The sequence below is a fragment of the Streptococcus mitis genome (genome assembly GCF_946190275.1).
Classification (GTDB): Bacteria; Bacillota; Bacilli; order Lactobacillales; family Streptococcaceae; genus Streptococcus; species Streptococcus mitis_DC.
In genome coordinates, this window is record NZ_CAMHZQ010000015.1 from 1 (window position 1) to 43,642 (window position 43,642).

At 41.5% G+C, this 43,642-nt stretch carries 40 protein-coding genes and 1 tRNA gene; 9 read left to right on the top strand and 32 right to left on the bottom strand.

Features of this window, described 5'->3' with window-relative positions; translation table 11 throughout:
- On the bottom strand, positions 1 to 3,551 hold a 3,551-nt coding region (locus N8M20_RS07870; protein WP_261080033.1), incomplete at its 3' end, for a MiiA motif-containing surface protein.
- Positions 3,552 to 3,944: 393 nt separating this feature from the next.
- Here N8M20_RS07870 and N8M20_RS07875 point away from each other — a divergent pair.
- Positions 3,945 to 5,789 carry an APC family permease gene (locus N8M20_RS07875; protein ID WP_261080036.1) on the top strand — a complete coding sequence of 615 codons (1,845 nt, stop codon included), beginning with the start codon at positions 3,945 to 3,947 and terminating at the stop codon, positions 5,787 to 5,789.
- A 366-nt stretch (positions 5,790 to 6,155) separates the two neighbouring features.
- Here N8M20_RS07875 and N8M20_RS07880 read toward each other — a convergent pair whose 3' ends face one another.
- The 4 genes from N8M20_RS07880 to N8M20_RS07895 form a co-directional block, all read right to left on the bottom strand.
- Entirely contained in the window at positions 6,156 to 8,120 is a 1,965-nt protein-coding gene (locus tag N8M20_RS07880; protein ID WP_261080047.1) for a peptide ABC transporter substrate-binding protein, read from the bottom strand.
- 138 nt (positions 8,121 to 8,258) lie between these two features.
- Positions 8,259 to 8,393 (bottom strand): 50S ribosomal protein L34, encoded by a 135-nt coding sequence (gene rpmH, locus N8M20_RS07885; protein ID WP_000831905.1) that lies wholly within the window; start codon positions 8,391 to 8,393, stop codon positions 8,259 to 8,261.
- A 154-nt stretch (positions 8,394 to 8,547) separates the two neighbouring features.
- Entirely contained in the window at positions 8,548 to 9,762 is a 1,215-nt protein-coding gene (locus tag N8M20_RS07890; RefSeq protein ID WP_000666455.1) for a pyridoxal phosphate-dependent aminotransferase, read from the bottom strand.
- A 154-nt stretch (positions 9,763 to 9,916) separates the two neighbouring features.
- On the bottom strand, positions 9,917 to 10,210 hold the full coding sequence (locus tag N8M20_RS07895) for a hypothetical protein (protein WP_261080071.1): 294 nt from the start codon (positions 10,208 to 10,210) through the stop codon (positions 9,917 to 9,919).
- Between the two features lie 161 nt (positions 10,211 to 10,371).
- Here N8M20_RS07895 and N8M20_RS07900 point away from each other — a divergent pair, with 161 nt between their 5' ends.
- Entirely contained in the window at positions 10,372 to 10,824 is a 453-nt protein-coding gene (locus tag N8M20_RS07900; protein ID WP_000079148.1) for a universal stress protein, read from the top strand.
- Positions 10,825 to 10,970: 146 nt separating this feature from the next.
- Here N8M20_RS07900 and N8M20_RS07905 read toward each other — a convergent pair whose 3' ends face one another.
- Positions 10,971 to 12,362, bottom strand: coding sequence for a Cof-type HAD-IIB family hydrolase (locus N8M20_RS07905; RefSeq protein WP_261080075.1), 1,392 nt, complete (start codon positions 12,360 to 12,362; stop codon positions 10,971 to 10,973).
- Between the two features lie 65 nt (positions 12,363 to 12,427).
- Between N8M20_RS07905 and N8M20_RS07910 the strand changes: the two genes are divergently transcribed.
- A complete protein-coding gene (locus N8M20_RS07910) occupies positions 12,428 to 13,390 on the top strand; it encodes an asparaginase (protein WP_261080090.1) in 963 nt (320 codons plus the stop codon).
- Between the two features lie 51 nt (positions 13,391 to 13,441).
- Here N8M20_RS07910 and ccpA read toward each other — a convergent pair whose 3' ends face one another.
- Positions 13,442 to 14,452 (bottom strand): catabolite control protein A, encoded by a 1,011-nt coding sequence (gene ccpA, locus N8M20_RS07915; RefSeq protein WP_001090627.1) that lies wholly within the window; start codon positions 14,450 to 14,452, stop codon positions 13,442 to 13,444.
- Between the two features lie 238 nt (positions 14,453 to 14,690).
- Here ccpA and N8M20_RS07920 point away from each other — a divergent pair, with 238 nt between their 5' ends.
- A complete protein-coding gene (locus N8M20_RS07920; RefSeq protein WP_000886035.1) occupies positions 14,691 to 15,008 on the top strand; it encodes a DUF960 domain-containing protein in 318 nt (105 codons plus the stop codon).
- 45 nt (positions 15,009 to 15,053) lie between these two features.
- Here the strand turns inward: N8M20_RS07920 and folK are convergent, their stop codons facing one another.
- The 6 genes from folK to N8M20_RS07950 all read right to left on the bottom strand — a co-directional run bounded on the left by folK (position 15,054) and on the right by N8M20_RS07950 (position 21,071).
- Entirely contained in the window at positions 15,054 to 15,866 is an 813-nt protein-coding gene (gene folK / locus N8M20_RS07925; RefSeq protein WP_261080113.1) for a 2-amino-4-hydroxy-6-hydroxymethyldihydropteridine diphosphokinase, read from the bottom strand.
- Between the two features lie 41 nt (positions 15,867 to 15,907).
- Positions 15,908 to 16,462: a GTP cyclohydrolase I FolE gene (gene folE / locus N8M20_RS07930; protein WP_000380917.1), complete on the bottom strand. Its 555-nt coding sequence runs from the start codon at positions 16,460 to 16,462 to the stop codon at positions 15,908 to 15,910.
- Complete coding sequence (locus N8M20_RS07935; protein ID WP_261080121.1) at positions 16,443 to 17,765, bottom strand: bifunctional folylpolyglutamate synthase/dihydrofolate synthase; 1,323 nt, start codon at positions 17,763 to 17,765, stop codon at positions 16,443 to 16,445. The genes folE and N8M20_RS07935 overlap by 20 nt, the downstream gene beginning before the upstream one ends.
- Position 17,766: 1 nt before the next feature.
- Positions 17,767 to 18,747 (bottom strand): dihydropteroate synthase, encoded by a 981-nt coding sequence (gene folP / locus N8M20_RS07940; protein ID WP_261080123.1) that lies wholly within the window; start codon positions 18,745 to 18,747, stop codon positions 17,767 to 17,769.
- Between the two features lie 93 nt (positions 18,748 to 18,840).
- A complete protein-coding gene (locus N8M20_RS07945; RefSeq protein WP_261080125.1) occupies positions 18,841 to 19,548 on the bottom strand; it encodes a CPBP family intramembrane glutamic endopeptidase in 708 nt (235 codons plus the stop codon).
- Positions 19,549 to 19,652: 104 nt separating this feature from the next.
- Complete coding sequence (locus tag N8M20_RS07950; RefSeq protein WP_000359256.1) at positions 19,653 to 21,071, bottom strand: NCS2 family permease; 1,419 nt, start codon at positions 21,069 to 21,071, stop codon at positions 19,653 to 19,655.
- 189 nt (positions 21,072 to 21,260) lie between these two features.
- Between N8M20_RS07950 and N8M20_RS07955 the strand changes: the two genes are divergently transcribed.
- The 5 genes from N8M20_RS07955 (at position 21,261) to N8M20_RS07975 (ending at position 26,410) form a co-directional block, all read left to right on the top strand.
- Entirely contained in the window at positions 21,261 to 22,073 is an 813-nt protein-coding gene (locus tag N8M20_RS07955; protein ID WP_261080127.1) for a Cof-type HAD-IIB family hydrolase, read from the top strand.
- A 329-nt stretch (positions 22,074 to 22,402) separates the two neighbouring features.
- Positions 22,403 to 23,422, top strand: a complete 1,020-nt coding sequence (gene adhP, locus N8M20_RS07960; protein ID WP_000649144.1) for an alcohol dehydrogenase AdhP — start codon at positions 22,403 to 22,405, stop codon at positions 23,420 to 23,422.
- A 234-nt stretch (positions 23,423 to 23,656) separates the two neighbouring features.
- Positions 23,657 to 24,646: a PTS sugar transporter subunit IIB gene (locus tag N8M20_RS07965; protein ID WP_000021970.1), complete on the top strand. Its 990-nt coding sequence runs from the start codon at positions 23,657 to 23,659 to the stop codon at positions 24,644 to 24,646.
- Between the two features lie 25 nt (positions 24,647 to 24,671).
- The gene (locus N8M20_RS07970; RefSeq protein ID WP_261045312.1) at positions 24,672 to 25,475 is read left to right on the top strand and encodes a PTS mannose/fructose/sorbose transporter subunit IIC; all 804 of its coding nucleotides are present in this window, start codon (positions 24,672 to 24,674) and stop codon (positions 25,473 to 25,475) included.
- Between the two features lie 23 nt (positions 25,476 to 25,498).
- A complete protein-coding gene (locus N8M20_RS07975; protein ID WP_033676082.1) occupies positions 25,499 to 26,410 on the top strand; it encodes a PTS system mannose/fructose/sorbose family transporter subunit IID in 912 nt (303 codons plus the stop codon).
- Positions 26,411 to 26,465: 55 nt separating this feature from the next.
- Here the strand turns inward: N8M20_RS07975 and pepC are convergent, their stop codons facing one another.
- From pepC to N8M20_RS08070, 19 genes are all read right to left on the bottom strand, one after another.
- Positions 26,466 to 27,800, bottom strand: coding sequence for an aminopeptidase C (pepC, locus tag N8M20_RS07980; protein WP_261080232.1), 1,335 nt, complete (start codon positions 27,798 to 27,800; stop codon positions 26,466 to 26,468).
- A gap of 111 nt (positions 27,801 to 27,911) precedes the next feature.
- A complete protein-coding gene (locus N8M20_RS07985) occupies positions 27,912 to 28,634 on the bottom strand; it encodes a pseudouridine synthase (RefSeq protein WP_261070619.1) in 723 nt (240 codons plus the stop codon).
- A 17-nt stretch (positions 28,635 to 28,651) separates the two neighbouring features.
- Positions 28,652 to 28,882, bottom strand: a complete 231-nt coding sequence (locus N8M20_RS07990) for a hypothetical protein (RefSeq protein WP_261070620.1) — start codon at positions 28,880 to 28,882, stop codon at positions 28,652 to 28,654.
- A gap of 20 nt (positions 28,883 to 28,902) precedes the next feature.
- On the bottom strand, positions 28,903 to 29,133 hold the full coding sequence (locus N8M20_RS07995; protein ID WP_000901572.1) for a GlsB/YeaQ/YmgE family stress response membrane protein: 231 nt from the start codon (positions 29,131 to 29,133) through the stop codon (positions 28,903 to 28,905).
- Between the two features lie 9 nt (positions 29,134 to 29,142).
- Positions 29,143 to 30,384 carry an aminopeptidase gene (locus N8M20_RS08000; RefSeq protein WP_261070621.1) on the bottom strand — a complete coding sequence of 414 codons (1,242 nt, stop codon included), beginning with the start codon at positions 30,382 to 30,384 and terminating at the stop codon, positions 29,143 to 29,145.
- A gap of 23 nt (positions 30,385 to 30,407) precedes the next feature.
- On the bottom strand, positions 30,408 to 30,560 hold the full coding sequence (locus N8M20_RS08005; protein WP_000776626.1) for a hypothetical protein: 153 nt from the start codon (positions 30,558 to 30,560) through the stop codon (positions 30,408 to 30,410).
- A gap of 20 nt (positions 30,561 to 30,580) precedes the next feature.
- Positions 30,581 to 30,859: a type II toxin-antitoxin system YafQ family toxin gene (locus tag N8M20_RS08010; protein WP_261080233.1), complete on the bottom strand. Its 279-nt coding sequence runs from the start codon at positions 30,857 to 30,859 to the stop codon at positions 30,581 to 30,583.
- Positions 30,852 to 31,115, bottom strand: a complete 264-nt coding sequence (locus N8M20_RS08015; RefSeq protein WP_049551202.1) for a type II toxin-antitoxin system RelB/DinJ family antitoxin — start codon at positions 31,113 to 31,115, stop codon at positions 30,852 to 30,854. Before N8M20_RS08015 ends, N8M20_RS08010 begins: the two co-directional genes overlap by 8 nt.
- Before the next feature lie 103 nt (positions 31,116 to 31,218).
- Positions 31,219 to 35,610, bottom strand: coding sequence for a PolC-type DNA polymerase III (locus N8M20_RS08020; RefSeq protein ID WP_261080234.1), 4,392 nt, complete (start codon positions 35,608 to 35,610; stop codon positions 31,219 to 31,221).
- Positions 35,611 to 35,713: 103 nt separating this feature from the next.
- On the bottom strand, positions 35,714 to 37,795 hold the full coding sequence (fusA, locus tag N8M20_RS08025) for an elongation factor G (RefSeq protein ID WP_000090348.1): 2,082 nt from the start codon (positions 37,793 to 37,795) through the stop codon (positions 35,714 to 35,716).
- A gap of 394 nt (positions 37,796 to 38,189) precedes the next feature.
- Entirely contained in the window at positions 38,190 to 38,660 is a 471-nt protein-coding gene (rpsG, locus tag N8M20_RS08030) for a 30S ribosomal protein S7 (protein WP_000087873.1), read from the bottom strand.
- Positions 38,661 to 38,679: 19 nt separating this feature from the next.
- The gene (gene rpsL / locus N8M20_RS08035) at positions 38,680 to 39,093 is read right to left on the bottom strand and encodes a 30S ribosomal protein S12 (protein ID WP_001142332.1); all 414 of its coding nucleotides are present in this window, start codon (positions 39,091 to 39,093) and stop codon (positions 38,680 to 38,682) included.
- Positions 39,094 to 39,408: 315 nt separating this feature from the next.
- Positions 39,409 to 40,008: a response regulator transcription factor gene (locus N8M20_RS08040; RefSeq protein ID WP_261080235.1), complete on the bottom strand. Its 600-nt coding sequence runs from the start codon at positions 40,006 to 40,008 to the stop codon at positions 39,409 to 39,411.
- Position 40,009: 1 nt separating this feature from the next.
- Positions 40,010 to 41,107 (bottom strand): sensor histidine kinase, encoded by a 1,098-nt coding sequence (locus tag N8M20_RS08045; protein ID WP_261080236.1) that lies wholly within the window; start codon positions 41,105 to 41,107, stop codon positions 40,010 to 40,012.
- On the bottom strand, positions 41,107 to 41,844 hold the full coding sequence (locus N8M20_RS08050; protein ID WP_261080237.1) for an ABC transporter permease: 738 nt from the start codon (positions 41,842 to 41,844) through the stop codon (positions 41,107 to 41,109). Before N8M20_RS08050 ends, N8M20_RS08045 begins: the two co-directional genes overlap by 1 nt.
- 1 nt (position 41,845) lies before the next feature.
- Positions 41,846 to 42,730 (bottom strand): ABC transporter ATP-binding protein, encoded by an 885-nt coding sequence (locus tag N8M20_RS08055; protein WP_261080238.1) that lies wholly within the window; start codon positions 42,728 to 42,730, stop codon positions 41,846 to 41,848.
- The gene (locus N8M20_RS08060) at positions 42,717 to 42,911 is read right to left on the bottom strand and encodes a hypothetical protein (protein ID WP_261080239.1); all 195 of its coding nucleotides are present in this window, start codon (positions 42,909 to 42,911) and stop codon (positions 42,717 to 42,719) included. Before N8M20_RS08060 ends, N8M20_RS08055 begins: the two co-directional genes overlap by 14 nt.
- On the bottom strand, positions 42,908 to 43,099 hold the full coding sequence (locus N8M20_RS08065) for a hypothetical protein (protein ID WP_261080240.1): 192 nt from the start codon (positions 43,097 to 43,099) through the stop codon (positions 42,908 to 42,910). Before N8M20_RS08065 ends, N8M20_RS08060 begins: the two co-directional genes overlap by 4 nt.
- Positions 43,100 to 43,569: 470 nt before the next feature.
- Positions 43,570 to 43,642 (bottom strand) — tRNA-Pro (locus N8M20_RS08070).

Here is a 43,642-nt window from a genome sequence, read left to right on the forward strand (position 1 = left end):
TCTTCTTGAGCTTTCTTAACCTTATCTACTTCTGCTTTCTTATCTGCTTTTTGTTGATCTGTTAAGTTTTTATCTGCGTCAATTTCTGCTTTTTCTTTGTTAGCTGCTTCTGTTAAGTCCGCTTTCGCTTTTTCTTTAGCTTTGTCTAATGATTTTTCTGCTTCAGTTTTCGCTTCTACAGTCTTAGATGCAGGCAGTTCATTTTGTGATTTGTCAGAGTACGTTACAGTTACTTTCCCTGTATTGTCTACTGAAATTTGATTATCAGTTAAGTTTGTGTTTGCTTTCTTAACTGCTGCTTTAACGGCTGCTTTTTCATCTTCTGATAGATTAGCAACATTATTAACTTTTACTTTTTCTGGATCATTTAGTGGAGATTTCGCAGCATCAGTTCCTTCTACTGGTACATCAACTGTTCTTGTAATACCATCGTGAGTGACTGTTACTGGTACAACTTTCTTATCGCCTTTTTCTGCAATAGCTCCGTATTCTACAGAATAAGTATCATCTAAATCGTTACCGTTTGCTGTTACTTGAGCTTTTACTGCATCTTTATCGGCTTGTTCTGTTAAGCTTTCTCCTACTTTAGGTACAACAGATATTTTTGCTGCTCCATCTTTCACTGCTAAAGTGAAGTCTTCTGCTTTACCTGACAAAGCTAAACGTGCTTGTTTTAGTGTTTCTAGTGCATTATCTACGTCTGTTTGTGTTGCATCTTGCTTATCATACACTTTTTGAGCATTTGCTAAAGCATCATCGTAAGCTTTTTTCTTAGCAGCATCTGTCTCTTTAGCATAAGCTGGTGATTTTTTAACCGCATCATCTGTGTTCAAGTCAAGTTCTGCTTTCAAAGCATCTTTAGATACAGGAACAGCAACTTTTTCACCTGTAAGAGCTTCTATAGCTTTTGCTAAATTGTCAATTAAAGTAGCTACTTCTGATGTGCCAGCTGCATTTTCTGGCTCAGCCGTTGTTTTATCAGCTACTTTTGAAGCAGCAGCATTTGCTGTGTCAAAAGCATCTTTCTTATCTTGAGTTGCTGTATTATATTTTTCAGATCCTTTAACTTCTTTAGCTTTTTCTACTAATTTTTGTAGAGAATCCATTTTAGAATCTAAACCTTGAGCAATTGACACAATATTATCTACTTCAGCTTTGTTTCCTGCAGCATCAACTTGTGTTTTCAATTCTGCTTTTTGTGCAGCATTTAAGTGTTCAAGCGCATCAATTTTTGCTTTTGCTGTATCACGATACGCTTTTACTTCCGCATCCTTCACAATATCTTCCAATTGATCTCTTGTTGTTGCTGCATCAATTTGTTTCTTATACTCATCTCTTTGAGCATCTGTTAGACCAGGAACTTGATCAATTTTCTTCTTATACTCATCTTTTAAAGCATCAGTTTTAGCTTTTTCAGCATCATGAGTTTTTTTAGATTTTTGATTTAGCGCATCTTCAATTACTTTAGCAATTGCTTCCTGTGTAGTAGCATTTTGAATTTGTTCTTTATACTGAGCTGCTGTTGGATTTTCTAAATATCCTGCTTGCCCACCATTTTTATCGATTTCATCAATGATCGCTTTTGCTTTTTCTTTTGTTTTTTCTAATGCTTTGTCTAAAATTTTATCGACAAGACCTTTTGTATGTTCAATAGGAGTAGCAGTCCCTTCAGTTGGGTCTGTCATTACTACTGCCGATACTTGATCTACTAGTTCTTTTTTCTCTGCTGTTGTTAAGTAAGGATTGTTATTAATTTTTTCCTTCACTTCACGTTTTTTAGTTTCTAATGCTTTCTCATTTTCACTATTTTTAGCAACAGCTTCTTCTACAACAGCATTGACACTTTCTTGAGTCGTTTTATCTTTTAATTTTTCTTTAAATGCTTGTTTTTCTTTTGGAGATAAATAATTTAAATTATCAATTGCCGCTTCAGCATCCTTTTTAGCTAAATCTAGCGCACTAGTTCCCTCTTTATAATAAAGGTCTGAAGTTGGAATAGTGTATACTCCAGAGTATCCTGCATCTCTTGATAACATGACAGTAGAACTGTTTGGTTTAAACCCTATATGTGTTCCTATATTTTTGGCATTTGCTGTATTATCATCATAGGCAAACCATTTATTTCCCTTGTCATCCTGAAGTATTCCACCCTCGAAATCAAGGTCGCTTTTACCACTGTGATACTGTAAATTCTCTACTCCGATTCCATTTGCTTTTAAAAATGATTTGATAGCTGCTTTCTTTTCTTCTTCAGTTATTTGATCCATATTTTTCACAGGTACTGGCGCAATGTCATACTCATATCCATTACCCTGTCTATGCGTGTTTGTTTCTGTCACTTTATAAACAAGCGATGTACCTGGAATAACATCTCTACTATTATCAGAATAAATAATTGTTGCTGTTCCATCATCATCTATAAGAATCGATTCTGTTTTGTCTTCACTTTTAAGGTTTTCTATTAATTTATTCTTCCCTGTTCTTGCTACTGAAGTTACATTTTCTTTATTTGCACTCCAAATTCTATCTCTAACAATATTTTTTTCTTTCTCTGTTAATTTATTTGGATTTCCTACTGTAGCACGAGTTGGTGTTGATGGTTCAAAAATTTCATTTAATTTATATAGACTTGGAACTGGTGCTAATACAGTTTTGTAATGTTGCATCATTCGAGCAATCCCAACCCTAAAACCTGCTCCAAATTCTAAAGTACTACGATCATTACCGAAAGTTGGATCGGCAACTTCATATACGGCTGTTATCGTAGCTCTTTCAATTCCTCCACGTTCCCAATCGACATACATCGTTTTTGTGTTTGTACGGAAGTTCTCATAAATTGCTTGTTCATATGGATCATCTGAGATTCTATCCCCAATATGATACCAAAACTTATTCGCAAAACTTCCGCTATATTCTCGGTAAGATTCACCTGTTGTTTCATTATAAGATTCCCACTTAGTATCATTACCGTGGAAATCAGGTGTTGTATAAGCTCTATTGATGTCATCTTCTGTTTGGAAACGTGAATTAATCGAATTTGATAACGAACCGAATTTTTTATTTTTATTCCAGCTTTCCATTACATAAACTGGACGTCCATCATTTTTCTTTAATGTAATTTCTTTAGGTTCTTTTAATCCTATCGGTGTTGTGAACCAAAAACGTGGACGGTGTCCTCCAAATCCAGTTACACTACTTCCATCAGCTCCACCGTTATAAGTATAAGTTACTTTAACAATTGGATTTTCGCGAGTGTATTGTGACCAGTCTACATCGATTCCAATTTCTTTATCTACATTTACTTTTGATCCAATTTGAATACCGTCTGCACTTTCAGGAGTTTCTCCAGAATTAGAATATAACGATACAATACCGTCTTCGCCATTTAATTGTTTAAATGCCGCATCTACAATGTTCGGATTTATAGCTACCCCAACTAAAGATGCCCCAATCAAACACGACGCTGCTCCAAAGCTAAACTTTCTAATCGAAAATTTTTCCACACGCTGCCACATCTGCTTAGAGCGTTTCTGAGTTCTCTTGTACTTCATTATTTGATCTCCATTTTTTATTTTTATTTCTTCTTATTCAAAAATCTGATAAATAATAATGATATTTTATTATGGTATTTTCATTTTAGGAAATAAGAATTCACGTACATTATAGCATGAAATCCCCCCCCCGTCCACTTTTAACCTAATTTTTTTCATTATTTAGAGTGCGGAGAAATTTACCCTATTTGCTATTTTTTTATTTATAATCGCTTATACCATTTTATGAATTTTAATTGATTTCTATCCAAGAATATAACATAATCCATTTGAGGTTTCTCGAGCCCTCCTCACCTCCAATTTATTCCGAACAAAACCATCATCCCTGCTTGACGATGCCCCTTCAAAGCAGTATAATAGCACTTATTGAAATTTTCAGAAAAGGAAAATACCATGTTTACAAAATTAAAACAGACCTTTATAGGTCGTCCTCTTAAGTCCTTAACCGAAGGCGAGGGGGGACTGCTGGGAAAAATGCAGGCCTTGGCCATGTTGTCAAGCGACGCTCTATCTTCCATTGCCTATGGGCCTGAGCAAGTAGTCCTCGTCTTGGCTAGTCTCTCTCCTCTTGCTATATGGTGGAGCCTTCCTATCGGCCTTTTTGTCCTCCTACTTCTGGCCAGCCTGACCGTTTCCTACCGTCAAATCATCCATGCCTATCCTCAAGGAGGAGGGGCCTATATGGTTACTCGAGAAAATCTATCTCCCGAGCTAGGCTTGATCGCTGGAGGTAGTCTGCTGGTTGACTACATGCTGACTGTGGCGGTATCGGTATCATCTGGAGCGGACGCTATCACAGCAGCTCTCCCTGCCCTCCACCCTTACAACCTTCACATCTCCATTTTTCTGGTTTGCTTGCTTATGCTTTTGAACTTACGGGGCTTGAAAGAATCTGCCAGCTCACTGATGATTCCTGTCTATCTCTTTATCATCAGTACTGTCTTTCTCTTGCTCTATGGAATTTTTCAACTAGTGACAGGTTCCCTCAGCTATCAGGCAACTTCTCCTATCGGGCATGCTGTACCGAGTCTGTCTATCGTTCTCATTCTAAGAGCCTTTACCAGTGGTTCTGCCTCTCTGACAGGGGTTGAAGCTATTTCAAATGCCGTTCCCTTTTTCAAGGCTCCAAAAGAAAAGAATGCCGCTCAAACCTTGACCATTATGTCACTGATTTTAGGTTTCCTTTTTGCTGGTATCACCTTCCTAAACTACTGGATGGGGATTATGCCTCAACACGGAGAAACTATTCTTTCACAGATGGCTCAAGGCATCCTTGGCACTTCCTTCTTTGGCCACCTTGGCTATTATATCTTCCAATTCTCCACAGCCTTGATTTTGGCTGTAGCTGCAAATACTGGCTTTTCGGCCTTCCCTATGCTAGCTTACAATATGGCTAAAAACAAATACATGCCCCATCTCTTTATGGAAAAAGGAGACCGCCTAGGCTACTCTAATGGAATTTTAACTCTGGCTTTTGGGGCTATGATTCTTCTTCTCATTTTTAATGGCAATACCGAACGTTTGATTCCTCTTTATACTATCGGGGTCTTCGTTCCCTTCGCCCTATCTCAGACTGGGATGATTCGTCATTGGAAAAAGGAAAAAGGGACCAACTTCTTAAAACCTGCTCTTGCTAATATCCTTGGGGCAATCATTTGCTACGCTATCGTGTTGATCCTGCTCTTTTTCCGTCTCAGTGATATCTGGCCTTTCTTCCCGATTATTCTCGTACTCACTCTACTCTTCTTGGCGATTCACAGTCATTACCAAAAAGTAGCCCAACAACTGCGACTCTATGAAGGCATCGAAAAACGTACCTACGATGGCAATCTTGTCCTCGTCCTAGTAGGAAATGTTACCCGCGTAAGTGTTGGAGCCATTAACTACGCTCAAAGTATCGGTGATGAAGTCTTAGCCATGCACATTTCTACTAAGGAAACAGCAGAAAAAGACCAAGAAATTCTCCAAGAATTTGTCGATTACTTCCCAACCATTACTCTGAAAAATATCAAGACCAGCTACCGCGACATCATCACCCCTACTGTCAAGTATGTCAAACGGATCTCTGAGGATGCCCAGAAAAAGAACTATACAGTCACTGTCCTGGTACCCCAGTTTATCCCTAATAAACCTTGGCAAAATATCCTGCATAATCAGATGAGTCTCAAACTCAAATACGCCCTCCGTTGGCATCAAGACGTCGTTGTCGCTAGCTACTCTTATCACTTAAAAGAATAAAGAAAAGGCCCTACCAGAATCAAAAGCGTCTGGTAAGGTCTTTTTTAAAATCCATACACTATGCTTATACTCTTCGAAAATCTCTTCAAACCACGTCAGCGTTGCCTTACTGTATATATGTTACTGACTTCGTCAGTTCTATCTGCAACCTCAAAACAGTGTTTTGAGCTGACTTCGTCAGTTTCATCTACAACCCAACCTCAAAGCAGTGATTTGAGCAACCTGCGGCTAGCTTCCTAGTTTGCTCTTTGATTTTCATTGAGCATCAAACATAAAGAAAAGGCCCTACCAGAAGCAAGAAGCGTCTGGCAAGGGCTTTTTCTGAATCCAGCCACTATGCTTAACTGAAAAGCGTGACTAGAAATATCATTGAATATGGTTAGCTAAATCTTCCTGAGCTTTTTTATTTGACTCAGCTTTTTCTTTTAGCCATTTTTCATAAAGTTCTTGGTACTGTTTAGCAGTTACTGGCTCTTTTTGCAATTCAACATATTTATAGTTGTCTGCATCTCCTTTGTGTCCAACGAATGAGAATGGTCCTGTAAACGGTACAGTCTTACGGAAGATTGGGTTGGCTCCACCACTTTGAACTGGCAGGAACAAGGCGCTATCTGTCAACCAAGCTTGGGCTTCAGCATATTTTTCATAGCGAGCTTGAGTATCAGTGATTTCCGCATCAGCCTGATCCAAGAGTTTCTTGTAGTCAGAAAGACCAATCTTGTCCTTGACTTCCTTGTCTTTTCCTTCAGACAAGCCCATGTTTTTCAACTGAGAACCTGTTTCTGGATCAAGGATCGCTAGGTAAGTCTTAGGATCTGAATAGTCTCCACCCCATCCTGAGATGTCGATATCGTAGTCTTTTTGTTCTGCCGTATCTGCAAAGTAGGTCGCCTGGTCTTTTTCATCTGGAGAAAGTTGGATAACATCAATGACTACATTCTCCTTACCAAGGGTTTCTTCCACTGTTTGTTTGAAAGATCCGGCCTGTTGCACATCTAACTTAGCAGTCTGGTCAACTGGCATATCCAAATGAATTGGGAAGGTTACTCCTTGAGCTTGCAGACTTTCTTTAGCCTTAGCAAACTTCTCTTTGGCCTTTTCAGGATTCAAGAAGGCTTGCTTACCATCGTTTAGGTTGATATTTGCCCAATCTTTACCGTAGTTGACAATTTTCTCATTGACAATGTCACCAAAGTTCTTATCGCCAACTTGGACAAAGTTACTTGGTGTAACTGTGTTACGCAAGATACGGTCTGCTCCATCTTCACCATTTGTCTGTGCTGCATAAGCATGACGGTCAAAGGCAAAGTTGATAGCCTGACGGAAATCTTTATTCTGCATAGCTGCGCGTGAATCTGTCTTTTCCTTATCAGACTGTTTCATAGTTTGCTTGTAGCTTTGACGATTAACGTTGAAAAGATAATAGAAAGTAACTGAGTTTTGTGGTGTGTAGGTAATCTTGTCCTCATTCCCCTTCTTGAGTTCAGCAAAGACTGAGCTTGTTGGGAAGATACGGCCATCTGTATAATTACCATCCAAGAAACCTCTAGCAATGCTGTCTTGGTCAGAACCGTCAAAGAAAGAGAGTTTCACTTTCTCGATTTTAACATTGTCCTTATCCCAGTAATTAGGGTTTTTATCAAACTCAATCAAAGATTTTGATGAGAAAGATTTAAACAAGTAAGGACCATTTGACAAGATACTTGATGGTGTTACACTTCCAAAGTCATCTCCCTTAGACTTCAAGAAGGCTTCATTTACAGGATTAAGGATACTTGCTGTTGTTTTAGAGTTCCAATAAGTCTCAGGTTGGTTGAGAGTGTATTGTAGCGTGTAATCATCCACTGCCTTAACACCAACAGTTCCAAAATCGGATGATTGTCCTTCAACATAGTCTGCTAGACCCTTGATAGAGTCTTGTACCAAGTACAAGTTTTCAGCCTTTTTATCAGCCGCATACTTGAGACCTGTCACAAAGTCATGAGCCGTTACATCCGCATACTCTTCTCCTTCAGAAGTGTACCATTTAGCTCCCTGACGGATTTTATAAGTGTAGGTCAAGCCATCTTTTGACACTGTCCATGACTCAGCCATAGATGGAATGAGATTGCCATACTGGTCATTTTCCAACAACCCATCAATCAAGTTGGTTGTGATACTAGATGTAGAGTCTCGTGTAGAGGTAATGTAATCCAAGGTATCAGGGTTGCTGACAAAGATATAAGAGTATGTCTTGTCTGCATTGCTTGATTGGGATGACCCACATGCCGCTAGAGCTAGACCTGCTGTCAAAGCCATAGCTCCAAAAAGCATAACTTTTGATTTCTTCATGATTATTCTCCATTTTTCACAGTATGTGAAATATTATACACTATTTGAGCAAAAATATAAAGTCTTTTTGAACTTTTTTACAAAAATAAAAATCAGTAGACTCGAGTTCCTACTGATTTTTGTTATGGTTCGTTTGGATTATGCAGCCAAAACTTTGCGTCCTTTACGACGACGAGCTGCCAATACGCGACGACCGTTTTTAGTTGACATACGGTTACGGAATCCGTGTTTGCGCGCACGACGAAGTTTACTTGGTTGATAAGTACGTTTCACGATGAATACCTCCTCATAGATTTTGTATTCGTTTAGCCGGCTATAAAGTGATCAGTTACTAAACATACTTTACTATTCTATCTGATTCTTTCACTTTTGTCAATAGCTCTAGGCAAATGTTTCCAGCTTTTTGGCGCTTTTTCGAATGTAAGCCCTATCTACGATACTGTTTCAAGAAACGAGTCATCTTTTCTTGGATTTGGGCTAGTTCATCAACACGAGGAAGGTAAACGATACGGAAGTGGTCTGGTTCCTGCCAGTTGAAGCCTCGACCATGAACCAAGAGAACCTTTTCCTGCTTCAAGAAATCAAGGACAAACTGTTCATCATCATCGATACGGTACATATTACGGTCGATTTTAGGGAAGATATAGAGTCCAGCCTTGGGTTTAACCGCAGATAAACCTGGGATATCTTGAATGGCATTGTAGATGAAGTTTCTTTGCTCGTAAATTCGTCCACCAGGAAGGAGCAATTCATCGACTGACTGATGACCTCCAAGTGAAGTTTGTACGACTTGTTGGGCCAAAACGTTAGAGCAAAGGCGCATATTGGATAGCATATTGAGCCCTTCAATATAGCCCTTGACATGAGTCTTAGGTCCAGACAAGACCATCCAACCCACACGGAAACCAGCAATACGGTGGGATTTTGATAGACCATTCATGCTGACACAGAAGACATCTGGTGCCAAGCTCGCCACAGGCGTATGCACATGCCCATCCATGACCATGCGGTCATAGATTTCATCCGCAAAGATAATCAAATCATTTTGGCGAGCAATCTCAATAATCTCCAACAAGAGTTCCTTAGGATAAAGGGCTCCAGTTGGGTTGTTTGGATTGATAAGGACGATTGCCTTGGTATTGGAAGTGATTTTTGACTTGATATCGTCAATATCTGGGTACCATTCTGCAGCTTCATCACAGATATAGTGAACAGCATTTCCTCCAGCTAGGCTGACAGCTGCTGTCCAGAGAGGATAGTCTGGCATAGGCACCAAGACTTCATCCCCGTTGTCCAAAAGCCCCTGCATGGACATGACAATCAGCTCACTGACACCATTTCCAAGGTAAATATCATCAATATCTACGTTTGGGAATTTCTTCAATTGGCAATACTGCATGATAGCCTTACGGGCTGAGAAAATCCCTTTGGAGTCAGAATAACCTTCACTATCACGCGCATTCATAATCAAGTCATGAATGACCTCGTCTGGCGCTGTAAAGCCAAATTCTGCTGGATTTCCTGTATTCAGACGTAAAATCTTTTCTCCGTTTGCTCGCATCCGCATGGCTTCTTCCAAAACAGGACCACGGATATCATAAGCAACATGCTCTAACTTACTAGATTTGTTATATTCTTTCATCTTGTTTCCTCAATTCATCAGGATAGTAACATTATACCACTAGAAAGAAAATGCGACAAGTTTACTGAAATGTGTTACTAAAATCCTACAGAAGAAAAGCCTCGCTAAAAGCGAGGGCAAACAGGGGAGATAGCAGGTGTTTTGCCAAAACACATCACATACCAAAAGATAAACCTAGAAAAAGCAAGCCTAAAAAGGAGTCATAGAGAAGATTTAACATGAGGAAAAGCCCCCATATCATCAAGTAATCTAAGCGTCCACTTCGTTTTGCAACTAGGAATAAGATTAGATGGTAGAGTAAATGAAAGACTAAAAAGCCGATAAACCCTGGATAAATAAGCGGTACCAGACTCTCTAATTGCCAGATCATGATAACTTCTACCAAGACCGACACTAGGATAATTCCATAATAAAGGAAATTTGATTTTTGAAAAGAGTTTTTCATCATTCTCCCTCCCTTCACTTCTTTCCTGCTATCCTTTCTTTTATTTTATCATATATTTATATAGATTTTAAGCACTAACATTCTTTTGAAAAATACTTTTTTTGCTTTACTTCTATAGTGAAAAGGTTTACAATTATAGTAAGAAAATTTCAGGAGGTTTCATTATGGCACAACGTTACCAAAATATCATGGTCGCAATCGATGGTTCTAAGGAAGCGGACTTAGCTTTTGTCAAGGGAGTTCATTCTGCCCTACGAAACGACGCTAAACTCACCATCGCACATGTCATTGACACACGCGCTCTCCAAAGCGTATCCACCTTTGATGCTGAAGTTTACGAAGAACTCCAAGTCGACGCTGAAAGTCTGATGAAAGAGTACGAAAAACGTGCTAAAGATGCTGGTGTGGCAGATGTTCATATCGTCATTGAAATGGGAAATCCAAAAACCCTCTTGGCGCGTACTATTCCCGATGCTGAGGAAGTGGACCTCATCCTCGTTGGCGCAACTGGTCTCAACGCCTTTGAACGCCTCTTGGTCGGTTCTTCATCTGAATACATCCTCCGCCATGCTAAGGTTGATTTGCTGGTTGTGAGAGAACAAGAAAAAACCTTATAGTCACAAAGAAAAGGAGCTCAGGGCTCCTTTTTGTTTACTATTTATACTCTTCGAAAATCTCTTCAAACCACGTCAACGTCCATCTACAACCTCAAAACAGTGTTTTGAGCAGCCTGCGGCTAGTTTCCTAGTTTGCTCTTTGATTTTCATTGAGTATTATTTCTCTCTTTATGGCGTTCATAAGCCTTGAGTTGGCGCTGCAGTTCCTTTTTAATCGCGGGTTCTGGAGCATATTTTTCTTCCCAGTCATCTGGTTTTAAGATTTTGTGGGTCACTGGATCAAAATGAGCCTTGCCATCTGGGAAAATTTTCCCCATATTGGCCTGATGAACAATATCAAAAATACGTTCTGGATCCACCCCCATCAAGACAAAACTACCGTAGGTGAAGTAAAGCGTGTCAATCAAGGCATCCACTTGCCCTATCAAATCTTGCTGAGCAGGTGTCTTCTTGGCTACTTTATCTGCCGCCTTATCAAGTGCTTGATGAAGTTGCGATAGAGCTTGACCAAAATCCTCTTCAGAAGTGCTGGCAGCTCTAACAAACTCCACCAATTCTTCTATTTTAAAGCCAGCCCTGTGGGTTGCACCTTCTAAATCCCAAGCTCGAGGTTCTTCTTGGGTCCGTTCATCCATCATGTGGTGGAAGGTCTTGACCTTATTGAAGTGATAGTCACGGCTGACAAAGACTTTTTCTGAGGCCAGAACACCAAAATGTTCCAGGGCCTTGTGGATTCCGTCTTGCTGATTGCTGGTGGTAATGTGCTTAGCAACTTCCTTAACACTGCTACTACCATTTCCCATAGCGACCGACATACCAACACCAGCCAGCATTTCTAGGTCGTTATCTGAGTCACCAAAGGCCATGACTTGGTTGAGGTCAAAGCCATATTCTTTCCCAACTCGGCGAATACCTTCCAATTTTGAATTTCCCTGATTGATGACATCCGCTGCAAATGGATTGCTTCGTGTCAATTTCAAGTCTTCAAAATCAGCTGCCGCCTTCTCAGATTCTTCCGGTGTCATCAGCATCAAAACTTGGTAGATAGGCTGATTCATCAGATGAAGCAGGTCTTCTTCCTTTTGGGGAACAACCTTGCTGACCATACGATTAAAGGAATGACTCACTGTTCGAGTTAAAACAGAGGGAACGAAGCGACTGATTCGTTGGGAAAAAGAACCCAAACCAAAGGACATGATTTTAGAACCTAGCATGGCATCCTTGGTCCCTAGGGCAATCTCCTTGCCCTCTTTTTTAGCATACGTAATGAGCTGGCGCAAATGTAACTTGGAAATCGGGCTCGTAAACAAGACTCTTTCTTTAGTAAAGATATACTGGCCATTGTAGGTTACCGCAAAGTCCAGATCCAAATCGTCCATCAATTTCTTAACAAAAAAAGGTCCTCGACCTGTCGCTACGCCAACCAGTACCCCTTGCTCTTTGACAATTTTAATCGCGTCCTTAGTGGATTTCAAAACACTCTTGCGATCGTTGACCAAGGTTCCATCGATATCAAAAAAAACCGCTTTGACTTCCATCCTATCCCAATCTCCCCTTTTGTGATACAATGATTATACCACATTTCAGAAAGAGTGAGTAAATCATGCCTAAGAAAATCCTTGTTTTACATACGGGTGGGACTATTTCCATGCAAGCCGATGCTTCTGGCGCTGTTGTGACGAGTTCAGATAATCCCATGAACCATGTGTCCAATCCCCTCAACGGAATCCAAGTCCATGCCCTAGACTTTTTTAACCTGCCAAGCCCCCATATCAAACCCAAGCATATGCTAGCCCTCTACCAGAAAATTAAAGAGGAAGCAGATAACTACGATGGGGTAGTGATTACACACGGAACCGATACTTTAGAGGAAACAGCCTATTTCCTTGATACAATGGAAGTTCCCCGTATGCCTATCGTTTTAACAGGGGCCATGCGCAGCTCCAACGAACTCGGCAGTGATGGTGTTTATAATTATCTAAGTGCTTTGCGGGTAGCTAGCGATGACAGGGCTGCTGACAAAGGAGTTTTGGTCGTTATGAACGATGAAATCCACGCTGCCAAGTATGTTACCAAAACGCATACGACTAACGTCAGCACCTTCCAGACTCCAACACACGGGCCACTTGGCCTCATCATGAAACACGAAATCCTCTACTTTAAAACAGCTGAGCCCCGTGTTCGCTTTGACCTTGATCACATACAAGGATTAGTCCCTATCATCTCTGCTTATGCTGGTATGACAGATGAGCTGATTGATATGCTGGATTTGGAACAATTGGACGGTTTGATTATCCAAGCCTTCGGAGCTGGTAATATTCCAAAAGAAACGGCTCAAAAATTAGAAAGCCTTCTGCAAAAAGGAATACCAGTCGCCCTGGTTTCACGATGCTTTAACGGTATTGCCGAGCCTGTTTATGCCTACCAGGGTGGAGGCGTACAGTTGCAAAAATCAGGCGTCTTCTTTGTTAAAGAACTCAACGCCCAAAAAGCCCGCTTGAAACTCCTTATCGCCCTCAATGCCGGACTAACAGGGCCAGCTTTGAAAGACTATATGGAAGGGTAGGTCTCTTCTCTAAAAACAAATCAGGAAATCTTCACGATTCCCTGATTTTTTCTATTTCCGTTTTCGTGTCGAACGACGTTCTGTCAAACCATGAGGTAAGAGAACTTCACGTTCTTCCAACTCTTCCTTGTGCATAATCTTAGTCAACATACGCATACTAATAGCACCAAGGTCATAAAGAGGTTGGGCAATCGTTGTCAAGTTTGGACGGGTAAAGCGTGAGATTTGTGAATCATCACTAGTAATGATTTCAAACTCTTCTGGCACAGACACACCCTTATCAGCAAGACCGTTCAAGACACCTGCTGCCAATTCATCACCTGTTACAACTGCTGCAGTTGCGTTTGATGAAATCAAGCGTTCTGCCAAGGCATAGCCGTCTTCATAAGTGTATTTAGATTCAAATACCAATCCTTCGCTATAAGAAATACCTGCTTTTTTCAAGGCTTCCTTGTAACCAACCAAACGAACCTTACCATTGATGTCATCCACTAGTGGACCGCTAACAAAAGCGATGCGCTCATTTTCTTTAGCAAGGTAGGTTACTGCATCAATCGTTGCTTGTTTGTAGTCAATATTGACACTTGGAAGCTGATGTTCTACATCCACAGTTCCTGCAAGAACAACTGGTGTTCGAGAACGAGAAAACTCTGAACGAATTTTTTCAGTCAAGTGGTAGCCCATAAAGATGATACCATCCACTTGCTTAGAAAACAGGGTATTGACAACTGAAACTTCCTTGTCATCATCCTCATCACTATTAGCAAGGACGATATTGTACTTGTACATTTCAGCGATATCGTCAATCCCTTTAGCAAGCGTTGAGAAATAGCCATTGGTAATATTGGGGATCACGACACCGACAGTGGTTGTCTTTTTACTTGCAAGACCACGCGCCACTGCATTTGGACGGTAATCCAAACGGTCAATCACCTCAAGCACTTTTTTACGGGTGTTCTCTTTTACATTCTTATTGCCATTGACTACACGGCTAACTGTCGCCATTGAAACTCCTGCTTCACGGGCGACATCATAAATCGTTACTGTATCGTCTGTATTCATTCCATTTCCTTTCTATATCATACCTCACGAGACTCCAAAAAAAGAGACGGTATGAAAATTTCGTTTTCATGATTCCACTTATTCCATTCTATCACTATTTGTAAACACTTTCAAGTATTTTTTGAAGATTGTTTGAAAAAAATTTCATAGGAAGCTATGTTTATGAAGAAAAAATCACCTTTTCTTGATTTTTAATCCTATTTGCTGTATGATAAGGAAAAAGAAAGGGGGCAAAAATATGGCTTTTACCAATACCCACATGCGGTCAGCTAGTTTTGGCATTGTTACCAGCTTGCCTGATGATGTCATTGACTCTTTTTGGTATATCATCGACCATTTCTTAAAAAATGTCTTTGAATTGGAGGAAGAACTCGAGTTTCAATTGCTCAATAACCAAGGAAAAATTACCTTCCACTTCTCAAGTCAACATCTCCCTACAGCCATTGATTTTGATTTTAACCATCCCTTCGACCCTCTTTATCCCCCGAGAGTCCTGGTTTTAGATATGGACGGTAGAGAGACTATCCTCCTCCCAGAAGAAAATGACCTATTTTAAAAACTCTAGCCTTCAGTTACAAACGACTGAAAACTAGAGTTTTTTCTATTTTTTCAAAGCATTATACAAGTTGCGGATCGGTTGCTTTAATGTCGGATGGATAAAATGAGGCGCAATTTCCTGTAAGGACTCAAGGACAAAAAGGCGTTCCGCTATGTAAGGATGAGGCAAGATGAGGTCGTCTGTATAAAGAATCTGATCCTCTACAAAGAGCAAGTCCAAATCAATCAAACGAGGCCCCCAATGTACTTCTCTCACCCGTCCCATCTCTGACTCAATGGCTAACAAGGTCTCTAATAGAACTGGGGCTGGCAACCAGGTTTCAACCTCAACCACTTGATTAGCAAAGCTATCTTGCTCCACACCACCCCAAGGCTCCGTCGTCAAGACACTGGACTCTTTGAGAATATGGATGCCACGAGCTCGCAGTTTGTCAATGGCTTGCTCCAAGTTCGCTTGCTTATCCCCCATATTGCTTCCTAGAGCGATAAAGGCTCGTTGCTTGCGGCGATGGATGGTTACTGAGCAAGTATCTAGTGGCAAATGAACCGGCGCCCAAGGTTTTTTCAGTTCCAGCTTGATTTCTTGGACAAGAGGATAAGTTTCAAAGGTACGTTCTACCAGTTTGTAGGCTACCGTTTCAATCAAGTCCTCAGTTGTTTCCTGAAACCAAGTCGTCCACTGCTGACACAGTTCTCCGTAATGGACAGAGGCTGTTAAATCCAAGTCTGTAGCCGCCTTGGTCATATCATAGGATAGGATTGCGGAAATAACAAACTTCTGCCCCAATTCTTTCTCACTCGGAAAAAGACCATGGTAGGCAAAAATTTCCAAATCTTTAATCTGCAGTTGATCCATAATGATTCCTTTCTAGAAAAATCCGCTTCAAGCGGATTTTTTTATAGTCCCATTAAACGATAAGCCTGATCTCGGAGGTCCTTATCTGTTTCAAATAGACCACGAGCTACTGTCGTCAAGGTTGCAGTGCCTGGTTTTCTGACACCACGCATGCTCATACACATATGTTCCGCCTCAATGACAACAAAGGCTCCTTTAGCACCTAGATACTCCATCAAGGCATCGGCTACTTCGATATTCAATCGTTCTTGAATTTGTGGTTTTTTCGAATAAACTTCAACCGTACGGGCTAACTTAGACAAACCTGCCACACGACCATCTGGAATGTAGGCAATATGTGCTCTCCCATAAAATGGTAGAAAGTGGTGTTCACACATGGTATGGAAAAAAATATCCTTTTCTACCACCATATTATCATCAATAATCTCAAAGGATTTTGACAAATGTTCCTCCGCTGTTTGACCAAGCCCTGAAAAAATCTCTTGGTACATACGGGCCACACGAGCAGGCGTTTCCTGCAAGCCCTCACGGTTAGCGTCCTCTCCGACAGCCTCGATAATCATTTTTACAGCTGCTTCAATCTTTTGTGTATCCATTCTCGTTTTTCCTCTCCATCAGATAGGCTCTCACTTGGCTCAAGAAATACAAGGAACCTGTGACAATCCTAACTGTTTTTTTCTCTTCTTTTTTATCTGTCAATTTCTGCTCTAGAAAATCCTGCCAACCTTGGTAGCTGAGATTTCTAGACTTAGCTGCCTCTTTCAGCACGCTTTGATCAGTCGCCCGACTATCGTCAAAATGTGTCAGAGTAAGCTCGGTATCTGGCATGGCCCCCAGCAAGTCCAACATATCCTCCAAGGCCTTGGTTTTGATACAAGTAAAGAGGATTTCCTTACGATAATCCGCAAAGCGTTCTTGCAAGGTTGCCAATAAAGCCTTAATAGCATGGGGATTGTGGGCTCCATCCAAAATCATCAAGGGATCTCTTGACACGATTTCCAAACGCCCTGGCCAACTTGTTTCTTCCAAGGCTTGAGCAAGCAAGGTATTAGCTGGTAGCTCTCGACCATCTTCTTGACAAAAAGTATCAAGTAAAGCTATAGCCATCCCAGCATTCTCTATCTGGTGCAAACCAAGCAGGCCAGTCTGGAAGCGACCTTGTCTGACAACACTTGTATAGTCAAAGACTTCACCTGTTACCACACTCTCTTGGTGACTAACTTGATAATCTTTCCCATAGGCAAGTCTCGGCGCATCTTTCCCTTCCGCAATGCGGTCAATCACAGCCAAAGCTTCTGGAGCAATACGACCTGTCACCAAGGGAATACCTTGTTTGATAATACCAGCTTTCTGCTCTGCTATGGCTTCCAAGGTATCACCAAGTAGGGCTACATGGTCCAGTCCAATAGTCGTGATGCCTGTTAGAATAGGCTGGCAGACATTGGTACTATCCAAAAGTCCACCCATGCCCACTTCCATGATAGCCACATCTACTTGCTCTGAGGCAAAGTAGTCATAGGCCAAAGCTGTGATAATCTCAAACTCGGTTGTCTCCTTCAAATTGGCAGCCACTTCCCCTTCCAACAAAGACTGATAGTCTGCCATGAGGGCTTCTAGTCTAGCCTCTGGGATAGATTCCCCATTGATGCTAATCTGATCTGTGTAATGAATGAGATAGGGCGAGCTGAAAACACCAACTCTCAGCCCCATCTTTTCTAGCATATTTTTCAAAAAAGCAATGGTCGAGCCCTTGCCATTGGTTCCTCCGATATGAATAACCTTGAGTTTGAGATGGGGATTGCCACGCAAAGCTAACAGTTCCACCATGCGTTCCAAGCCAAAATGCGGTTGGTCCGTCCGGTAGTTAGCAATCCACTGATTATTTTCAAATTCTTTCATCTTATTTATATTGTTTTAAATCTAGATTTTCCGCTTCATCAGCCAGACGAATAGCGGAGGCAATTTCAACTGCCATCCTGTGACTAGCTACATCATGCACGCGCACCACTTCCACACCCTGTCTTGCAGCGATACTGGTTACATGAGCCGAAGCCGTGTCCCGATTGCGGAAACCAAGCTCTGTCTCAGGATCGACTTCAAAGCCATTTTCTTCAAGAATATTGATGACAAACCGCTTGCGCGACACTCCGAGAAAGATTGGATAGCCTTTCTGATGGAGTTTATCCAGGTCCCGTAAAAGAAGCAGATTTTCTTTCTTGGTCAGACCAAAGCCAATTCCTAGGTCCAACAGGATATTTTCTTGTGCAATCCCAGCTTGATTTGCTCTCGCTAGTGCTCGTTCAAAGAAAGCCTCCATCAACTCTTCGATTGGCAGTTTTTCAAAGGTAGCTAATTCTTCCTCTGTAAAAGCTTGACCAAATCCAAAATGAGGGAATATGAGCGAGCTAGGGTGATGAGGTCGAGCCATGACTGGATTAAACATGATGACCACTTTCGCTCTAGCCTTAGCTACCACATGAGCCATTTTTTCATCACCCATGAGTCCAGTAATATCATTGACTAGATTAGCACCAGCAGCCAAAGCAGCCTCTGCTACCTGACTTTTCCAAGTATCGATGGAAATAAGGACATCACTTTCCTTGCGAATAGCTTTGATCACTGGAACAACACGCTGGATTTCTTCTTCTATCTCAACATAGACATAGCTACTTCCCGGCCGAGTTGATTCTCCACCGATATCAAGCATGCTGGCTCCTTCTGCTATCAATTTACGAGCCTGCTGGAGCGCCTGCTCAAGAGCAAAAAATTGACCACCGTCCGAAAAGGAGTCTGGGGTTACATTGATAATTCCGCAAATAGCTGTCTTTGCATGATTGGCTTTAGTTGACATATCGGTCACTCCCTCAAGGCTTTTCACCATATTATTTCTCTATTTTACCATAAAAAGAAAAAGATGGACACGATTGCATTCATCTTTTTCCCAGTTGAAACAAGTAAGCAATTGTCAAAAATCTTAAACAGAGATCCCTAATGTCCGACTCAAAATCACCACGAGAGCCAACAAACAGAAAACAACCCCATTCACAATCATGTGAAGTAAGATAGACATTTCCAAACGTTGGGTTTTATAAACTGTCCAAGTTAGCACAGTTGACATTCCTCCATAGATAAGAAGAGAAGGTAGATTTGTCGGTAAATGAAGCAAGGCAAAGATAATAGCACCGACTATATAACCCACATTTTCTTTACCACGAAAGAGTTTTTTAGGAATCACTCCTCGACATAAAATCTCCTCACAAATAGGAGCTATTAGAACCAGTAAGAAAAAACTGGAAATTAAGGAACTATTCTGGACCAAATCATTAATATTTGATTGATTGCTGGTTGTTGTTTCATTCATCAAACGCAATAAGACCACACCAAGAATATTAAAGGCAAGAATCACTAGATAGCTTAAGGCCAATCTAGCCAAATCCTTAGCCTTGAAAAATGAAAAACCAAAACTAGCCAACTGTGTTTTCCTAGCACCTATTATAAATACAGTTAAAACCACAAGAGATAAGGCCCCTACTAATAGTCCAGTTTGAAGCAGTGGAAATTTTCTGCTAGTTAGAAAAGTTGCTAGGGCTAAAGGAAACTGAGAAAACAAAAGCCCTACTAGAAAGATTATTAACCACTTCCCCCTGTTTAATACTTCACCCCAAATATTCTTTTTTATCATCAATCATACTCCTACCATTCAATCAAAATCACCTACCTAGTTTGAAGCAATTTTCAAGTAACTATAATATAAAAAGGGGAGAACCCCTTTTTATATTATAGCATTTATAGTGCCATGCTGATATAGTTAAGGATAAACAAGGCATCCAAAATCCAAATCATGACATGAACATCTTTAGCTTGACCTTTGACAAGCTTAGTCAAAGTGTAAGTCAAGAAACCAACTGCAATCCCTTGAGTGATAGAGTAGCTGAATCCCATAAAGATAGATGTGAAGAAGGCAGGAACTGCTTCAGACATATCGTCCCAATGGATATTTTTCAAGCTAGCCAACATCATAATCCCAACGATAATCAGGATTGGAGCTGTAGCGGCTGTTGGTACAATCGCTAGAAGTGGGCTAAAGAAGCTTGAAATTGCAAAACAGATAGCTACAACCAATGCTGTCAAACCAGTACGTCCACCTGCACCGATACCAGCAGCAGACTCAACATAAGTCGTTACGTTTGAAGTACCTGCAATGGCACCAATTGAAGTACCAATCAAGTCAGAGTAAAGAGCCTTGTCCAACTTAGCTGATTGGTGATTTTCACCATTTGTCGCTACGATACCAACTTTTTCACCTGTACCGATCAAGGTACCAATCGTGTCAAAAATATCTGTCAATGAGAAGGCTAGAATGGCCATCAAAGTTTCAGGCAAGCGAGCTGTATCTGAAATCAAAGCTCCCAAACCTTCTGAACCAAGAGCTGCACCAAAGACTGTCTTCAAGTCTTCAAAAGCTGCACCAACATGGTTATTAGCAAAATCGATACTAGACAAATCTACCAAACCAACTGCGATAGCAAGAACAGTTGTTGTCAAGATAGAGAGGATAATTCCTCCTTTAATCCCTTTAATGACAAAGAAGATTGTGATAGCAAGTCCTGCAAGAGCCACCAAAACAGCTGGATTATTAAAGCTAACCAATCCTGGAACTGCTGAAGCATTTGCTGTAATCGCTGCTTGAGCTTTATCAGCCCCTTCTCCTGCAACCGTATAATTTCCTGGATCGATAGAGAATTTCAAAAGTCCAGCATTCTTAATCCCCACGTAGGCAAGGAAGACACCGATACCAGCTGAAATAGCTGAACGAAGGGCGTTTGGAATCGATTCAATAATCATTTTACGAACGTTTGTCAAGGTAATAATCAATGAGATAATTCCACAGATGAAGACCATAGCTAGGGCTTCTTGCCATGAATAACCAAGCCCGAATACAACTGTAAAGGTAAAGAAGGCATTGAGTCCCATACCTGGCGCTTGAGCATATGGCAAGTTGGCGTAGAAGGCCATCATCAGGGTACCAGCAACTGCACCGATAATCGTTGCGAGGAATACACCCTGAGCAGGCATTCCTGTTTGCGAAAGAATTTGTGGGTTTACAAAGAGAATATAGCTCATTGCAAAGAAAGTTGTTAAACCAGCGAGAACCTCTGTACGAACGTCTGTACCGTTCTCTTTTAGTTTAAATAATTTGTCCATTATCAATCTCCTTTTAATTTTTACGAACAATAATAGAATTATATCATTTATCATTCACTTTTTCAATATCTTTGTTTGATTTATTTAAGAATTTGATGAAATTTCTTTTTTTGTTTCGAATCTGCTTTTCTGCCTGCTTTCTGTTATAATAGTAGACATCTTATCTGAAAAGACACTAGAAAGGTCCCTATGACGAAAAAAATTATTGCAGTTGACCTGGATGGAACCCTGCTCAACTCAGACAGTCAGATTTCTGACTTTACCAAAGAAACCATAAAAAAAGTTACTGGAAAAGGGCATCAGGTTATTATTACGACAGGGCGCCCTTACCGAATGTCAAAAGATTTCTACCGTGAATTAGGCTTAAATACTCCTATGATTAATTTCAATGGCTCCCTTACTCATTTACCAGACCAAGTTTGGGATTTTGAAAAGTGTTTGACTGTAGACAAAAAATATCTGCTAGATATGGTTCGACGTTCAGAGGACATTCAAGCCGATTTTATCGCTGGAGAATACCGTAAAAAATTTTACATTACAAATCCTAATGAAGAAATTGCCAATCCCAAACTATTTGGCGTAGAAGCTTTCCAGCCTGAAGATCAATTTCAACCTGAATTAGTGACCAAAGATCCTAACTGTATCCTATTACAGACCAGAGCCAGTGACAAGTATGCCTTGGCAAAAGAAATGAACGCCTTCTACCATCATCAACTTTCTATTAATACCTGGGGAGGTCCGCTCAATATCCTTGAGTGTACCCCAAAAGGTGTCAACAAAGCCTTTGCTTTGGACTACTTGCTCAAGGTAATGAACCGTGACAAAAAAGATTTGATTGCTTTTGGAGATGAGCACAATGATACCGAAATGCTTGCTTTTGCTGGGAAAGGTTATGCAATGAAAAATGCCAACCCAGAGCTACTCCCCTATGCAGATGAGCAAATTTCCTTGACAAATGACCAAGACGGAGTTGCCAAAACCCTGCAAGACTTATTCTTATAGTCCATACTGATACTCAATGAAAATCAAAGAGCAAACTAGGAAGCTAGCCGTAGGCAGTACTTGAGTACGGCAAGGCGAAGCTGACGTGGTTTGAAGAGATTTTCGAAGAGTATGACCAGCTTGCGAGCTGGTCTTTGTGCTCTTTTCACAGTCTCATCAACCAGTTAATCGATTGTTCTACTTTTTGCCTTCAAAACCTTGGAAAAGGCTTTCTTTTGTGATATACTTCACATATAAATACAAGAGAGCTCGTCATACTCGACTCTGTTGACACAAAATCAATCCAGTCCTGTTTCTCCTGCTCTCAGTTAATATCAAGGAGGATAGCTATGAAAGCTGTTGTTGTAAATCCAGAAAGCACTGGTGTTGCTATTGAAGAAAAAGTACTCCGTCCACTTGAAACTGGGGAAGCACTTGTAGAAATTGAATACTGTGGTGTTTGCCACACTGACCTCCACGTTGCCCATGGCGACTTCGGTCAGGTACCAGGACGTGTTCTAGGTCACGAAGGTGTTGGTATCGTCAAAGAAATTGCCCCAGATGTGAAAAGCCTTAAAGTCGGCGACCGCGTCAGCGTTGCTTGGTTCTTTGAAGGATGTGGCACTTGCGAATACTGTACAACTGGCCGTGAAACTCTTTGCCGTACAGTAAAAAATGCCGGCTACTCAGTAGACGGTGGTATGGCTGAACAATGTATCGTAACTGCAGACTATGCTGTCAAAGTTCCTGACGGACTTGATCCAGCCCAAGCTTCTTCTATCACATGTGCTGGTGTAACAACCTATAAAGCTATTAAAGAGGCCAAAGTTGAACCAGGTCAATGGGTTGTTCTTTACGGCGCTGGTGGTCTTGGTAACCTAGCTGTTCAATATGCTAAAAAAGTATTCAATGCTCATGTCATCGCAGTTGATATCAACAATGACAAACTTGCCCTTGCAAAAGAAGTAGGCGCTGACATTGTTATTAACGGCCTCGAAGTTGAAGATGTACCTGGACTTATCAAGGAAAAAACTGATGGAGGTGCTCACTCAGCTGTCGTAACTGCTGTGTCTAAAGTTGCCTTCAACCAGGCTGTTGACTCAGTTCGTGCTGGTGGTCGCGTAGTCGCTGTTGGTCTTCCTTCTGAAATGATGGAACTTAGCATCGTGAAAACAGTTTTAGATGGAATCCAAGTCATCGGTTCTCTTGTAGGAACTCGTAAAGACTTGGAAGAAGCCTTCCAATTCGGTGCAGAAGGTTTAGTAGTTCCAGTTGTTCAAAAACGTCCAATAGAAGATGCCGTAGCCATTTTCGACGAAATGGAAAAAGGGCAAATCCAAGGACGTATGGTACTCGATTTCACCCACTAATCTAATAAAAACCTATTTTAAAAGTTGGAATGCGCTTCCAACTTTTTTATATTAAATTTTTTAATAAGGATTCAAAAAAACTTCTCTAAGACTCAATATATCAATATTTTCAGATGTAATCTTTTTAATTATTTTATGATAAATAGTTGATTTTTAGATGAAAACGGTTTATACTTAAACAGTCTTAAAGTTTTCTTAAACGAAAACTAAAACAAAAAAGGAGGAATGACAATAATGAGTATCGGAATCATTATTGCGAGCCACGGCGAATTTGCTGCGGGTATTCATCAGTCAGGATCTATGATCTTTGGTGAACAAGAAAAGGTTCAAGTTGTAACCTTTATGCCAAATGAAGGTCCTGATGATCTATACGCTAAGTTTAATAACGCTGTTGCTGCATTTGACGCAGAAGATGAGGTTCTAGTTTTGGCTGACCTTTGGAGTGGATCTCCATTCAACCAAGCTAGCCGCGTGATGGGAGAAAATCCTGAGCGTAAGTTTGCCATCATCACAGGACTTAATTTACCGATGTTAATTCAAGCCTACACAGAGCGCCTCATGGACGCTGCTGCAGGTGTAGAAAAAGTCGCTGCGAATATTATTAAAGAAGCCAAAGATGGCATCAAAGCTCTTCCAGAAGAGCTAAACCCAGTTGAGGAAGTAGCAAGCGCTGCAGCTGCTCCAGTTGCCCAAGCTGCTATTCCAGAAGGAACTGTCATCGGAGACGGTAAACTCAAAATCAACCTTGCCCGTCTAGACACTCGTTTACTTCACGGTCAGGTTGCAACTGCTTGGACTCCAGATTCAAAAGCAGACCGTATCATCGTTGCTTCAGATAACGTAGCTAAAGACGAATTACGTAAAGAATTGATTAAACAAGCAGCTCCAGGTAAAGTGAAAGCAAACGTTGTTCCTATCCAAAAACTAATCGACGTTGCAAAAGATCCTCGCTTCGGAGAAACACATGCCCTTATCTTGTTTGAAACACCTCAAGATGCCCTTCGTGCTATCGAAGGTGGCGTACCAATCAAAACTCTTAATGTTGGATCAATGGCTCACTCAACTGGTAAAACAATGGTTAACAACGTTTTGTCTATGGACAAAGAAGACGTTGCTACATTTGAAAAAATGCGTGACCTTGGTGTTGAATTTGATGTACGTAAAGTACCAAACGACACGAAAAAAGATTTGTTTGACTTGATCAACAAAGCAAACGTGCAATAATCGATTTTATGAAAGGATTTTAAAGATGTCTATTATTTCTATGGTTTTAGTAGTCGTTGTAGCCTTCCTAGCAGGTCTTGAAGGTATCCTCGACCAGTTCCAATTCCATCAACCAATCGTAGCTTGTACCCTTATCGGTCTTGTTACTGGTAACCTTGAAGCAGGGATTATCCTTGGTGGTTCTCTTCAAATGATCGCCCTTGGTTGGGCTAACATCGGAGCTGCCGTAGCTCCTGACGCTGCTCTTGCTTCTGTTGCTGCTGCCATTATCATGGTTCTTGGTGGCGACTTTACTAAGACAGGTATCGGTGTTGCCCAAGCGGTTGCTATCCCTCTTGCAGTTGCTGGTCTATTCTTGACTATGATTGTCCGTACACTCTCTGTCGGATTAGTTCACACTGCTGATGCTTCTGCTAAAAAAGGTGACTTTAAAGCAGTTGAACGTGCTCACTTTGTCGCACTTCTTCTTCAAGGTCTTCGTATTGCAATCCCTGCAGCACTCCTTCTAATGGTACCAACTGAAACCGTACAAAGCATTCTAAATACTATGCCTGATTGGCTCAAAGACGGTATGGCTATCGGTGGTGGTATGGTCGTTGCCGTTGGTTACGCTATGGTTATCAACATGATGGCAACTCGTGAAGTATGGCCATTCTTCGCTATCGGTTTCGTGCTTGCTGCCGTGTCAGATATCACTCTAATCGGATTTGGTGCTATCGGTGTTGCTATCGCTCTTATCTACCTTCACCTTTCTAAAACTGGTGGAAATGGTGGCGGAGGAGCCGCAACTTCTAACGACCCAATCGGCGATATCCTAGAAGACTACTAAGATAAGAAAGGACTGAAAACATCATGACTGAAAAACTTCAATTAACTAAATCAGATCGTAAAAAAGTTTGGTGGCGTTCAACTTTCTTACAAGGTTCTTGGAACTATGAACGTATGCAAAACTTGGGTTGGGCTTACTCATTAATTCCAGCTCTTAAAAAACTCTACACTAAAAAAGAAGATCAAATTGCTGCTCTTGAACGCCATCTTGAGTTCTTCAACACTCACCCATACGTAGCCGCTCCAATCATGGGGGTTACTCTTGCACTTGAAGAAGAACGTGCTAACGGTGTTGAAATCGACGATGCTGCTATCCAAGGGGTTAAAATCGGTATGATGGGACCTCTTGCTGGTATCGGTGACCCAGTATTCTGGTTTACAGTACGCCCAATCCTTGGATCACTCGGTGCTTCACTTGCCCTTACTGGTAATATCTTAGGTCCAATCCTCTTCTTCGTTCTTTGGAACTTGATTCGTATGTCATTCTTGTGGTATACACAAGAGATTGGATACAAGGCTGGATCAGAAATCACTAAAGATATGTCTGGCGGTATCCTTCAAGACATCACTAAAGGAGCTTCTATCCTTGGTATGTTCATTCTTGCTGTCCTTGTTCAACGTTGGGTAAATATTAAATTTGCTTTCGATGTTGCCAAAGTTCAACTAGATGAAAAAGCTTATATCCATTGGGATAAATTGCCAGAAGGATCTAAAGGTATCCAAGAAGCATTCGCACAAGTAGGACAAGGATTGTCTCAAACACCTGAAAAAGTTACTACTTTCCAACAAAACTTGGATATGTTGATCCCTGGACTATCAGGACTACTCCTTACTTTCCTTTGCATGTACTTGCTTAAGAAAAAAGTATCTCCAATCACTATTATCCTTGCACTCTTCGCAGTGGGTATTGTGGCACATGTTCTTCACATCATGTAATCAAGCAACTTAAAAGGAATCAGGTTCTAAAATCTGATTCCTTTTTTCTATACTTTTATTCGGCCAAGGCACCCATTGGATCCCATGGTGCGAGTACAATTGGTTCTGCTTCATAGGCAGCTTGTTCTTCTGCTGTCAGCAATTCCTTACGGACAACGATTTGGTAAGTGTATTCGTCCATCCAAGCGTCTGAGGCAACAAAGTAACCATCGGTACCAACCTTGTCTCCCCATGAGTTTTCAACCTTCCACTTGGTTGACTTCCCATTTTCATCCAAATCAACACCTGTCAAGACCATGGCGTGGGTCATCAAACTTTCGCTGTAATCCAAACGTCCAGCCTTGTCTTGAGTGAGTTTAATGTCCATGCTTGATTCAAAGTCATAAACATCTGTCGCAAGGATTCCAGCCTTACGGTTGCTGAGCTGGCCGACATCAGAACCAAACCAAACAGTCTCACCTGCTTGCATTTGAGCAATTGCCAACTCTTTCAAGCGCTCCATCGGCACGTTGATGTAACGAACCGCACGGCTACCAACCACATTTCCTAACATCTCAACTGTGTAAGATTGGCCGTAAGGCTTGTCAGCAGTTGGGGCGTTGATAACAGAAACGTAATCTTCTAGAGGAAGATTGACATATTTCTTGTAAAATTCTTGTGGTGTGATGCCCTTTTCACTTTGGTAGTTGTTATCTTTATCGCGATAAGCAAAGTCAAATTTACGTGGTGGAAGTCCTAAAGACATAGCAAGAAAGTTAAAGATTTCTTGCAAAAGATCTTCTTTCTTAGCTTGAACAGTCGCTTGGTCTGCGCCAGAAGCAAGCAAGTCACGCAAGATTTGAGCATCTTGACGAAGCAATTTGTTGAGAATGGCATTTAGCTCACGACTGCTGCTAGATGAAACAGACTCTGGATAAACAGACTTAGGAACGACACCATATTTCTCAAAGAGAGAAACGACCATATCCCATTGACCGCCATCTTGTTGTGGAGTTTGGAGTAGGAATTTAACCTTACGACTCGTCAAGTCTTGGTCTGCAGTCGCAATCACTTGCTCCAAGAACCAGTTGGATTTCTCATACTTGTCCCAGAAGAAGGTGTGGGCCTGTGACAATTCAAAGTTCTCTAATTTGTATTGTGAAATGAGTTTGTGGCGGAAGGTGTTGAGAGCTGCAAACATCCAGCAACGACCAGACGCTTTCTGGTTGGTTACCTTGTCCTTGGTCAAATCCAATGAGAAAACAGGTGTGTTGTCTACATGGCTTTGGCGACGTTCTAGGGCTGCAAAAATTCCATTGTGGCTGGCAGCATTTTCAATCGCTTGGTATTTGATATTTGCTTCATAATTGGCAAATAGTTTATCAGTAAATGATTCTTGAATCGCGTTCATAGATTCCTCCTTTTATTCTACAGTCTATTATAACGCTTTTTACAAAGGAAGCAACTGAAAAACATAAAAGGCAAGGACATTGTCTCTTACCTTTTTCAAATATAAACTAAATTAAGCAATACTAGCAAGGAGAATTTCTAACTCTTCCTTGGTCAAGCGACGCCATTCTCCTCGTTGCAAGCTTTCATCTAAAATCAGAGTTCCCATAGTCAAACGTTGCAAGTCTACTACTTCCTTGCCGCAGTAGGCCACCATACGCTTGACCTGATGAAACTTCCCTTCTGCAATGGTCACACGGATTTGGCTCTGATTCTTTTCTGTATCTGTGGAAAGAATCTCCAGTCTAGCGGGTTGACAGGTAAAGTCTTTGAGCGGAATGACCTTGGCAAATATCTCCACATCTTCTTGGGTCATAATTCCCTTGACCTGAGCCAGATAGGTCTTATCCACATGACGCTTGGGCGAAAGAAGAGCATGGGCCAGCTTGCCATCATTGGTCAAGAGTAGAAGACCATGTGTATCAATATCCAAGCGTCCTACTGGGAAAACTTCCTTGCTCCGAGCAATATCATCCAGCAAGTCCAGAACGGTTCTGTGCTTGGGATCCTCAGTCGCTGAAATAACTCCTTGGGGCTTGTTCATCATGTAGTAGACAAACTCTTCATACTCCAACACTTGCCCATCAAAGCGAATCTCATCTATTTTTTCATCAATCTGCAATTTAGCTGATTTCTCTTTTTTACCATTTACAGTCACGCGCCCAGCCTTGAGCAAGTTTTTGACCTCAGTCCGACTTCCCACAGCGCAGGCAACTAAAAATTTATCTAATCTCATAGAACTATTATATCATATCAAAAGGAGGCTGTCTCAATGACCAACCTCCTTTTCATTTCATACTCTTCAAAAATCTCTTCAAACCGCGTCAACGTCGCCTTGCCGTATGTATGGTTACTGACTTCGTCAGTTCTATCTGCAACCTCAAAACAGTGTTTTGAGCTGGCTTCGTCAGTTCTATCTGCAACCTCAAAGCAGTGCTTTGAGCAACCTGCGGCTAGTTTCCTAGTTTGCTCTTTGATTTTCATTGAGTATCAGATTTAGGAAATTAACTTCCTCGTCTCCAAAAAATCGCTAAGACAATCATGGAACCTAGTACTGCCGGAATAATGGCAGTTCCTGCTATTATCGGTCCCCAAGTCCCAAAAAGCAAGTGGCCTATAAAAGCACCAATCCAGCCCAGAAACATTTTTCCAAAACATCCCATTCGCTCTCCACGATTGGTCAGAGTACCTGCTAAAAATCCCACTAGGAGACCAACGAACATGCTTCCTAACATATTATCTCCTTAATTTGCCCAATCTCCGTTACGGAAGAGTGGTACACGTGTCCCATCCTCACGGATACCATCGATATCCATTTGGTTAGAACCAATCATAAAGTCTACGTGAACATCTGAACGGTTAAGCCCCGCAGCTTCAAGCTCCTCTTCGCTCATCTCCGCTCCACCAACAACGCTAGTTGCATAGGCTGCACCGATGGCCAAGTGATTTGACGCATTTTCATCGAAAAGGGTGTTAAAGAAGGTAATACCTGACTGAGAAATTGGGCTTGGATCTGGTACCAAGGCACATTCACCTAAGGCACGCGCACCCGCATTTTCAAAGACAAGGTCTTTCATGACCTGATCACCCTTCTCAGCAGTGATATCTACGATTTGTCCATCCTTAAAGGTTACCTTAATACCTTCAATGATATTTCCGTTATAGCTAAGCGGTTTTGTAGAAGTGACATAACCATCTGCGCGACGGAAGTCAGGCGCTGTGAAGACTTCCTCTGTCGGCATATTTGGCAAGAATCCTTCGCCCTGTGCATTGATAGCACCAGCTGATTCCCAAACGTGGTTTTTCGGCAAACCAAGTGTCAAATCTGTTCCTGGCGCTGTGTAGTGAAGGGCTGAAAATTGCTCCTTATTAAGCATATCGGCCTTGCTCTTTAAGATAGCTGCATGCTCTTCCCAGGCCTTAACAGGATCTTCTTCATAGACACGGCAAGTTTTGAAGATTTGGTCCCAAAGAAGATCGACTGCTTCTTCGTCGCTCGCAGCATTTGAAAAGACTTTCTTGGCCCACTCAAGTCCAGCAGCGGCTGCTACAGTCCAGCTAACCTTGTTAGATTGCGTTGCGATTCGCATTGGCTTCATGGCAAGTCCCATAGCTTTGGCAGAAGCTGAAAGCTTGTCAGCATCCACTCCGTTCAAGGCACCTGGGTCAGAAGAACGAACCCCAAGACGGCTAGCCTTGTTCTCCAAGAGATAGTTCATCTCAGCAATCTTGTATTCAGGCACATTGTCCAGACGCTCCATCGGAGCATGTAGGAATTTCTCACGGTTAATGACATCATCTGTCCACTGAACGATGACCTCATGCGCACCCAAGGCATAAGCTTCTTTGACGATTAAGTGAGCCAACTCACGTTGCTCCACATCGATAGAGAGAGCCAAAGTGTGACCAGGTTGCACGTTGATTCCGTTCGCAACCAATAATTTCGCATATTTTTCTAGATTTTCTTTAAAATTTGGTAAAACCATTCTATTCTTCCTTTTCTTTTTGTTTATTTTTCTTTCAAAGCAGAAAATAATCCTGCTAAAGCAATAGCACCTGACAAGAGTGCTGTTGATAGAAGGATTGTCTGGTCAGCAAGTTCTAATTGATATTCAAATACCTTCTCAGCCGGCTTATCTTCCGCAAAAATTCTTAGTTTCATGAGAACCCCCTTAAAATTTATTAAAACAAATCACTATGACTGCCTGTCCTCAGCAAATTTAAAATCAATTCTTCCTTGTTTACTTTATAAACCAAAAGCCAATCTGGCTGGATATGGCATTCACGAACTCCTTGAAAATGTTTGGATGCCGTCAATGGATGATCACGATATCTAGCAGGAAGTTCTTTTTCTTGAACAAGAAAATTTAAAACTTCTTCTAATAATTCTGCCTTCAAACCACGCTTCATAGCCAACTTAAAATCTTTTTTAAACTGTTTATGATAACGAATCTTAAGCACGCAAATCCTCCATCAAGTCAGAGACTGATTCAAAAGACTGGCTCATATTACGATTTTGGTCTAAATCCGTTAACACTTGGAGCAACTTCCGATTTTCGTCTAGTCTAACATCAAAAGGTAATCCTTGATATTGAATAGCCTGACGAAGGAAAATATTAATAGCCGTTGTCATATCCATTCCCAGATTACTAAACACCTGTTGGGCCTGCTCCTTAACCTCACTATCCAGACGGATGCTCATACTCGTCTTTGACATACTCTCACCCTCTTTCTATAGACTATTTTAACAAAAAAGAAGGCTAATGTAAATCTATTAGATATACATTAGCCTTCTTTGGGTAGATGATTAAACAATTTTTTTAAAACAACTCATCAAACAAACTCAACTGGTTATCCTCTGGCATATTTCCAAGAATACCCATCTCATCCATCTTTTCAACCAAGGTTGATGAGAGTCCACCACGTTTGCGTAGTTCTGTTTTAGAGAGGAATTCTCCCTCTTCACGCGCTCGTACTAACTGCTTGGCAACGTTCTCTCCTAGACCATCCATAGCAACAAATGGCGGGATGAGGGTATCCCCATCGATAAGGAACTCTGTCGCCTGACTACGGTAGAGATCGAGTTTTCCAAACTTGAAACCTCGTTCCCACATCTCATTAACAATCTCAAGAGTTGTATAGAGATCAATTTCCACATTAGAGGCTTCATTGTTCTTCCGTTTTTCAGAGATTTCTTCCATTCTGCGCTTGATGGCATCCAAGCCCGCACCCATAGTCTTGATATCAAAAGCCTTAGCGCGGATTGAGAAGTAAGCACAGTAATAATAAATAGGATGGTGAACCTTGAAGTAGGCCACACGCAAGGCCATCATAACGTAAGCTGCCGCATGGGCTTTAGGGAACATGTACTTAATTTTCCCACAGGATTCGATATACCACTCTGGTACCTTATTAGCCTTCATGGCTTCGATGTAGCCATTGCGTTCCTCTTCGGAAATCTTTAGCCATAAGCCTTTACGCACCCGTTCCATGATGGTAAAGGCCATCTTAGGTTCGAGACCAGCATGCATGAGGTAAACCATGATGTCATCCCGACAACCGATAACAGTTGATAGGTCCGCTATTCCTTGTTTAATCAAATCTTGTGCATTGCCCAGCCAAACGTCGGTACCGTGGGATAGACCTGAGAGCTGAAGCAACTCCGCAAAAGTTGTCGGATGGGTCTCGTCTACCATTCCACGTACGAAATTGGTTCCAAACTCTGGAATCCCCAACATCCCCGTAGGCGTTCCAATTTGTTCAGGTGTTACCCCAAGCACATCAGTCCCAGAAAAGAGAGCCATAACGCCTTCATCATCCATAGGAATTTCATTGGGATCAATACCAGACAAGTCCTGAAGTTTTCGAATCATAGTCGGATCATCATGTCCCAGTACATCGAGTTTGAGGACGTTCTCGTCGATATCATGGAAGTTAAAGTGAGTCGTTTGCCATTCAGCCGTCACGTCATCCGCTGGATACTGGACAGGCGTAAAGTCGTAGACATCCATGTAGTTAGGAATAACAACGATTCCCCCGGGGTGTTGTCCTGTTGTCCGCTTGACACCAGCCGCACCTTGAGCGAGGCGTTCCACCTCTGCATCACGATAAAACTTGCCATAATCTCGCTCATAGCCCTTGACAAAACCATAGGCAGTCTTGGCAGCCACCGTACCAACCGTTCCTGCACGGAAGGCATATTCTTCACCAAAGATATCACGCACATCCAAGTGGGCGCTAGGCTGGTCTTCTCCCGAGAAGTTCAAGTCAATATCGGGAACCTTGTCCCCATCAAAACCGAGGAAGGTCTCGAAAGGAATATCTTGCCCATTTTTGCTGAGTTTGCGACCACATTTAGGACAGTCCTTATTGGGCATGTCAAAACCTGAACCGTAAGAACCATCGGTGATAAACTCACTGTACTGACACTGACCACAGACATAGTGAGGAGAGAGAGGATTAACCTCCGTAATCCCAATCATGGTCGCAACGAAACTAGATCCGACAGACCCACGAGAACCAACCAAGTAACCCCGTTCATTAGAACGTTGTACTAGCATCTGCGATGCCAGATAAATCACGGCAAATCCATTCCCCAGAATGGAAGTCAATTCTTTTTCAATCCGCAAATCAACAATATCTGGCAGCGGATTTCCATAAATCTCAAAAGCTTTCTTGTAGGTCAATTCAGCGACCGTTTCTTCAGCCTTGTCAATGAAAGGCGTATACAAGTCACCCTTAACAACCTCAACAGGTTCAAATGTCTCTGCCAAGGCATTGGTGTTTTCAATAACCAGTTTACGAGCCAAATCCTCTCCCAAGAATGCAAATTCATCCAACATTTCATTAGTCGTTCTAAAATGAGCTTTTGGAAGAGGAGCGGGTTGAGCATGTTCGCCGTGACCTATGGTTCGGTTAATCATAGCCCCCTGTCCCAAACTACGGACGATAATTTCACGGTAAATCTCTTCTTCCGGTTCGATATAGTGAACATTTCCAGTAGCCAGAACAGGCTTACCAAGACGGTCTCCCACTTCTATCAAACTCTTTATAATGGTCTGGAGTTCTTCCATATCCTTGACCTGCTCCTTGGCAATCAAGGGAGCATAGATAGCTGGTGGCATGACCTCGATAAAGTCATAATACTTGGCCACCTCAACCGCTGCATCCACACCTTGAGAAACAACTGCATCGAAAACTTCACCCTCCGAGCAAGCCGACCCCAAAATCAAGCCCTCCCGATGGGCATCTAGAACCGTTCGCGGAATCCGAGGCACCCCTTCAAAATACTTGGTATTAGACAGAGAAACCAGTTTAAAGATATTTTTTAAACCTACCTGATTCTTGACATAGATGGTCGCATGCTTGATTCTAGCTTTTTTATAAGAATCTGGACTAATCAAATCAATGTTGAGTCTAGCTAGATCAGTCACACCATGTTTTTCTGCCACCTCTTTGATAAAGATGAAAAGCAGGCGACCTGTAGCTTCCGCATCGTAATTGGCCATGTGGTGATGTTCTAAGGCCACACCAAAACGCTTGGTCAAAGGCCCCAAACCATGACGTTTATACTCGGGATAGAGGTTTCGAGCAAACTCCAGCGTATCAATCACTGGCTGACTAATCTTTGGCAGACCATGACGCTCATAATTGGCATTCATAAAGCCAACGTCAAAGGTCGCATTGTGGGCAACTAGGACCGTATCCTTGCAAAATTCTTGGAATTCTTGCAAAACTTGTTCTAGTGGTTTGGCATTTTTGACATGGTCATCTGTAATTCCAGTCAACTCAGTAGTAAAGGCTGACAAGGGATGCCCAGGATTGATAAATTCATCAAATTCAGCAATAACATTCCCCTTGTACATCTTAGAAGCCGCAACCTGAATCAAATCATTATAGATAGCTGATAGACCTGTCGTTTCCACGTCAAAGACCACATAGGTTGCTTCTGACAAGTCCATCTCCACTTCGTTGTAGACGATAGGGACACGGTCCTCCACGATATTGGCTTCCATACCATAGATCAGCTGAATTCCCGCTTTCTTAGCCGCCTTATAGCCGTGTGGGAAGGACTGGACATTCCCGTGGTCCGTGATGGCAACAGCCTTGTGTCCCCACTTAGCAGCTGTCGCAACGATTTCTTCAACCTCTGGCAAAGCATCCATGGTCGACATGTTAGTATGAGCATGAAACTCAACCCGGCGGTCTCCTTCTGGCATCAAATCCTTCCGCTCATAGTGAACAACTTCCTGCACATCCTGTACGTTCATAGTCAAATCTCGTGTGAAGTTATTCATCTCCACATTCCCACGAACTCGGAGCCAAGAATTCTTCTTGATAAGGTCAAATTTCTGGGCCTCTTCCTCATTTTTAACCCACTTTTGCATAGAAAAACTTGAAGTGTAGTCCGTCATTTTAAAGTTAATTAAAACACGACCGGTTCTAGTCACTTTTTGCTCCACATCAAAAACAACCCCTTCAAAGACCAGACGATTTTCCTCCGTCGTGACTTCGATCATAGGAGTAATCTCCGCCTTATCTAGCTTTGGCTTAGCCGCAGCCTTTTTGGCCTGAAAATCAAAGGCTGGTTTCTCTTCCGCTGGAGGAGGTGCCATCTGTTCCAGTTGCTCCATAGCACGGAGCGCTTCCTCATTGGCGGCTTGAACAATCTGCTCATTTTCAGCATGAAAGGCTTCTTCCTGCTCTTGAGTCAGCACATCATTCTTCTCTACTTGACAATTAAAAGTTGGAAAACCAAACTTTTCAAGTTGTTTCGCTAAATTAGGAAGATGATTCTTCTTAAAATGTTCCTTATCAATCGCCTCTGAACCTTCAATAAAGAGTTGATTGCCTTCAGCACGAACTCGCAAATTCTGGTAAAGAGATTTAAATCCTTGACTAGCACATGGCCCTTCAGAAAAAGCCTCTCTATAATAGGCTTGTAAGAGTTGGTTTGAAAATTCTTGAGACAGAGCCTTAATTTCAAAAATAGCTTTATTACCTGTCTTAGAAAATTCCTCACTCAAACCCTTCTTTAATTCTAAAAAGATTTCAATCGGTAAAATATTAGAAAATACGAAATGAAACTCCCATACCTTACTAATTTTATGAACCACAACTCGTTCAATATCAGCATGTGATAAAGCAGATGCCTGTCTCATTTCAGCAGGCATCCCCAGTTGATTAATCAAAATTTCAAAACTGTTTGACATTCATTTTCCTCACATTATTCTCCTACTATTTTACCATATTTAGAGGTATTTTCTAAAGACAAAAGGAAGCCACTAAGTGACTTCCTTCTAGAGTGAGGACTGATTAGTCTTCACCTTTGTTTTTCTTAATGATTTCTTCTTGTACTGACTTAGGTACATCTTCGTAGTGGTCAAATACCATCATGAATGTACCACGTCCTTGAGATGCAGAACGAAGAACTGTTGCGTAACCGAACATTTCAGCAAGTGGAACGTAAGCACGAACGATTTGGCTGTTACCGTGTGCTTCCATACCATCAACACGTCCACGACGAGCAGTTACGTGACCCATAACATCACCAAGGTTTTCTTCTGGAACAGTGATTGTCACAAGCATCATTGGCTCAAGGATAGCTGGTTGCGCTGATTTAGCAGCTTCTTTAAGAGCAAGTGAAGCCGCGATCTTGAAGGCAGTTTCAGATGAGTCGACATCGTGGTATGAACCATCGTAAAGCTTAGCTTTAACGTCAACCATTGGGTAACCTGCAAGAACACCGTTAGCCATAGATTCTACCAAACCTTTTTCAACCGCTGGGATAAATTCACGAGGAACCACACCACCGACGATTGCGTTTTCGAATTCGAATCCTTTACCTTCTTCGTTTGGAGTAAATTCAATCCATACATCACCGAATTGACCTTTACCACCAGACTGACGTTTGAAGAATCCACGTGCTTGAGTAGAAGCGCGGAATGTTTCACGGTAAGATACTTGAGGAGCACCTACGTTCGCTTCAACTTTGAACTCACGACGCATACGGTCAACAAGGACGTCAAGGTGAAGCTCACCCATACCAGAGATAACTGTTTCACCAGTTTCAACGTTTGTTTCAACGCGGAATGTTGGATCTTCTTCAGCCAATTTTTGAAGGGCGATACCCATCTTGTCTTGGTCAGCTTTAGATTTTGGCTCAACCATCAATTGGATAACTGGTTCTGGAACGTTGATTGACTCAAGGATGATTTTAGCTTTTTCATCTGTCAATGAGTCACCAGTTGTAGTATCTTTCAAACCAACGGCAGCAGCGATATCACCTGAGTAAACAGTGTCGATTTCTTGACGGCTGTTAGCGTGCATTTGAAGGATACGTCCGATACGTTCACGTTTACCTTTAGAAGTGTTCAATACGTAAGAACCTGATTGAAGAACACCTGAGTAAACACGGAAGAATGTCAAACGACCTACGAATGGGTCTGTCATGATCTTGAAGGCAAGAGCTGCAAATGGCTCTTCATCAGATGCTGGACGAGTTTCTTCTTCGTCTGTATCTGGGTTGATACCTTTAATTGCTGGGATGTCAAGTGGGCTTGGAAGGTAGTCGATAACCGCATCAAGCATCAATTGAACACCTTTGTTCTTGAAGGCAGAACCACACAATACTGGGAAGAATTCAACGTTGATAGTCGCTTTACGGATACCAGCTTTCAATTCTTCGTTAGTGATTTCTTCACCTTCAAGGTATTTCATCATCAATTCTTCGTCAGTTTCAGCAACTGCTTCGATCAATTTTTCACGGTATTCTTGTGCTTGGTCAAGGTATTCAGCTGGGATGTCTTCTTCAAGGATATCTGTACCAAGGTCGTTAGTATAGATTTCAGCTTTCATCTTGATCAAGTCGATGATACCACGGAAGTCATCTTCAGAACCGATTGGCAATTGGATTGGGTGTGCATTTGCTTGAAGACGATCGTGAAGTGTGCTTACAGAGTAAAGGAAGTCAGCACCGATTTTGTCCATTTTGTTGGCAAATACGATACGTGGAACTCCGTACTCAGTTGCTTGACGCCAAACTGTTTCAGTTTGAGGTTCAACACCTGATTGTGAATCAAGAACGGTAACCGCACCATCCAATACACGAAGAGAACGTTGTACTTCGATTGTGAAGTCCACGTGTCCTGGTGTGTCGATGATGTTTACGCGGTGGTTGTTCCATTGAGCTGTTGTCGCAGCAGATGTGATAGTGATACCACGTTCTTGCTCTTGCTCCATCCAGTCCATTTGTGACGCACCTTCGTGAGTTTCACCGATTTTGTGGATTTTACCAGTGTAGTAAAGAATACGCTCAGTAGTTGTTGTTTTACCAGCATCGACGTGAGCCATGATACCGATATTACGAGTTTTTTCAAGTGAAAATTCGCGTGCCATGAGGTTTGTTTCTCCTATTTATTTTTGATTTCTATTCTATTATAACACGATTTTAATAAAAACGGATAGGCAGGACCTACCCGTTCTCAATATTTTCATGCTATTGTTGGTTTCAACTTACGAGATGGTAAGTTGAGTTGAACTCGGGCTAGAGTTAGCTAGCCGATTTGAGCCGGAACGGGATACTGTGTGAAAAAGATAAACTTCCTTGTATTCGTCGAATACTGCGTCAGTTTCCTATTTTCACCTTGCATCCTTACCGTTCCTAGCATCATGATTTAGTTGAGCTCAAGCTAAAAGTCTGGAGAAAAAGATGAATCTCATTGGTTGCAATCGCAACCTGCTTCGATTCCCTATTTTCTCTGGGACTTTCTTAACGCTTTCGCATCCTATCTTACCAACGGAAGTGTGCAAATGCACGGTTAGCTTCAGCCATACGGTGAGTGTCTTCACGTTTCTTAACAGCTGCACCAGTGTTGTTAGCAGCATCCAAGATTTCTTTTGCAAGACGGTCTTGCATTGTGTGTTCACCGCGAAGACGAGCGATTGTTACCAACCAACGAAGTCCAAGTGTTGTACGACGTTCTGGACGAACTTCAACTGGAACTTGGTAGTTAGATCCACCAACACGACGTGCACGTACTTCAAGTACAGGCATGATGTTTTCCATAGCTGTTTCAAATACTTCAAGTGCATCGTTGCCAGTAGCTTCTTTGATTTGCTCAAAAGCACCGTAAACGATTGAAGCAGCTGTACCACGTTTACCGTCAAGCATAACGCGGTTGATAAGACGAGTAACTAGTTGTGAATTGTAAAGCGGATCTGGCAATACGTCACGTTTTGGAGCTCTATTTTTACGACTCATTTCTCTTTATCCCCTTTCCTTATGCTTTTGGACGTTTAGTACCGTATTTAGAACGGCCTTGTTTACGATCGTTAACACCTGCAGTATCAAGTGCACCACGGACGATATGGTAACGTACCCCTGGAAGGTCTTTTACACGTCCACCACGAAGAAGCACCACGCTGTGCTCTTGCAAGTTGTGTCCGATACCTGGGATGTAGGCAGTAACTTCGATAAGGTTGCTCAAACGTACACGAGCGAATTTACGAAGGGCTGAGTTAGGTTTTTTAGGTGTCATTGTTCCAACACGAGTTGCAACACCACGTTTTTGTGGTGAAGAAACGTTTGTTTGAACTTTTTTATGACTGTTGTAACCAACGTTCAAAGCTGGTGATTTAGATTTTTCTACTTTTGATTTACGCGGTTTGCGAACCAATTGGTTAATTGTAGGCATCTACATTCTCCTGTGTTTTTTTTATTTTTGGTGATGATACACTTGGTGACAGCTATCATCTGTGTGTACTTTTGCAACATTTGTCAGCACGTCCCTGTACACTCTTGAGAGACCAAAAGTAAAAAGTACCGTCTATTATTGTAACAAAATTTTCCATTGGTTGTCAAGATATTTTTCTTTTTTATTCTTAATTTTAGCTCTTTTGTGGTGCTCCCCCCAAAAAGAAAAAGGAGGAATCCCACCCTCCTAAAGTTAGTATTGTTCCATTCAATCCCATCAATTTTAACACATAATGTTCAGAAAAATATTATATCATCACAACCAACCAGATTCTTTCGCGATATTAGCTGCCTCTGTTCGATTACCTGCATCAAGTTTTGAAAGAATATTGGTGACATAGTTTCGGACTGTTCCGTTGGATAGATAGAGTTTGTCTGCAATTTCTTGGTTAGAGAAGCCCTGAGCAATTCCCTTTAAAACTGCGATTTCTTGTTCTGTTAATGGATTGGGATGCGTCATCACCACTTCCATCAATTCAGGCGAATACTCCTTGCCTCCTTCTAGGACGGTGTGCAAGGTTTGCATGAGGTCTGCAATGTTTCTTTCTTTTAATACATAAGCATCTACTCCAGCCTTGACCGCACGTTCAAAATACCCAGGACGCTTGAAGGTCGTCACTACAACCACCTTTGTTTCTAGATTTTCTGCTCGTATCCACTCCAAGACTTCAAGACCTGTCTTAACAGGCATTTCTACGTCAAGGATGGCGATATCCACAGACTCCTTTTCTAATAGTTGGATTGCTTCTTGCCCATTCTTGGCCTGAAAGACAGACTTTACATCCGATTGAAGCGTGAGCAACTGGCACATGGCATCTCGCAACATACTTTGATCTTCTGCAACAAGTAGTTTCATCTTAGTTTCTCTCCTTATAAGGTAGTCGAACCTTAACTTCTGTCGGTTGTTTCCAACTAATTACCTTTACTTCTCCCGAAAATGGAAGAACACGATCTCGGACTGTATGGAGCTCATCTCCTTTTATAGAAGCGAAGCCACAGCCATCATCACTTACTGTTAGAATGAGTTCCTTCTCTGTCCGTTCTAATTTTAAGTACGCTTTAAACGCTTGGGCATGTTTGATGATATTGGTTACTAACTCAAGCAAAATCATGGAAGCCGTCGACTCCACATCCTGGGTCAAGCTAGCCTTGTCCAAGTGATTGTCAACTTGAACCTCAATGCCAGCAATTTCTAACATCTTTTTCACAGTCTCTAGTTCGGATGTCAAAGTTCTAGACTTAAGATTTTCCACAATGGTTCGCACTTCATGCATTGATTCTTTGCTAATTTGCTGTATTTCTCTTAATTCCTTTTCCACCTGTGGATAAGCCTGTATTTGAAATAACTGCAAGGCTAGATCAGTTTTAACACTAAGCATAGCAAAGGTATGCCCCAGACTATCATGCAAATCTTGACCGATACGACTGCGTTCATTTTCAGCAAGCAATAAATTTATCTGGGCATTTTGCTTAGCCTGTGCTTCTTTCAAATCCTCTACAATTCGAATCCGAACCAAACCAAAAGTCATTAAATCGATAAAAGTGATAATTCCAAGCAGATAGACTAGAAACTCAACTTCAACTTCCTGAAAAATCAAAAGTTGCCCCACAACAAGGACTTGAGCAAGGAGAAAAGTCCGGACATGTAAAGAATTAAAACTACGTACGCCGAAATGATAAATTAAGAGATTGGCAAGGAAAAAGAAGAACCAGATATAATTTACACCAACAAAGGCAGTATTCCCAGCTACATAGGCTAGCATAATCACCCAACAGAGCCAGGATAAACGCTGACTCTTGGTGGTTAAAACACCTAAGTAAGCCAAGACAAACAGAATATCAATCAACAAATGCCAGACAGCAAGCTCCCCAGTCACTACAGGAACGATGGGAAAAACCATAAAAATCAAACTGGCCCAATACATATAGTCTATGCTTTTTAGTCTTTCAAGCATTAAGCATTCTCCTTATGACCTTGAAGGTAAATGGTCAAACCAAACAAAACTGCTGAAAAAACAAGTAGATAAACTGTGGCTGATAGATTGATGCCACCCTCATTTAAGAAGGTCTTGAGCAACTCCATCAACTGATAAGTTGGTAGGCACTTCCCGATTGCTTGCATCCAGTCTGGAAATAAAGAGATGGGCATCCAGAGTCCGCCTAAAACAGCCAAGCCTAGATAGAGAAGATTGCCCACGACAGACATCAGCTGACTAGAAGGCAAGAGTGTCAAGGTCAAGCCAAGCGCTACAAAAGCTACACTTCCTACTATCAGCAAGAACGCAGCCCCAATCCAGCTTCCTAAAGACATATCCACACCTCTGACCAAGTGCCCAACTGAGAAAACCACCAAGATTGAGACCAAATAATCAACCATCATACTTGTTATCTTTGATAGATAATATTCTACCATATTTACAGGGGTATGGCGTAATGTTTTCTGCCAGTTGTTGATTTTATCGGTATGTAAAACAGCTGGGAATGAAAACATAGCTGTCGACATCATGGAAAAGGCAGTCATGGAGATGAGGTAATCACGCATAAAATTAGCCGGTCCACCTGGTGTGTCCTGGTACATGCCTGAAAAGAATAAATAGAATGCTGTCGGCATCCCTACGGATAATAGATAATAGACTAATTGTCGTTTGGTCAATAGAAATTCTATCTTGTTTAGTGCGGTCCATCGTTTCATCTTAGTCATCTCCCTTTTGTGTTTCTTCAAAGATTGTATCCAGTAAGCTACGATTATTGACTTCAATTTCTTGAATCCTACATCCTGCTTGCACTAACAGTTCCCAAAAAGCATCTGCTTCGCGTGTGACTACTTGTAGAGCATCCTGTTTTTGTGACCAGTTTTCAACCAAGTTTGACTGTTCGACAACTTCCTTATATGCTAGAGGAAGGATAAAGTGCTTTTCAATCTCCTCACTGCGCATGGCTAGAGGTGTTGTATCGCGAATCAACTCTCCCTTATTCAAGACCAAGATTCGATCCGCAGTATGCTCTACCTCTTCGATATAATGGGACGAATAGAGGATGGTTACTCCCTGAGCTTTTAACTCCTGAACAATTTCCCAAAAGCGTTGACGAGTTGAAGTATCCATGGCAGCAGTTGGTTCATCTAAAAAGACAAGCTTTGGTCGCCCAATCAAGGTCAAGACAAAAGAGAAGAGACGCTTTTGCCCGCCTGACAATTTTTCTGCAAATTGCTCTTTCTGTTGCTGTTCAAACTGCAATAGTTGATCGATTTCTTGCTCGCTCAAAGGATTTGGATAAATACTTTGAAAGAAAGCAATCAACTCTTTAACCTTCAATTTCTGTACAATCACATTTTCTTGAGAGAGGTAAGCCCTAGTATAGTCTAACTTAGAACTCGTCACTGATAAACCTTGAATAGATACTTGACCGCTGGTAACCAGTTTATCTCCGAGCAAACAGTCCAGAAGTGTTGTCTTACCAGCACCATTGGGACCAATCAAGGCGACACATTCACCTTCAGCTACCTCAAAGGAAATATCCTTCAAAATAGCCTTGCTCTTGATGTTTTTATTTAGGCTTTCTACCTTAATCATGTTCATGATATTCTCCTTTCAGCCACTCCTCTCCCATAGGAAAGGCGATAAAAATCATAAATCCTAGTCCCCAGGCACCACGGATGAATTGGTGAAGGAAGGCTTGATCAAACCAACCTGTAAACATTTCTACCAACCATACCACTAGTGATAGTCCAATAAAAAGATAGAGAAACGCTTTTTTCATTTTTCAAACTCCTTTTTCACATCTCTGACCAATTTCAAACCTTCTCTGATAAGCCAAGACATCATTCCAAAGCCAGCAAAAAGCTCCCAAGGAAAATGGTAGAAATCCTCATCCAATCCCGAAAACATGAGATAGGTCATAACTCCTGCTGCTACTAAACTCATTGCGACAATTACTTTATGTTTCATTTTTTTCCTCCACTTGATACATCTAGTATAATTCTTTGAAGGTAGAATCACTAGAAGCTTCTGTCATGAGGAGATATGACAAATGTCATAAAAAATTCTATTCAAAATAAGCAAGATACACTATACAATAAAACATGAGGTAGAAAAGAATCTATAGTCACTTCCTTTATAGTGACATCAAATTCAATTCAAACTATAATGTAAACTAATACTTATTTAAAATCGTAATAGGAGCAATTTTTATAACATAAAAACATATACTATTGCCTCAACAGAAACTCTTCTATTGCTTTATTAAAAATTTATAAGAGTTATAAAATCTGTTAAATTTCAATGTGTATAATTAACTACCGTATTTATTAAACAGGGTAAGAAACAAAAAAGAGAGAAGCAAACTGTTTCTCTCTTAATGTATATAATATCTAGTTAAATAAAAAAGATACGCTTACGTATCTCTTCTCTGTACTGAATCGGGAAGACAGGATTCGAACCTGCGACACCTTGGTCCCAAACCAAGTACTCTACCAAGCTGAGCTACTTCCC

What these genes read in the sequence shown, in the direction of transcription:
- N8M20_RS08005 (WP_000776626.1), bottom strand. Translation starts at nt 30,560, where the DNA reads ATGAAACTAAGAATTTTTGCGGAAGATAAGCCGGCTGAGAAGGTATTT.
- adhP (WP_000649144.1), top strand. Translation starts at nt 22,403, where the DNA reads ATGAAAGCTGTTGTTGTAAATCCAGAAAGCACTGGTGTTGCTATTGAA.
- rpsG (WP_000087873.1), bottom strand. Translation starts at nt 38,660, where the DNA reads ATGAGTCGTAAAAATAGAGCTCCAAAACGTGACGTATTGCCAGATCCG.
- N8M20_RS08065 (WP_261080240.1), bottom strand. Translation starts at nt 43,099, where the DNA reads ATGAAACATAAAGTAATTGTCGCAATGAGTTTAGTAGCAGCAGGAGTT.
- N8M20_RS07895 (WP_261080071.1), bottom strand. Translation starts at nt 10,210, where the DNA reads ATGATGAAAAACTCTTTTCAAAAATCAAATTTCCTTTATTATGGAATT.
- N8M20_RS07945 (WP_261080125.1), bottom strand. Translation starts at nt 19,548, where the DNA reads ATGATAAAAAAGAATATTTGGGGTGAAGTATTAAACAGGGGGAAGTGG.
- N8M20_RS07970 (WP_261045312.1), top strand. Translation starts at nt 24,672, where the DNA reads ATGTCTATTATTTCTATGGTTTTAGTAGTCGTTGTAGCCTTCCTAGCA.
- N8M20_RS08040 (WP_261080235.1), bottom strand. Translation starts at nt 40,008, where the DNA reads ATGAAACTACTTGTTGCAGAAGATCAAAGTATGTTGCGAGATGCCATG.
- N8M20_RS07950 (WP_000359256.1), bottom strand. Translation starts at nt 21,071, where the DNA reads ATGGACAAATTATTTAAACTAAAAGAGAACGGTACAGACGTTCGTACA.
- rpsL (WP_001142332.1), bottom strand. Translation starts at nt 39,093, where the DNA reads ATGCCTACAATTAACCAATTGGTTCGCAAACCGCGTAAATCAAAAGTA.
- pepC (WP_261080232.1), bottom strand. Translation starts at nt 27,800, where the DNA reads ATGAACGCGATTCAAGAATCATTTACTGATAAACTATTTGCCAATTAT.
- N8M20_RS08050 (WP_261080237.1), bottom strand. Translation starts at nt 41,844, where the DNA reads ATGAAACGATGGACCGCACTAAACAAGATAGAATTTCTATTGACCAAA.
- folP (WP_261080123.1), bottom strand. Translation starts at nt 18,747, where the DNA reads ATGGTGAAAAGCCTTGAGGGAGTGACCGATATGTCAACTAAAGCCAAT.
- N8M20_RS07905 (WP_261080075.1), bottom strand. Translation starts at nt 12,362, where the DNA reads ATGGAAGTCAAAGCGGTTTTTTTTGATATCGATGGAACCTTGGTCAAC.
- N8M20_RS08045 (WP_261080236.1), bottom strand. Translation starts at nt 41,107, where the DNA reads ATGCTTGAAAGACTAAAAAGCATAGACTATATGTATTGGGCCAGTTTG.
- N8M20_RS07985 (WP_261070619.1), bottom strand. Translation starts at nt 28,634, where the DNA reads ATGAGATTAGATAAATTTTTAGTTGCCTGCGCTGTGGGAAGTCGGACT.
- N8M20_RS07975 (WP_033676082.1), top strand. Translation starts at nt 25,499, where the DNA reads ATGACTGAAAAACTTCAATTAACTAAATCAGATCGTAAAAAAGTTTGG.
- N8M20_RS07935 (WP_261080121.1), bottom strand. Translation starts at nt 17,765, where the DNA reads ATGAAAGAATTTGAAAATAATCAGTGGATTGCTAACTACCGGACGGAC.
- N8M20_RS07875 (WP_261080036.1), top strand. Translation starts at nt 3,945, where the DNA reads ATGTTTACAAAATTAAAACAGACCTTTATAGGTCGTCCTCTTAAGTCC.
- N8M20_RS08060 (WP_261080239.1), bottom strand. Translation starts at nt 42,911, where the DNA reads ATGAAAAAAGCGTTTCTCTATCTTTTTATTGGACTATCACTAGTGGTA.
- N8M20_RS07920 (WP_000886035.1), top strand. Translation starts at nt 14,691, where the DNA reads ATGGCTTTTACCAATACCCACATGCGGTCAGCTAGTTTTGGCATTGTT.
- N8M20_RS07880 (WP_261080047.1), bottom strand. Translation starts at nt 8,120, where the DNA reads ATGAAGAAATCAAAAGTTATGCTTTTTGGAGCTATGGCTTTGACAGCA.
- N8M20_RS07965 (WP_000021970.1), top strand. Translation starts at nt 23,657, where the DNA reads ATGAGTATCGGAATCATTATTGCGAGCCACGGCGAATTTGCTGCGGGT.
- fusA (WP_000090348.1), bottom strand. Translation starts at nt 37,795, where the DNA reads ATGGCACGCGAATTTTCACTTGAAAAAACTCGTAATATCGGTATCATG.
- N8M20_RS07900 (WP_000079148.1), top strand. Translation starts at nt 10,372, where the DNA reads ATGGCACAACGTTACCAAAATATCATGGTCGCAATCGATGGTTCTAAG.
- N8M20_RS07995 (WP_000901572.1), bottom strand. Translation starts at nt 29,133, where the DNA reads ATGTTAGGAAGCATGTTCGTTGGTCTCCTAGTGGGATTTTTAGCAGGT.
- N8M20_RS08055 (WP_261080238.1), bottom strand. Translation starts at nt 42,730, where the DNA reads ATGAACATGATTAAGGTAGAAAGCCTAAATAAAAACATCAAGAGCAAG.
- N8M20_RS07890 (WP_000666455.1), bottom strand. Translation starts at nt 9,762, where the DNA reads ATGAAAGAATATAACAAATCTAGTAAGTTAGAGCATGTTGCTTATGAT.
- N8M20_RS07910 (WP_261080090.1), top strand. Translation starts at nt 12,428, where the DNA reads ATGCCTAAGAAAATCCTTGTTTTACATACGGGTGGGACTATTTCCATG.
- folE (WP_000380917.1), bottom strand. Translation starts at nt 16,462, where the DNA reads ATGGATACACAAAAGATTGAAGCAGCTGTAAAAATGATTATCGAGGCT.
- N8M20_RS08020 (WP_261080234.1), bottom strand. Translation starts at nt 35,610, where the DNA reads ATGTCAAACAGTTTTGAAATTTTGATTAATCAACTGGGGATGCCTGCT.
- N8M20_RS08015 (WP_049551202.1), bottom strand. Translation starts at nt 31,115, where the DNA reads ATGTCAAAGACGAGTATGAGCATCCGTCTGGATAGTGAGGTTAAGGAG.
- folK (WP_261080113.1), bottom strand. Translation starts at nt 15,866, where the DNA reads ATGGATCAACTGCAGATTAAAGATTTGGAAATTTTTGCCTACCATGGT.
- N8M20_RS07990 (WP_261070620.1), bottom strand. Translation starts at nt 28,882, where the DNA reads ATGAAAATCAAAGAGCAAACTAGGAAACTAGCCGCAGGTTGCTCAAAG.
- N8M20_RS08000 (WP_261070621.1), bottom strand. Translation starts at nt 30,384, where the DNA reads ATGGTTTTACCAAATTTTAAAGAAAATCTAGAAAAATATGCGAAATTA.
- ccpA (WP_001090627.1), bottom strand. Translation starts at nt 14,452, where the DNA reads ATGAATACAGACGATACAGTAACGATTTATGATGTCGCCCGTGAAGCA.
- N8M20_RS07955 (WP_261080127.1), top strand. Translation starts at nt 21,261, where the DNA reads ATGACGAAAAAAATTATTGCAGTTGACCTGGATGGAACCCTGCTCAAC.